We start from the raw sequence: 53,226 nt of genomic DNA, 5'->3' as shown, positions 1-53,226 counted from the left end.
GAATGTTTGTGTGGTAACTACATTTTACACGAGGTCGTTATGGGCTTCCTTTATATTGACTTCTGGGTGTTGCACTTAATATTACAATCCGTCTTAACAAAATAAAGAGCCGCATTAATATGCGACTCTTCATCTATACTTTATTAATTCCCCTGACTTAGATCTTTATGACCGAACTTTGCTAAAAAAGGGATATGTTTAGTTAGTTTGTTATAGATTTTAAATAGAACTTGTACAACCGGCTCCAATACTTTGGAGAACTTGATAATGACTAAACTTGCCCCAAATGACAGAAGGGCTCCACCAATCACGTCAGCTGGATAATGTACGCCGACGAAGATACGTGAAATACCTACTAAGATGGCCCATACTAATACAGGATACTTCCACGAGTCTTTTCGTAAAAGTAACGTCCACGCTAGAGCGAATACTAATACTGAATGATCACTTACAAACGAAGAATCATCAGCATGTGGTACTAACTGATGAACATCATATGTAATGAATGGTCGTGGATGATAGTTGAATAGGTGAATGAGTGCGTTTAGACCCAATCCAAGTAAACATGTAAAGACAATGTAAAAAGCTGTATATTGTTTTTCTGTCCTTTTTTCTTTGTTTGCTGTAAACCATAAAAATAACATGAATACGATAACGATATAAGGAACGCTATCAGTGATGAAAATCATCCCCTTATCCAGCAAAGAATAGCGACCAGCTAGATCATTGATCCATTGAAATATTCCATAATTCATTTTTAAATCTCCTTGCTTTTCATTTCTCAGTAAATTAACGTTTTTCAAATATGCGCTACTTCCATTTGAATAACCCTTTCATACATGACGTCATCATAAGCCTCATAGTTTCTTTTATTTACAAAAAAATCCCCATTCATCAACAAACCGCAAAAAAATCAATTTCTTTCCCAAATTCGTTTTTTACAATATTGAATCGCAAACTAGAAAATATTATAGTAAGCTAGCAAAAAACAGCATAAAGATGATAAAATATTTTAATAAAGGGGGCTTTAAATATGGGGAAATTAAGCAAAAGGAATATACTGTGGATTGTGCCGATCGGAATTTTAGGGGTGTTCTGGTATTTTTACGGTCCACAAAAGGACATTACAGATAATGAATATATTACATATGTAAAAAACTATTCATTCGAAAATAGTAGTAAAACAATAGAATCGGGTTTTGCTACCGTTTGTCAAAATCCATACTGGGTGTATTTTGAAACCCAAAAAGGACAGGATGTTGTTGAATTTAAAGGAGACTGTCCAGTCAATAATAAAGCCTCGAAAGTGAATGTTCAATTTTTAGTTGATCGTGATATGACAAATGTGAGGTATGGTGCAATGTTAGTCGATAATACAATGCAAGAGGAAGCGGATCGAGATCAATACCTTCTAGCAATAGTAGGGAAATAAATAGTTAAAAGCTCTCGGTTGACAGCGACCGAGAGCTTCTTTTGATCGAATCGACGGATAGCAGAGCCATACTGACGGATTGAACTACTCAACCAGTGGATAACTACTAACAACAGACTTAAAAAGTAAATTATTTTACAGCTTTCCAAATGGTCCATCTGTCCTTTTCAACTATAAAACTCTCAGTTGAAATCGACTTATCCATATAATTCACTAATTCATTTAATTCTTCATCGTCAAACTCGTGCAAAATACTTCTGCCTGTTCTTTCCCGTAAATCTTTTAACAATTGCTCTTTTTGTTCATACACATTTCTTGTTTCCCATAGCTGTACTTCTTGCACCTCGCTAAACCCAATTGCCTTAAGTGTTTTAATTACTAGCTCACTTCTATGTCTGCGTTTTATTTCTTGCTCTCTTAATTTTGGAAAACGCTCAAAGAAATAGCCCCTAATATGGTGGTCATCACCTTTTAATAAACAATCTTCAGGTGTCCGGTCTTGGATAATGTAAATCCCTTTATCCTCCAAAATTCTATATGCCTCTTGAAAACAAGCTTTTAAATCTTGGATATGATGAATTAAAGCTCTTTCTAGTACTAACTGGAAACTGTCATTGTCTAAGCCTGTAGCCAATGCATTTCCTTGCTTGAAAGTAATATTATCATAGTCTTTACAATTTTCTTTTGCCCCAACGAGCATAGCTTGTGAAAAATCCACACCTATTACAGAAGGTACATTCATATCTGCTAATGCTTTAGCATAAATGCCTCCGCCACAGCCAATATCTGCAGCCTTCGAAGTATGCATGATCGGGACAAGTTCTTTTATTGCTTCGATCCACGAGTGGTCAGCCTGTCGAGTTGTATAAGTAGTTTGATTGTCTTTGTTGTGAAAATCAATGCTCATCTTTATCACTCTTTTCTTGATGGATTTTCTTACTAACATTATTTTACAATCAGTCGAAACATAAGTAAAATCAATGTTAATTATCAATTTCCATAAATTAATCTTATTACCGGAGTTTCCATTTTGATTTTTAAAAGTACTTAAATTTTTTTAGTAGTAGATTGTAGTGCAACAATTGGGATACAGTTCGAAGGTATAAAGAGAGCCTTTTTGTTTAGATGACACAGTTATATTAAAGTGCAAATTCAATAGTTTTAGCTGTTCGCTTCGCTACAGATTTCCCCATAATTCGCTCAACAAGATATAAAGCCATATTAATTCCTGATGAAACCCCTCCAGAAGTTATGAGGTTACTATCATGAATAACTTTGCTTTCTGATACTACTTGAATCTCAGGGTATTTTTCTTGTAAATTTTTTAATGCTAAATGATGAGTAGTTGCTTTTTTGCCGTTTAATAATCCAGTACTGCCCAAAATATACGCACCCGTGCAAACTGAGCATATGTATTCACTATTTTTATGTTTGATAATCCACTCTTTAATTTTTTGGTTTTTAATCATAGATTGAACAGCTCTTAAAGGTCCTCCTGGTATAATTAGAATATCTAGTTCAGGGCTAATGTCAAAACTAAAGTCAGGTTCTACTTTTATTCCTGAATGCGTTTTTATTTGCTCCCCTGTTTCTGAAATGGTAAATATTTCAAATGGTTTCGTAGGTAATAATTCTTTTTTATAAAGAGTTAAGGTTTCCTCGACTTTATTCTTAGTTGTTAGTGCTAATACTTCTGCTGGTCCTGTAAAATCTAAAACATCTACATAATCATAAAGTAAAATTCCGACTCTTTTTGATTTCATTTAATACACCCCTTCGTAAAAATCCATCATAATCAGTACTTTAATTGTAACATAATAATCCAATTCACCTTATTTGTTATACCAATTTTGTTATTTAAAGTAAAAATGTTATTAGATTTGTTACGTATCGTGTTGTAGCCAATACATAATAACTCCCAATATAGCGTTTGAGTTATACGCTAACTTTCCTTCAGTGAAGTCCTTTGAAACTCTGCAGCAATTTCATTATGCTGAATTGCTGTTATAAGTATTTTAGTATTACTTCTAATAGTGGTAAAACGTAGTTCCTATAAGGAAGACGCTGTTTCACCAGAAGGATTTTGATCTAATATGAAGGAGGGAGAAGTTTAAGAATCGTTTGAAACAACAAAAAAACTCACGCATTTATTTATTGCATGAGTTTTTTTACTTTTATCTATTCAATATCTACAGACTGGATAATGTTTAGCTCAAGGATTCGAATTTCCTTATTTAGCTTAGCAATGGCTGCTTCTATTTGTTCAAAGCGTTCTAAATAATTTTTACTGGCATTGTGCGTAGGTAGCGTTTCTTTTAACGCTGCCTGCCCCGCATATAAAATTTCAAGTAAATCCAGCTTTTCAAAATAAGCTGTGCTATATTGTATTCCCATTTCACAAAGCCCCTTACTGTTACTTTTTCACCACTAATAAAAATCCTAGCCTTTACTAGCACTATAACCGAAAAAAGCAAATGCAAAACTATATCTTAGTTATCATTTATTAACCAATAAAAGGTATATAACAATACCTTACCTATATTTCCATGGTTAATAGAAAACATACTTATCTATTTTTTAATATAGAATAGACAAATGTATCGTGCGCCTGACCATTTTGATACATATAATCTCGAAGAATTCCTTCCTTTTGAAAGCCCACTTTAGTTAGCAGCTTATTCGAGGCTTCATTTTCTATAAATACAACAGCACCTATACGGGTAAGACCCATATGCTCAAAGCCATACGACACAATTTCGGTAACCGCTTCTTGTGTATATCCTTTTCTCCAATAATCAGGATGAATTTCATAACCGATCTCTGCCCGTCTATGGCTAGGAGACCAAGCGTTATAACCAATTGTGCCGATTATACCTTTTGTTTTCTTTCTTTCAATCCCCCACCTTATCCCTCTTTTTTCAGCAAAGTTCTTTGAAAATAATTTCACTAAACTTTGTGCTTGCTGTAAATCAATAAATGGCTCTTGTCCATAATAGCGAGTGACTTCTTTATGAGAAAAGCAATTAAATACACCTTCCGCATCATCCTGCGTTAATTCTCTTAAAATAAGTCTTGCTGTCTCTAAATTAGGAAACATTCATTCTCCCCCTTTATTATCATCTATTCTCCACACTTCTAGTAAAATCCTTTAAAAACAAAAAAAGCACACCCAATAGAAAGTGCGCTCACTTTGTTAAAGAGATGTTAGCCAAAAATTTGTGCAGCTATAGCAAATAGCGTATTATTTCTAGTCGGCATTTCCTCTGCATGAAGAATCATAACTGGAGGTCTATTTACCTCTGTAAAACCATTTTGCTCTAACCACTTTATCATTTCAGCATGTCCAGATGGTACATCCATTCTTAATTTTCCATGATGGTCTTTCGCTAAAGTATTCATTATGAGACTAGCTGTTATAGAATCAGGTGCTATGATTGTGCCTAACATTAGATTTATCGGACCTTGAATGGACAACCCAAAGCCAATAATATTTGTTTGATGATCTCTCACAACGATACAATGCTTACCTTGTTTTATCCTATTCCGTAAAAAATTACTTCTTTTATCTCCAAAGGCGGCTGCATCTAAGCGGACAATTTCAGCAAAATCACTCTCATTATAATCCTCAATCGTATACTCATTAGAAGCTAAGTTATGTGCACCGCTATATTTGTCAGCCAGATATTTATGCACATAATCTACAGTTGTAAAGCCTAGTTTCTTATATAATGGTTCTCCGTCTTTCGTTGCGACGAGCATAATAGCTGTATGTGGTGAAACACTTTCAATACATTTTTGAGTAACTAATTTCCCTAGGCCTAGTCCTCTGTAATTTGCATGTACAATGACCATCCCTATAGAAGCTAAATTTGTATCATATGTCATAATGGCAGCACTTGAAACAATTTTCCCTTCAGCATTTTTGTGCCCAAATATTTTACCTGACATCATCACCGTTTTAATTTCGGATTCATCATAATCCCACCCGACAGAGTCAGAAAGATCCATTAATCCAGGAATATCATTTGTATCGAATAATACTAACTGTAACTGTTTATGAGATGTAGTCATTTAATCCCCCTACAAGAACGTTTGTTTCTATTTTACGCAGATTTTATAATGTGCACAAGTAATTTTTCGAAAGTTTAGATTTATCATTAAAATTTGGTGATGACCATTTGCATTTTTATTACGTTCATTCGGAGTGAAGACTGGAGCGTAAAAAACACCTATTGACCCAATCGGCTCATCCTATGCCCCCATGAAAGCGCTCTACCGGAATGGAAATGAAACCAACGCTTTCGGTAATTAAACCAAACTATTGAAGTTATTCATAATTTTTCTATTTATGCCTTTTAAAAATAGCAAAAATCTTTATAATTGTAACTAGAACTATGCACTCCTACTTTAAGCATATTAGGTGATTGAAAATGACATCTTATGAACGAATACTTATTATGGTCCCGCCGTTTCCCTAGCTACGTCTACTCTTTTCTAAAGAAGTAGATTTTGCTTGTAGGAGGGCAATAAGTTGAAAAAACATGTAGCACCATCTTTACTATTAATGATTGTTCTTGTAGCTTTTCCACAGATTAGCGAGACAATCTATTCACCATCTCTACCTGATCTTTCAGACGCTTTGAATGCTTCAAATCGCTCTGTACAGTTAACCTTAAGTATTTATTTTATAGGGTTTGCTTTTGGGGTTTTTTATTGGGGATGGATTTCTGATTTTATTGGACGAAGACCGGCCATGCTAGGCGGTTTAATTTTTTATAGTATTGGCAGTTTCATGTGTTTTTATGCAGAAACTATTACTTTTCTATTAGTTAGTAGATTTATACAAGCCTTTGGGGCTGCGACAGGCTCGATAATAACGCAAACCATCTTGCGTGAAAGCGTATCTGGCAGTAAGAGACATGCTATGTTTGCGCAAATTTCTGCGGTGATTGCCTTTACCCCTGCAGTAGGGCCGCTGATTGGTGGCTGGGTCGATCAAGCATTTGGTTTTAGAGCCGTTTTTTTTGTGCTCGTTGCAATGAGTATTTTGTTGTTTATTTACACTTATTTTAGACTTCCAGAAACAACAGATACATCAATGAGAAAAACAATTGCTATTTTCCCAGTTGTAAAACGTATTATTTCATCTCCACGGGTACTTGCCTTTGGATTGCTAATTGGTGGGATAAATGGCGTGCTATTCAGTTACTATGCGGAAGCTCCCTTTATCTTTATTGATTATTTCAATTTATCACCAGGACTTTATGGATTTCTTGGTATAATTGTGGCGCTTGCCTCTATTATTGGTGCCATGATTTCCAAAAGACTCGTCAGCAGCTATCAGCCGGAGAAAGTAATTCATCTCGGTTGCTCTGTGATGACTGTCGGCGCTTTATTGCTACTAATCGTTAGTTCTGTCCCATTGCCTAAAATTGTCTTACTAGTGGGCATTTTAGTAACCATTTTTATTACCTTATTAGGATCAGGAATTGCTCTACCTAATTGCTTAAGCCTTGCACTTGTCAACTTTCAGGACGTTATCGGGACAGCTGGCGCAATTTTCAGCTTAGGCTATTACTTACTTGTAAGCTTAATAACATCAGGTATGAGCTTCCTGCATAATGGTTCGTTGACGATTATGCCACTCTATTTTTTTATCGTATCGATAATACTGTTATTATTCGGAAGAAAGTTTATTGTTTAAAATATTGTAGCGGGAATATATAAACAATAGCACTTCATTTATCGGCCACCCTATTTTTCTATAAGGGTGGCTGCCTCTTTATTGAAAATAATAATTGACGACTTCTTCAGCAGAATGAAAAATAATATTATTTTGGGTTTTATAAATAAACTTTGGTGAAGTACAAGCTTTTTCGAGACTTTTTGCGTACTTTAATGTATCTGTCATTTGCTCAATCATTTCAGAATAGCCATCAAGATTATTGGAGATTTTCGGCATCATTATATCGGAAACATCTAAAACAATGGAAACTTGATCCTCCGCAAAATTATTTAAATTGATGAAAAAGCACTCCTCCAAATCTTTCGAATGCTTGTCAACATTAATAACTGCTTCACTATATTTTGCGATTAGTCCCGTAGATGTTACTGTAATGGTAAATCCTTGTTCCGTTAGTTTTTTATTAATGGCATCTAACAAAGTATTGACTTCCGCATCCATTTTAGGCGTTACAGTTGTCTGGATTAAATGATCACAATTTTGATGAATGGTATCAATTTCTGCCTGATTATCAACGAGTAATTTAAAGTTTGATATCGAGTACATACTAATTCTCCCCTTTATTATAAGTTTGACATTAGTGCGTTTTTTTAGACATTTTTTAGCCATATATTTTAGGCTGTTTTCGAAAAGATTGTTGCTGTTAAAACATAAAAACAGAGTTAATCTACAAGATGTGTAAAATTAACTCTGTTTTTATGTTTGCTATTTCTTAAAGCTAATATTTAAAGCCCCTAAATAAAGAATGTTATTTATTGTTTCGTTTTATCATTAGTTTACGACCCTTGTCTAATGGGTGATTCCCCCGCATATCCACTCGTTGTCTATTCTGATGCGATTACGGGAACTAAAAGGATATAACAAAAGGCTGTCACAACAGCCTTGCTAAACTTAAAGTAGATGTTTAACCATTGTATAATAGCTACTTCCGGGCGGATAATCTTTTATTTCCCCAACAACTTGATAACCTCTCGCTTCATAAAACGTACGTGCTTGAAAGTCATATGTAGTTAATAATGCCTTCGTAGCACCCATTTGCTTGGCTGTTTCTTCAGCTTTGGCCAGTAGCTGTCCACCAATACCTTTTCCACGGTATTCTTTACTAAACCAAAATTTATTGATTTCAACCCAACCCCAATAAACCTCAGCTGTGATGCCGCCTATCCATTGCTGTTGATGATCAGTCACGATAAGGTTTAACGAACGAATAGAACCCTTTTGTCTACTTTCTTTATGATACGGTGAATGTTCATCGTTATACTCTTTTAATTTTGTATTTAAAAACGTAGTAAAGTCATCGTGATTTTCTAATAAAATCTCAATTTGATAATCCATATAAATCCCCCTTCTATATGTATTCTATGCTTTATAACGCTCCATTAGCTTTTCCTGATGCGCTGAAAAAATATCTTCCAGTGAAATATCATATTTATTTGCTATAACAATAATATTCCCTATAACATCTCCAAGCTCCTCTACTAATTCTTGCTTATTTTCTTCGTATGATTGAATTTTTTCATCTGGTCTATCTCTACCAATCTCTAACGCTCGTATAGCTCTCGCCACTTCTCCAGTTTCTTCAGCTAGAAAACCAATACGCGTAAAAATGCTTAAATCAGACCAACCACGAGTATCATAGTAATCCTTTAGCCATTTTTGAAACTCATTTAATTCCATTTCTATTTCCTCCATTTCTTTCCTCTCGAATTTAAATTATACTATAAAAGTGAAACGTGAATCAGGGGACTTTTTCATCCCCCGCTTAAAGTTCATTGCCCGTTATTGCGGAAATATACTTATCAGATATGGAGGAACAATGATGGATAGTATTGCAGTATTTTGCGGATCAAGCATCGGTGCATCAGAAGCATATAAAGAAGGAGCTATTCTTCTAGGAAAAGTATTAGCAAAACGTAATATTACCTTAATTTATGGCGGTGCGAGTGTAGGTGTGATGGGAACAGTTGCAGACACGGTACTTCGTGAAGGCGGCAAGGTGATCGGGGTTATTCCGACATTGTTAGAGGAAAGAGAAATTTCTCATAAGCATTTAACAGAGCTAATTGTCGTCAATTCTATGCATGAACGCAAAAGCAAAATGATGGAACTTGCTGATGGCTTTATCGCTTTACCCGGAGGCCCTGGTACGTTAGAAGAATTTTTTGAAGTATTCACTTGGAATCAAATCGGCCTTCTGCAAAAGCCTTGTGGACTTTTAAATATCAATCATTATTATGATTTACTCATTGGGTTATTTGACCATATGCAAAACGAACAATTTTTACAAGCCCAATATCGAAATGCCCTACTTGTAGATGAAGACGTTGAGGGACTATTAGATAAATGTGCAGCTTATGCTCCCCCTGCAGTTAAAACGTATCAAACGAATAAATAGGATATTGGATTGAATTTAATAAACATTCTTCTCTTACAAAAAACAGCTGAAATCTATGAAATCAGCTGTTTTTCATTTGTCTACGAGATTTAAATAAAATATGATCTTTCTGCACAATGAGCCGTTTATCTCCATATCGACTGAGTACTTCCCTGGAGCGTCCTATAAGCCACTTTGGTTGCGTCGCTTCGCTTTCGCACAGATTTCTCCAGGGTATCATCTGTGACGCTAATCCCAAGGAGTCACTCAGCCTCCACTTCAATCACCAACCCCATAGCATGTATCTATTGGTAACAAATGCTTCCGTTGCTTATGTATATCACAGTCTATAGTGTCTCAATCTTTAATTCCCTAGCCTGTATCATTAATTCACAAAGTGGACAGTCAAATAATACGTGTAATTCAAACCCTGTTTTAGTTTTATAAATTTCATCATATAGCCACCAAGAACCTTCTAATTGTTCTGGAATCGAACATTTCTCTATATCACTAAAAGTTAGTTTTACAATTGTGTCGTACCAACCTACACTTGTTCCAGCTATAATAAGTGTAATTGAAGTTTCAGTGGAGGAGAAAGATAATACTTCTCCATCATGTAATGATTTTGTATGTATTTCAAGAACTTGAGATGGTAGCTGCTGTTTTATTTCTTCAAATTGTTGTAAATACTGTTTACATATATCTCGACTACGACTTTGATAATTTTCATTCCACTCTTCAGCCATTTTTCTTAATTTTTGAGATGGATATTCTGTTTTTAGAGAACCCTTTAAAATATATGGATGAAATGGCGCCGGAAGAAACGTTAATAAATCATTTTTTCGCCATTCCAACTCTGCTTGTAACATTTCAATATAGCTTGTCCCATCTTCGTTTTTCCAATTTAAACTATCTTCCCAATCTTCTTTAGAGTCAGGAAAAGTTAAAAAGCCATAGACTTGCATTTCGCGATACCAATTTTTAGTAAAATATTTCAATTGAAAATCCCCTTCTCTTACTGATCTTATCTTGTTTTTTCTTCTTGATGAAGAAAATGAAAAAACTAAACTATCACGCTCTAACAATGTTCCATCTAAATCAAAAATACGGCTTGAATCATTCATATGCGTCCGTTTTATTTAAAACTCCATTCTACAACTCTTTTCGTTTTTTCACTGCCACTACCGCTATCATGACCATTACTAACTTCATCACCAAAATTAATGCATAAATGCTAAAGGATATGATCGCTGGCAAAAGCACTAACCACCAAGACCATGCGATAACATCCGTGAGCTTTAATACTATAAAGACAATTGTTAATACTTCAGCAATTCCCATATTCATACCACCCATACACCTGATTTTCATCATTCCGAATTTAGCGAAGTCTCAAACTTTATTGTTATACAACTATTTAAGCACTTTACCTACAATATTTGAACTTTTTGAATCATCACCAAAACGTGTGGTTGATTTCTGTTCCGACTGGGTGCTTTGTTGCTGCCGCTTCGCTTTCGCACAGAAAAAACATTTGTTGCTGCCGCTTCGCTTTCGCACAGAAAAAACATTTGTTGCTGCCGCTTCGCTTTCGCACAGAAAACATCCGCTGCGCTGCAGGGTCTCGGGCCAACACGATGTTGGTCACGAAGGCGTTATCACAGGATGTGATGCTTTTAGCCTTCGTTCCTCTATTGCTGATACCCAAGGAGTCGGCCAGTCGGAACGAAGGTCAACTATTTACATAGTAGACGTTTTAACAAAAGTCAGCCACAACTTTTGGTAATGAACCAACTTTTTAACAAAAAAGAAGAACCTTTTCATTTGGTAATTCGTCTAAATATTGGAAACTTCGAGTTCCAGAGTAAATAAAAGGGAGAAATGATTATGAAAAGACCAATTAAAAAAACTTGGATGATTGCATCAGCACTAACAATAGGAATGGCTGTTCTGACGCCACTTCAAGCAGGAGCTACTGCAGTGGAACCAACAAATGGTGTTACTGTTCAAATCGAGCAACAAGTTACAGGAACGATTCAAGGAATCAGTGATGACGGGCTTTTTCTAAAAGGTAGGGATGGTAAAAATTACTATATAAACTTCTATAGATTTTCTGAAGAACAACTAGAAAAAATGAAGCTAGTAGAAGGACAGGAAATCACAGTTGAAGGCAGCGTAGTAGAGGGTTTTTCAGACTTCTATACATTCGAAGTTTATAAAAAAGAATTGCCTAAAGAGGTAACAAATGAAGATTTAACAAAATTAGAAAAAATGTTTAACGAAGCGAAGAAGCTAGAAAAAGAAGCTGACAAAGCATATAAAAATAATGTTGAAGATGCAGAAAAGAAATATCAAGAAATTCATAATATTTATGTAGATATGGGTAAAATTATTAAGCCATATTATTTAGCTACTTGGCATCCTGAACCATTTGAAAAATATCTAGAAAATATCGGCTTTAGTGAAAAAAATATAGTAATAGAAGAAAATGATAATAAACAGCTTAAAGCTATTTATGAAGAATGGATAAAGCTTGAAAAAGATAATCAAGAGGAAAAGGCTAACGAAAAAATGAAAGAGTTTCACAAAATCCTTCAACCGTATTTTGATAAACTTTATCCAACTCCAACATTTGAAGTGTTTATCGAAAGATTTGAGTTAGATATCCCTGCTGAAGATTTAGCAAAACTAAAAAATATTTATGATAATGCTCAAAAAGCAGAAAAAGATGACAATGCTGATGATTCTGTTAAATTATGGGAAGAATTCTATTACATCATTGATCAATTCATAAAGCCTCAAACATTTGAAGAATACATGGCTGACTATGATTTCAAAGTTAGCGAAGCGGATAGCAAGCAATTAAAACAGCTCTATGAAGAAATCTTAAAGCTAAATCTAAAAGAAGACAAAGTAAAAATTGAAGAGAAATGGGCAGCATTTCACGATATTTTAGAACCATATTTCCAAGCAAATAAAGAAATTTTAATTTCACCTTCTAAACTAACAGTTAACGGTCAAGACTATCATCCACAATAGGTAAAGGATGGGGTGTCTCACCAATCAAAGAAGATGATTGGTCGGATTCCCCTTTTTAGACTTAATTCATCTATTTTACCTCTATAGCAGAAATACTTTTGTATCATCTTCCAGAAATATTATATCGTTAAGTCCCCTTCTGTTTCAGTACAGCGAAAACCTATCATCTACCTTTATTAGCTCGGTCTCATCGCGACCCAACCATTTCCCTACTTCTATCGCATCATTAGGTGACTTCTCAAAATTTATTTAAATTTATGGTGAAACAGAAAACGGAACAATTCTTTTATTAGCAATAATTTCTGGTGGTAGAATTTTTATCAATGCCATTCATTATTTATAAGGTTTTTCCAATATGTACCTTAATTTATGTACGATGTTTTAAATTTTTTTAAAAATAATGAACCTTTTTATTTGGAAATACGTCTAAATATTGGAAACGTTAGTTCCAGAGTAAATAAAAGGGAGAATTGATTATGAAAAAACCAATTAAAAAAACTTGGATGATTGCTTCAGCACTAACTATAGGAATGGCTGTACTAACGCCACTTCAGGCAGGAGCTACTGCAGTAGAACCAACAAATGGTGTTACTGTTCAAATCGAACAACAAATTACAGGGACGATTAAAGGCATCTACGGGGATGGGATCGATCTCAAAGGTAGAGATGGTAAAAACTACTATATCAGCTTTTATAAATTTTCGAATGAACAACTTGAAAAAATGAACTTTGTAGAAGGCCAGGAAATCACTGTTGAAGGTAGCGTAGCAGAGGATTATTCAGATTTCTACACATTCGAAGCATTTAAAAAAGAATTGCCTAAAGAGGTAACGAATGAAGAGCTAACAAAATTAGAAAAATTATTTAATGAAAAGAAAAAGCTGCAAAAAGAATTGTCAAATGACATGACAGAAGAAGAAATCGACAAGAAATTTGAAGAAATTGATAAAATATATAAAGAAATGGATAAAATCACAAAACCATATATTTTAGCTAAGTGGCAACCTCAAACATTTGAAGAATATATGGCAGATTTCGAATTTAGTGAAAAAAATATAGTTTTTGAAGAAAATGATAATAAAAAACTTAAAAGTATTTACGAAGAATGGGTAAAACTTGAAAAAGATGGTCAAGAGGAAAAGGCAGTCGAAAAAATGGATGAGTTTTATACAATTCTTCAACCGTATTTTGAAAAACTTTATCCAACTCCAACATTTGAAGTGTTTATCGAAAGATTTGAGTTAGATATCCCTGCTGAAACTTTAGCAAAATTAAAAGATATTTACGATAAGGCTCAAAAAGCAGAAAAAGATGACAATGCTGATTTGTCTGAAAAACTATGGGAAGATTTCTATTACATCATTGATCAATTCAGAACGCCTCCAACATTTGAAGAATACATGGCTGATTATGAATTCAAAATTAGTGAAGCGGATAGCAAGCAATTAAAACAGCTTTATGAAGAAATCTTAAAGTTAGATATAAAAGAAGACAAAGCAAAAATTGAAGAGAAATGGGAAGCATTTAATAATATTTTAGAACCATATTTCATAGCAAATAAAGAAATACTAATTACTGCTTCTAAAGTAACAATTAACGGCCAAGAATATACTCCACAATAAGAAAAAGAATTGAGGTGTCTCAACAATCATTTAGGATGATTGTTGGGATTCCTTTTTTGTTAATTCCACAATAGTATTTCAAGTTTTTTGGATCATCACCAAAACGTGTGGTTGATTTCCGTTCCGACTGTTTACATAGTAGACGTTTTAACAAAAGTCATCCACAACTTTTGGTGATGAATCGGTTTTTTCCAAAGTATGCAATCTTTATAGAAAAAAAATAAGAACTTCCTTTTGCCCATCCTTTGATATAACTCCCCTTCTCTTTTACCTTGTAAATTTTGTCGCAAAAATAAACTATTTAAATAATTCGATAAATTTGGTAACCTTTAAATGGTTAATGCTTATTTAATAAGGGGGGTAAATTGACATTTTATCTATTTAAAACAATTACTCGTTAGGGGACGAATGCCAAAGTCAGTGACTATAGGAGAACAACTACTAGTGGAAGATGGAGCGGTCCGTCTTACAGTGGTTGGCACAAATATACAAAATCAATCGTGGTCCGGATCAAAGGATGAAATAAGTCTTTGTGAAGCAGGAACTAGAAGTAATCGTTTTCAAGAACTAGACGGTGAATTGGTTAATTCCCTATAAAAGCCTGATACTACTATAGTAGAAAAACAAAACGGAACACTTTCTCCAATGTTGAAATAATATATTGGAGGAAGTGTAATTGAGTAGAAAAAATGAGAATACAGCATTTCAATGTGAAAATTGCAATACGATGGTTGAGCCATTAACCAACGGAAGTTTCAGAAATCATTGTCCAAACTGTTTATTTTCAAAACATATGGATCATGCTCCTGGAGATAGAGCAAGTACTTGTAAAGGTTTGATGAGACCAATAGGAGTCGATTATACAGGGAAAAAAGGCTTTCAACTTATCCATCAATGTACAAAATGTCAAAAGATTAGTCGAAATAAAATAGCAGTTGATTCCATTCAAGAGGATCAGATTATCCAATTTATGCAATCAATCGTGTAGTTAAGTAATTAATTATTCAACGACACATTGGAAATTATTCTTCAATGTGTCTTTTATTATTTAAAATACTGTTCATTTACCTCTATAGCAAAAAATAAGAAGAACCTCCTTAGTCCCATCTTCCAGAAATACTATATTATAAGTCCCCTTCTCTTTCTATACAGAGAAAACACTTTTTTCTTATCGCGACTCAACCATTTCTACTTCTAACCCAAATAGGTGGCTTCAAATTGATTTTAATTTCACTTTGTGGTGAAGCAGAAAACAGAATATTTTTTATTAGCAATAATTTCAGGTGAAATTTTATCAACACATTCATTATTTAAAAGATTTCGCCAACAATATGTACCTTGTATTGTTGGTGCTAATTTACTCTCTGACAATACAACAGGCTTTGGTGGTCAAGTTTTAAGTAGCATAATCATCCAGATAAACGCGACAGTAGAAAATGAATTTCACTAATTTCCCGCCATTAAATTAATTATGTATAACAAAAAAATGAATTAAGTGAATAATTAGCAAGCCTATTTGACACATTACATATAGGAGGTGGAAGAGTAATGTCTAAAATAATTGGTGTGGAACAATCATTAACAAACGTTGAAGACGCTTTAAAAGCAAAGGGTTATGAAGTTATCCAACTTCGTACTGAAGAAGATGCAAAAAAATGTGATGCCTGCGTAATCACAGGGCAAGACAGAGATATTATGGGAATTAGTGATCCAATCATGGCAGGACCTGTTATTGACGCTGATGGTCTTTCTGCTGACGAAGTACTTCAACGTGTCGATAAATATTTCCACTAATAAATGACTAGGTGCTGTCGCTATAGCTTTGCTGACTATAGAGCAGCACCTTTTACTATTTATGTGATTAAAGAATGCTCATTAGCCCAGGTCTTTTATAATTTCTATGCTTGGATTCTTACAAATTTTATCTATTCTTTTTCATAAGCTCTTACTGTAAAAAAATCTTGTTGTGCTTTTTTAGAATACTTTCTTTGCATCATTTTAATTCTCTTTTAGCCCCATTGCATCTAACATTGTTGTGAATTTCGCAGAGATTTCATTGAATTCACTATCCTGCAATGAACTGTTAACAATTCCGGCTCCTGCAAATAAAGTAACATCTTCATTATTTATCTCTGCACAACGAATGGCGATAACCCATTCCCCATCACCATTACTGTCCATATAGCCTACCAAACCTGTATATAATCCCCGTTTAAATGGCTCTGTTTCCTGTATAAAGGCTAATGTTTGTTTTTGTGGCTCTCCATATATTGCTGGTGTAGGGTGCAGCAACTCAGCTAAATCCAATGCATTCATAGTATCATTTTTAAGTTTTCCTGTGATGACTGTAGATAAATGAATCATTGTATCTGTATAAAGAATCATTGGCCTTTTATTGAACTCGATATCACTTAAATAAGGATGTAATTTCTCGCACATATAGTCCACTACTATTTTATGTTCATGCAAATCTTTTTCTGAGTTAAGCAATTCTTTTACTAAATCAGCATCTTTCACCTCATTAAAGGTTTGTTTACGTGAACCCGCTAATGGATTGATTGTAACAATATTCCCTTCCTTTTTCACTAGTAACTCTGGACTTGCTCCAATTAAATTTTGTAAGTGGCCCGTTTCAATTGAAAAAATATAACCCTGTTTATTTTTGTGCATCAAGTTTGTTAGCCATGAAGAGATCTGTGGATCACAAAAAACGTGTGCTTGCTAAGAAAAATATTGAGGTAGTTAAATGGGTAAATGTAGACAAACCCTGGGCAAATTGGTAAGGTTATATTACTGCTTTTACAGGTTCAATAAATACTTTATATGAATACAAAACGGGGGTATCTCTAATTTTAAGATACCCTCATTTTAAAATTTTTTTACTTAATACAAATCTTAGAAGAACTCTGTATACAGTTCTGCTCCAAACTCTTATAATAATCCTGTTTATTTTCATATGGGAAAAAGTGACTTCCTGAAAACTCTTTCAAATTAAAAGAATTTGTCGTGACATTTCCCCAATTTTTCATACTACTTGCTGGTGCGTCTGGATCATTAGTTCCGCAATGAGCAACAATCGGACCATGAAATAATTCATTACGATAATCAAAAGACTCATTCAAACGATAATCATTTTTCACCATTGGTAAAATATGTTGTAAAACTCCTTTATTCTCCAATAACTCTTTCGGTGTACCTCCTACTCGTATTAATTCTTTAACTAATTCACTATCATCCATATATGTTTGATAGTCATCAGGGAAATGATCTTGAGGTGCATGGCGACCTGCTACTATTAATAAATTCACTTTTTTCTTATATTTTTCTTCTAGTAAACAGGCTGTTTTAAAAGCAAGAATAGCTCCCATGCTATGACCATAAAAATATATTCGCGTTTGGTTTGTTACTCTGTTAATTGCTTCTGCAATTTGTGGCATCACATGAAGATAATCTGTAATATATTGTTCTTTTATTCTTGTTGATTTACCAGGTAGCTCTATCGGAAATACAGCTAAGTTCTGCTCCCATGTTTTCCAATTTCTAAAGGAGGCGGCACTACCTCCTGCATGATGGAAGCAGAAAAGCTTATTACAATGTTCATAATCTAAGTCGTCCACAAAAGGGAACCATTTTTTAACATCCATCATACCCATTCTTCATCCTCCTTCAAATCCTTCATTCTTAATGGTTCGCGTTCCCGTATGCAAACTTTTTGAGATGGCCCTATTTTTTTACCAATATCATTCCACAATTTACAAGCTGTTAAATAATATTGTGTTGTTTGATTAAAGTAAGAACGACTCCAAATATCTTCATAAAATGTTAGAAGCGAGCGTTCAACGCTTTTAGGCCATACCTTTTTATATAAATCTTCAAAGCTATTGTTTTGTGCTGTAAAAACAATCTCCTCCACTGGATAGCTTAAAAAATTATTGTCTATTCTATTATTTAATATAGCCGATTCGTTTAATGACGAACTCATACACGGCATCCAATGTACTGAACCATGAGGGTCCGGTAAATATAATGTTCCTCTATTCGTTCCCAATGTCACTCTGTGCAATAAATAAATGCTACTTTCTGGATTAGCTAAGTCCATTTGATTGAAAACACGTAACGTCACAGGGGTATCCCGTAATTGTCCAGATAGCATATAAAAAGGATCATGCTCTGTAGGAATATTAACTGGTGTAAGTATACAGGTTTGTAAACTACCAAGGGCTTGCCCTATAATATCTAGCATTGGAAAAAGTACTTGGATACTACAAGCCGCCTCTAAATAAATAATATCACTAACTTCTCTTAATGTTTTCGCGGTTTGTATAAAGGCATGTACAGCATCGACATTTGGATAAAAACTATTTAAGTGATATTTACAATTACCTACTTTCGCACTTTTAATTAACTTTACATAGTCAGCTTCATGAACAGGATGCTCCTGTATAACATGTATGCCTTTCTCTAAAAATGCTTGTGCTATGCTTGTCCCTTCTCCACCTACGATCGTTGATTTAACAACAACGCATGCAACATCCACCTGCTCATTTGTTATAGCTTCTACAGTTGTGTAAAGTGGAACATTCAATGTATTGGCGATTTCTTGCGACTGTTTACTACCCCTAGATAAAATACCTACAAGCTTATAATGAGATGGTAAATTTAAGATTGCTTGCAAATAATACGCACCGAATTTCGTACCACAAACGACTACTCTTAATGGCCTCATAAAATCCCTACCACCAAGCCTGCATGATTTTCTGTCTGTGAAGTAATGATGAATTCCTCTATTACACGCTGTTCATGTAATTCTCGCATGACATTACTTGGATTCAATATGTCGTAAGCCCAATAAACCCTATTTTCCTGAATGATCCCTTCTATGATGGCTTCTACTGATAGCGCACAAATAATGCCACTAATTGTAAAGCTATTTTGACAAAGTAATTGAGCTTGTCGTCGTATCGATTGTCCCTTATATTTCCCAATCATCTCTATGACGAGTGTGTACCATGTTTGTCGAACAGGGTAAAGGATAAGTTTTTCCATCAGATCATCTACAATTTGATGTAAATGTTCAGGCGTATTTTTCATTGCTAATTGTATACACGCCTGTTGCAATAATGAAAAAACAGCTTTATTTGGATAAATATTATGCCAATGTGCTTCAGTTATATGTAGCTTTTTTGCAAGAAGAATTGTTTCATTTGTTAGATAACTTTGAGCATAGACTGTATTTTCCTCACCATTAATTGTCACATTTATTTTTTCTGTCTGTGCTATATCACGTACTATTTTTTCATCCTTATAAAAGGCATTCGCTGTACCAAAACCATAGATGGAGCTAAGCATTATATCAGCTGCTGCGCCTTTACTATATACTTCTTCTCCTCCTACATAACCGCTTATTTTATCTATTTGATCGAATCCTTCTTGAGCTAATATGCGAGGAAGAATCCCCGATAAACCGGGATAACTTCCTGCTGAGAGAATCATTATATTAGTTAGCTCCTGCCGTATAAATTTCTTCTCCAATAAATCTGCCCCAAATGCATCAACATAATGGGCTCCAGCTTTTATGGCAGCTTGCGCCACTCTATCAATAATGCTATACGAGGGGCCTGCACAATTTAACACGATTGTACAACCTGCACAAAATGTCTCTAGCGCTATTTGGTCATATATATCTACCTGCATATATTCCATAAATTTGTCTAATTGAGAATGTTCTTTATGCTCACTTCTACTCCCACAGCGTAGCGGATATTTATCTTTTAAATATCGTACAGCCGCTTGTCCAACAGCCCCATTGTAGCCAATAATTCCTATTTTAAATTGATGGTTCATGGCTTACTCCTTTAAGCAGCAATTGAGCAGTCTCTTTCACATTAGGCTCCTGCAAACACGTAATATGATTACCATTTATAGGAATGATATTTAAATGACCAAATGTAATATCTCTCCAAAATTCTTCGTTTCTTGTACCCATTACTGGTAAAAAGGACGATGTTTTATCAATACAACTAAATGCAACTACGTCTCCCATGAAAGGCTCGGTTCCATACGATACTACACCTTTAAAGCTTTGACAGAAAATTTGATATAGCGTTACCATTCGTTGCTTTTGAAAAGCTGAAATATCACCTTGCAAAGCTGGAACGGTAGTATATAAATCTACTAATCTCTGTTTAGGAGACTTGCCAGCAAGCTTTTGATAACATTGTGCAATTGGTGTAAACTCTCCGGTTAGATTACATAAATCTTCAATTGTAATGGTATTTGCTTCTTTTTTGATTAAATCATGTAGTGCTTTTTTAAGTAATTCATCCTCGATATCGTGACCACTTTTTACAAGATCAGCGCCTATTAATAAACCAAATGTTCTTTCCATTAATAGATCATTTTGAAGCTTTGCATCACAAGGCGTAGTATCAATTGTAATGACTGGTTCAACTTGAACACCTTCTGTAAGTAACACCTTTGCCGTTTCAACAGCAATAAGCCCACCCATACAGTACCCTATTAATTCATAGCTTGAAGCGTTTAGTTTTAATAATTGTTGTGCATATTTTTGTCCTAAATTTTGAATAAGTGTTTCAGGTGTATAGGCTAAATAATCTGCTTCATCACCAAAAATAAATCCTGCTATCGTGTCTTTGCGGTTAGGTTCATCTATTAAATAAGGGAGCAATTGATTGTAAGGTGTAAGTGTTCCCGTTCCATCGTGGAAAAGTACTTTAATTTTTTCGCCAACCTCTCCTTCAGCTAATATAACGAAAGATGTTTTCGTATCTGAGGCAGTTTCATCCTGCATTGTTTGATGATCTTCAAGCGAGTGACTTATCTTTTCTGCAATTTCTGCAATCGTCGGTGTTTGTAAAATCTCTACCATTAATTGATCCCACTCCCAATGCTCCACTTCTGAAAGTGTATCTCTCATTGCTGCCACAACTTGTGCAACTAGTAATGAATCGCCACCTGCTTGATAGAAGTTTTCATTGCGCCAAATACTTTCTCTATTTAGTGCTTTCGCCCAAATTTCTGCAATTCTTTTCTCTAAGTTACCTTGCGGAGATTCACCGGATTGTGCAATAAATGGATTGGATGCTTCTAGTCGACTTTGTAATGCACCTCGATCCACTTTGCCGTTTTCAGATAACGGTAGTTCACGAAGCACTTCAATATGCGCTGGTATCATATATTTTGGTAGTTGTCTTTCTAAATGTTGCTGAACCTCACTCGCATAAACTCTCTTACGTTCACCTATAAATTGACCGACAAATACTGCCTGATTTGCAGCCGATAATGGATCATTTTTTGTAGGATATACAGCGGCTATCTCCACCTCTGTTGCTGCAAATAACTCATGCCACTGTTCACGATCGAAAAATACTTGATCATTGTTTTTTCTAAAGTCTTCAAAATCATTTAGACCAGCATGAAATTCCATTGATGTAAGAAGTGAATAGTTTTCCCCAGTCGTATCTGCTACTATTAATGCACCACCTTCAACTGTCATTTCCTTAAAGGTTTGTAACACTTGTGGAGCTTTCTTAGCGTTATGTAAAACATTATTACATAAAATCAAATCAAAGGAAGATGCTTGAATTCCTTGAGACCAATAGGATTGATTGATATCATACAAACCATATGTAACCCACTTATATGGTTCAAACGATTTTCGCGCTTCATTTAAAAAGAATTGTGATAAGTCTGTAAAAACATATTCTACATTTTTATGATCTAATGTTGGTATTAACTCTAAACTTACACCGCCTACGCCAGCTCCTACCTCTAAAATTCGGAACGTTTTCTCTGGATAAGCCTTTCTAAATTCATCTACAATTGTATGGACGGCTTGAATTGTAACTTGATTTAATGAACGACTAATTAGGTTGTCTTTATATGCCGCTAAAGCAATATCAAAGCTTCCTTTAGGAAAAAATAAATCTAATGAATCAATATCCCCGCGAAGTAAACCTAAAAGATGTTTACTTGAATCTTCAAAGTAATCCACAAGTTTTTTTCCATACTGCATTTTTTCTTCAATCTCTCTCCATTTTAACCAAGAGATTTCTGAAGCATTGTGTGGTAAATCTTTATTGACTAGATAATAGTTTGACGTTGCTGGATTTTGCTTTATAAGATTTTCTTTACATAAAACATTCAGCCATCTTCTTAGTAGCTGATGGTAGTATGGATGTACTTTGACTATTTGCTGAATTTCACTTATAGAAAATTCTCGATCATCTATAAAAATATCTAAGTCTTGGAATGTTTTCATAATATCTAGTACGGCTGTCCAATTTGAAATTGTAGACCATTGTGCAAATAACTCTCGATCTACATTATGGGTCGCTTGATCTCCAGCGTTTTTAACTATAGTTGTTAATCTTTCTGAAGAAACCAATGTTTTTATTTGATTTGCATTTTTCCTTGCTTGCACGAATGCTGAAAGGTTAAATTCTTTACTTGCCAAATCTTTACTTGCAATAACCGCTGCATGCTCTATCTGCTGCATACGTTGCATAGAACTTTCAATTTCACTTAACTCAATACGATGCCCATTAATTTTTACTTGAGTATCCTCTCTCCCTAAAAACTCAATCACACCATCTGGTAGCAATCTTCCTATATCTCCAGTTGCATATAAACGCTCTCCAGTGTAAGGATGGACAATAAATTTCGCTGTAGTATTTTTTTCATTCTGTAGGTAACCGGTAGCAAGCCCCTCTCCCCCAATATATAAATCACCAATTGTCCAATCAGGGCATGACTCTAGCTCCTTATTCAACACATAAAAATATTGATTTGCTAATGGCTTACCATAAGGAATACTGTTCTTATAGGTAGTATTTATATCTATTGGATAATAAATAGACCAGATTGCTGCTTCTGTTGCTCCACCAAGGCTGATAAATTTAGCTTGTTCAAAATAATGTGCCATTTTTTTTGGTAATGTAACAGGTATCCAATCTCCAGATAAAAATACTAAACGTAATTTTTTATGAAGAGTTGTTGTCGTATCCTGCATGTATGCATGAAGAAGTTGCAATTGGGCTGGTACTGAATTCCAAATAGTGGCTTGATGAGATGTTAAAAGCTCCAACCAATGTTTTGGATCTTTAAGACGTTTATGCTCTGGTAATATAACTCTACCACCAACACTTAATAATCCAAAAATATCGTATACCGATAAATCAAAAGCTAAATTGGCAATTGCTAAAACTCGATCATGCTCTGTTACTTGGAAACGATGATTCATATCCATTATTGTATTCAGTGCTGCCCTATGACTAACAATAACGCCTTTCGCTTTTCCTGTACTGCCAGACGTATGAATAATATAAGCTGGCTGTTCTACATCTACACGTACAGGGATTAACTGTGCTTCTAAAGCAGTATTTAATAGCTCGACCCCAATAAAGGAAAGAGGTTCTTGTTCGTATAAATCACTATGAATAGCATGACCTAAAATAAAAGTAGTTTGTGACTCACTTATAATATTTTTTTTACGAGCAATCGGTTGCTCAATATCTAAAGGTAAATATACGCCACCTGCTGTTAATGTTCCTATTACAGCAGCGATTTGCCAAATACCCTTCTGTAAATCTATTGCTACAAAATCTCCCTGCCGTACACCTTTATTAATCAATGCCTGTTGAATGACATAAACATAACGACCGAGCTCCTCATATGTAATATATTTACCATCTGCGTAAATAGCTATATTTTTAGGATATTGTGCAATAGCATCTAGCACTTTGTCATAGAGTAACCCTCTAGGTAAATCAATCGTTGTTTTATTTACTTCATTTCTAACCTTTTGCATTGCTTCAGGTAAACCTAATAATTGACGTTCTGTCCATGCTGTTTCGTTAGTTGCAAGTTTTGTTAAGTGATCTACAAAAAATTGAAAGGCTGAATCGATTAACCCATTTGGAAAAATACCTTCACGTACATCCCAATTTATTAAAATTCCATCCGGTTGTTCAGATACTTGACAATCAATCCACACTTGAGGTGTTTGACTAATTTTATAGGCTAATTTCAACTTAGGCTCATTTTCAGACATGTGACTATTCGCGTCTGCACCTAATGTACTTGTATAAACTACCGGTATCATAACATCACGATTACGATGTCGCTTTAATTCACGCAATACTTCAATTCCTGAAAAATCTCGATACTCTAAGTCTGTCCATAGCTGTTGTTGTATTTCAGCCGCATGCTCATAAAAAGCTCTATCTCTTTTTGCATGTATTTCTAACAGATTGATGGTCGTAAAATCTCCAATTACATCATGAATTTGAGCATGAATATTAGGTCGATTAAGCATCGTTATATTCATACAATAGTGAGATTGTTTTGACCATAAGCCAATAATTTCAGCAAAAGCTGTTAAAATAATACTGGAAGGAGTTAGCCGATGATCTTTTGCCTTCTGACTTAAAAATTGCCATTTATGATTAGGTAACAGGAAATTAAATTGTTCAAAACGAGTTGTATTGCTATCAATTTTGTCGCTTAGAACGGGTAACTCTGGCGCCTCTGGGAAAGTCTCTAAACGACTAGTCCAATAATTTTTAGCTTTTTCATTGGCAGTCGAGCAATCATGTTGTTCATATTGTTGTATCATGACATCTCTAAATTGAATATCTAAAGCTGGTAATGGAGTATTTTCTGTATAGTAATAGTGTTCTAATTCTGCTATTAATACATTGATACTGACAAAGTCAGCAATTAACATATCAATAGATAGATGAATAACACTTTGATTTTTTTGCTGTGTAAGGACTAGGTCATACAACGGCCATTTATCAGGAGCATATTGCTTAACAGATAGCTCATTTCTTACATGTAATAATCGTTGATTGGCTACTTCAGGTACTTCATCTGATAAATCAATAACTTGTATAGTTGGAAGCTCAACGTTTTTTAATACTTGCTGATAACCTTCCTGATGCACTATCGCACGGAGCATATCATGTCGCTTGATGACTTGGTGCCATGCCTTTTCAAGCCGTGTAGGATCAAAAATAGTGCCAACTAGTTCTGCATATACTTTACAACCTATTCCTCCATAACGATAATTGTTGCTTCTTCCTACTAAATAGGCAGATTGAATATCAGTAAGCGGAAAGGAATCATAGCGTTTTTCAGTATCATGAATAATTGAGTGTTGTTCCTTCTGTAAATAATCAAGGAGTTGCTCTTTATATTCTTTTAATCGCTCTTTACGTTCATTTGTAAGTACACCAGTTGGAGCCTTAAAATGTAATTTTCCATCTTCTACCCAAAGGTTCACTCCCAGCTCGCTATACTCCTCTAATAATTTTTTCATGTTATAATATTCCCTCCTGATATTCGAAGTCCTTTTTCACAACTTCTATTAGATAGTCATCTTCTTTTAATGAATAAAGTGCTTTGATCGTTAATCCACTTTGATGAAATAGCACCTCAAATTGGGATTGTGTTCTTTCCTTACCTCCACACATCGTCCAAATATTTAAATCCGTCATATATAAATGCGAGGCATTTCCTTCAATAACCTCTGGTAATAATTTTTCAATGATAGTTAGTGTAGAATTTCCGCCCATATTTTTAGCGATATTACGTAAAATTGTGATTGCTGCTTCATCCTCCCAATCATGGAGGATTCGCGATAAAATATAGAGATCACCCAATTTAGGTACCTCTTGAAAAAAGTCTCCTGCCTGAAATGTACATCGACTGTTGATGCCGTAAAGTTCCAATTTTCCTTCTGCCTTTTGTTGTACATGTTGCAGATCTATTACAATCCCTTGAGCATTGCGGTAAAATTCCAAAAATTTCGCAATTATCTCTCCAGATCCTCCACCAACATCGATAATTTTTTTGATGCAGTACCAATCTTTTTTTTCTGCAAAATATGCTTCTAATTGAAGCCGTTCACTTGTTTTACTCATCATCTTATTAAACACTTCAAATTTTTCATTTTGCTGTACTTGCGCTTGAAAATAAGACTGTTGTTCTACTAATTGATAAGGGATTTTCCTCGTTTTCATCGCTTCATAAAGCTTCGACCAATAAGGCATTGCCTGTCTGCCTGTGAATAATAAAAAATCCTTTAATGAATCACTTGCTTGTCCTGATAATTTCTCCCCTAAAGGAAGTAATTTAAAATAATTATTTTCTTCCTCCATATATTTCAAAGCTACTAATGGTCGCATAAAACGAAAGAGCATTTCTTCGTCAAGCGCTAATTCCTGTGCCAATAACGTTACATGCTTTCGTTCATCGAATATGGCATCAAATATTCCTAATTCACAAGCTGTATATAGCAAATAAGAAGTAGAAAAGCCTTGAATCGTTGAACGTATCATACTTTCTTGTATATCCATAGTTAATCTCCTTATTAATTACTGCTGCTATCTGCCATCAATTTATACCATCTACAAATAGTATTTTCTGCGATATTAATAAGGGCATATAGCCCTCCACCTAATAAAGCTAGCCCTATTACACCTGCATACATAGCTAAGTAATCTCTACTATCCATTCGATTTAAAATGTAATAACCTAAGCCACTAAATGATGCAAAGGTTTCTGCTATAAATAGGATTGCTAATGCTGTTCCTAATGAAGCTCGTAAGGAAGTCATTACGCTCGGTAAGCAATAGGGTAGTGTCAAATGGCTCAGTGTTTGTAGTTTTGTAGCGTTCAATGATTGAATAACTTGTTTCTGAGCATAAGGAATTCCTTTTGCGGCATCACGAATTACTACTACCAATTGAAAATAAAGAACAAAGGCAATTAACATGATTTTTGGGACATCCCCTAATCCAAAAAGCACGAGAATAATTGGTAAAAAAACAACCTTTGGGATAGGATAAAGCACATATAATAAAGGACTTAATAAAAGATCTATCTTTTTATTCCACCCCATAAGTAAACCTGTAGGAATCGCGAAAAAGAGAGCACAGATTATACCGATACCTACTCGATAACTACTTATGAAAAAATGCTGTGTTAATTCACCACTAGTTACTACTGTTAAAAATGATTGTCCCGCTTCAAAAGGTGTAGGTAAAAAAGCTTTATTCAATGAGATGCTCGATAGATGCCATAATAAAATAATGATAATGGTAGCGATGACTATACTATATGTCTTCTTCACACGGCTCTCCCTTTAGTAATTGTTTAATTCGTTGTTGTTGACGATACATGAAAGCAGGATTACGTCGCCCCTCTATCTGATAATCATTCTCAATGGTGCCTGCAATTGTTTTTCCATTCGCGTGAAAGACGACGATGCGATCGCTCATCATCAACGCTTCATCAATGTTATGTGTCACAAATAGTAGCGTTAAATTTCTTTCATGACGTATTCTCTGCAATGTTAGTATTAATTGCTCCTTCGTTAAAATATCTAACGCTGAAAATGGCTCGTCCATTAACAAAACTTTTGGCTTTTGGATTAAAGCTCTCCCTATTGCAACCCTTTGCTGCTGTCCCCCGGATAGTTGAAAAGGATAACTGAACTGCTGATTTTGAATATTCAATTGTGATAAAATAAATTGTGTCTCTTTTTCCCGTTCCTGCTTAGGTCGTTTGGCAAACTTTAAAGGGAGAGCTATATTATCTTTCACCCTTTTCCATGGGAACAGGCCGTAATTTTGAAAAATAATCGCTATCTCCTGCTGTGGTCCTTTTAATTTTTTTCCATCAAAATAAACGGTTCCATTACTCGGTTTTTCCAAACCAGCTACAATTTTTAATAAAGAGGATTTCCCACTACCAGAAACACCAACAATAGCTACACATTCACCAGAAGATATTTGAAGGTTAATGTTTTGCAGGACATTAACCGTACCTGAGGCTGTCTTGTACGCTAAGTCAACATGCTGAATTCTATACACGACAATCCCCCTTTTTATTGTTCTTCCAATGACGTTTCTACTAGATCTTTATATGGAAAAGCTTTGTCCAATAATCCTTTGGAAACTAACCAATCAGATATACGCTCGACATTTTCTTGTGCTGGCACACAATTAGGAGTAAAAACTGGAACTGCATAATGCCCTTTTAAAATTTCCGGTACGTTTGCCACTTTTAGAGCAAGTTCAAAGTATTTTTCTGGGTGCTGATTTAACTGTTTAATCGCTTCGTTGTAAGCTCTTAGGAAGTTTTCAATTACAGCTCTATTTTCTGTTATGTTTTTTTGTGTCATAACGATGACTGATTGGGAAAAGTTCTCTCCAAGTGTTGTATCATCAATGACAATATTTGCACCTTGTGCAACAGCATAGCTTGCCAATGGCTCAGGTAATATAGCTGCTTGCGCTTCTTTTCCAGCTAATACTGTATCTACACGTAATGAAAGATTCGGAAGATGAATTTTCGTTATTTCAGAAGAATCTAGTTTCAAATGTCGTTCATATTGCTCCATTAAATAATCCATCATTGTATTCTCAGAGATCATGACAGATTGCCCTACTAGCTGCTTCGGTTTAACAATAGAGCTATGTGGAGAAGAAACGACTAAAAATCTTCCTTCCTTCTCCGTCGCACCTAATGCTAATGCAATCGTTTTAACATCAATGCCGCCCTTTTTTATTAAATTTTGGACGATCATATCAGTCATCATGCCATCTAGCTCACCAGCCTCCATCGCCTTCGATTGATCAGAAGCACTGCCAAACTCTATAAGCTCAACATTGGCACCATATTTTTGGAAAAGCTGATCCTTCTCTGCAACATAAAGAGGCAGACTATCATCGATACGCAACACACCTATTTTTAGAGAAGAATCCTTGGTCATATTTGTATCTTCACTACACCCACTTACGAAAGCCATAATGACAATCATAAAAAATATTCGAGAAAGGTGATATTGTCTCATAGAGCACCTTCCTCCATAGCGACACTGTTTTTCTCAACGAATGCTGCTAGTTGTTCAAGACGTGAATGAGTGAATAATGTTTGAATAGAAAGCGCTATATTAAATTCCTCCTTTATTTTTCCAATAATTTGAATAGCCATTAAAGAATTACCTCCGCATGCGAAGAAATCATCATCAATTCCAGGATGCGAATAAGACAATATTTCTTCCCAAATTTTCGCTATTTCTTTTTGCATCTCTGTAAAAGGTTCTCTATATTCAGGTGACTCCTCTTGCTCTAGAGGTAACTGTTGTAAAAGTTTACGGTTAACTTTTCCGTTCTCTGACAGTGGCATTTTATCAATATATTTGTACACAGTAGGTAACAAATAATTAGGTAATTTTTGTGCCAATAAATTTTTGATTTGTTTAATAGTTAGACCATTTTGTTCATCTTCTAATACTACATATGCCACTAATATTGTTGCTCCATTACGTTTATGAACAATTGTTGCCGCTTCCTTCACAGTAGGCAATTTAGCTAGGTGATAATCTATTTCACCTATTTCAACCCGATAGCCATTTAATTTAATTTGTGTATCTGCTCTTCCTAAAAATTCAATATTGCCATCAGGTAAATACCGCCCTAAATCTCCTGTATCATATAGGCGTTCTTTTGTAATTGGATGAAATAAAAATTGGTCATTTGTCCGCTCTTCATTTTTCCAATATCCAATAGCAAGTCCTATTCCTCCGATATACAATTTCCCTGGTACATTCACAGGACAAGCTGCCATTTGATCATTTAATATATAGTAATATTGATTGTCTAAAGGTTTGCCATAAGGTATGCTCTTCCAATCCCTATTTACTGTTTGTATATCGAAACTATTTGACCATATAGACGCCTCCGTCGCACCACCTAATCCCAATATTCGAGTCTTTGGCGCAATTTCCCAAACAGCTGTAGGCAAGCTTAATGGAATCCAGTCACCACTCAATAACACAGCCCTTAGTGTTGGATACTGAGCAGACTCTATATTCCTACTATATTCTGTTAACATTTGCATAAAGGCTGGCACTGTATTCCAAATAGAGATTTGATGATTTTGTATTAACTTTTTCCAATATGCAGGTTCTTTTACATGCTCAGCTTGTGGTATAACAATCCCACCACCAGCAGCAAGTAAGCCAAAAATATCGTATACGGATAAATCAAACGTTAGGTTGGATAACGCAAGAATACGATCCTCCGTACAAACAGCAAGTCGATGATTAATATCTAATACTGTATTTACTGCACCTCTATGATCAATCATGACACCCTTCGGCTTACCAGTAGAACCCGAAGTATAAATGACATACGCTAAATCTGAAGGCAACAAGTCAGGACTATCGACTAGACATTCTTGATGTGCCCATTTAGCATCAACGACCGTCACATGATAATCATTTAGGAAGGGTAGCTGTGTGAGTATATGTGCTTGTGTTACTATGGATTGAACTTCTCCTTCTTTTAAAAGAAATTCCATCCGTTCAATAGGCGTTGTACAATCAATCGGTAAATATGCCTTCCCTGCTGTAATAATCCCCAATGCAGCAACTATTTGTTCCCATCCTTTTTCCATAACAATAGCAACTAATTTCCCTTTAGCACTATCCCGTTCAAGTAATGATTGAGCAGTATGATTTTTTAAATGACATAGCTGTTGATACGTAATAGTTTTTTCTTCTGAGAACACTGCGATATTAGTAGGATTTTCAGCTATTTGTTTTTCAACAAGACTTAACAACGTCTCATTTGATATTTCTGTGTCCTGCCCTTTAATTTTTCCTACTTGCTCTTGAGATGGTAAACGCACAAGACTTCCAATTCTTTTTTTCCATAAATCTTCCTTCGTAGAAAGCTCTTTTAAAATACTGATGTATGCCTCAAACATGCCAATGACTAAATGCTGTGGGAAAATCTCCTCTATTGCATCCCAGCTTAGCCATAGTTCACCTTTTTGCTCTGAAACTTGATGATCAAGCCAAACTTGAGGAGTTTGAGATAATCCATATACAATATCTCCTAAATAGCCACCCATTGTTGTTGCCCCATTATTTTTTTCAAGCCCTAATCCACTCGTAAAGACAAATGGCATCATTATGCCCATTTGACGATTCCACTTTTTAGCTAGTGCACGCTCTACATATACACCACCCACATAAGGATGCTCTAAATCGTGCAATAGTTGCTTTTGAACATTTCTAGCACGTTCTAAAAAAGATTCTCCTTTTGACATATCAATAGATAAAAGATTAAGCGATGTAAAGTCACCTATAAGCTGTTCTACATCCGGTTCAAATAGCACACGATGGAAACGAGTAAGATTTATTGCAAATTTTGGTTGACTACTCCATCTTGCTAAAGTTTCAGCATAAGCAGCGATTAACAAGGATGCTGGAGACAAGTTCATTTTGGTAGCTAATTGCTTTAAGGCTAGCCATTGCTGTGAAGATAGTTTCTCTTCATATCTCGTAAACTTACAGCTAGATAAATCTCCTTTATAATCAAGTAGAGGTAAATCTGGTGCAGGGTACATATTATCAATGCGTTGATTCCAATATTGCATATCCTGCTCATACATTTCTGTTTCCCGAATTTTTTCATAAGCCAATATATAATCCCTGAATGTAGTTTGAAGCACTTGTAGTTTTGCAGAAGAATCATCATATAGGCGCTTCCACTCTTTAAATAAATAGAACATACTAAAACCATCAAAAATAATATTGTCAAAACTAATATGTAGTCTTGTTTTATGTTCATTTATAGTCGACATTCGAATATCAAACAATGGCCACTCACTTGGATTAAATGTTTGATGCTCCATCTCACTTCGCACTAATGTAAGCTGTTCTTTTTGCTGTTCTGTTGAAAGATTTGTAAGATTGTACGATGCAATAGAATAGTACTCTACAAACTCTTGAACCTGTTGGTGTTGTCCATCATTTAAAATGACGGCCCTCATCATATCATGATGTTGTATGAGACGATTCCATATTTGTTCCACTCTTACATGATTTAGAGCTGGGCAATCCATTTCAAAATAGCAGTGAGTGGATACATCACCGTATGCATAAATACCACTACGACCTAGCCAATATGCTTGTTGAACTTCTGTTAATGGAAATGGCTCGAAACGATCCCGCTCATTAGGCACTATAGTTGGTAGCTTTTTCTCCGTTTCTTCGTTTGTCTTTTGTAGCACTAATTCCTCTAATAACAGTGCCATCTGTTGAAAAACAGGTTGATTGAAGATTGCTTCTAAGCTAATTTTGACAGCAAATTGCTCTTTTATTTTTGCACGAAGCTGAGTAGCTAATAATGAATCCCCGCCTAGCTCAAAGTAATGATCACGTATGCCAATTGCATCTACCCCTAATACTTCGGTCCATATTTCTGCTAACCTTATTTCGATTGGGGTTGCTGGTGCAATAAATTCTTTTGTAGCTAAATTGACTTGCTCAATTTCAGGGATTGGTAATACTGCTCGATTCACTTTGCCATTGGCCGTAATAGGTAACTCCTCTAATGGAATAATTACATGCGGAATCATATAACTTGGTAATCGTTTTTCTAAATAATGTTTAAGTGGCTCTAGCTGGAATTCTGAAAATGACTGTCTTTCAACTTGAGCTACAAATAAATACTGAGTAAAGGCTGTATCAATAGACTGAAGCATAATATTTGTAAAGCCCTCTTCTTTAAAAATAGAGAGCCAACGATCTTCCGATAGTAATGGAAGACATGTCTTTTCCCGTTCATCCTTATAATGTGTAAAACCATCTTCTAAAAATGCTGTACTGACTAATTGCAGAGGATTATTCTCCGTCATTTCTAAATTAACGAATAGCCCACCATGCTTTAATAACTTCTTTAAATCTTTAAGTGAATTTCTAATATGGACTGCTCTATGCAAAGAGTGCGACGCCACAATCAAATCATATTCACCATCTATAAAACCTTGAGAAATTGGACATTTATTTATATCAAGTACTTTAAAATGGATATTGGGCTGTAAACCTACTATTTTTTGAACACGATTTATAAAGTAGTTGGACTCATCTGTAGCAGTATAATGAATCTCATCTTTTGAAAAAGTCTCTGCTAGCATACGAAGTGTGTTCGTATGACGTACCCCAACCTCTAATATTTTGAGTGGTGCTTGGCGTTCTGTTCGATTACTTAAAACGGTTTGAATCAGAGTCGCTATTAAATCCTGCTGTTTTTTTCCATCAGACATGTTTTCAGTCAATTGTTCTAAAGGATGTATGTTATGATGAAGCAATAATTCTAAAGGCTCTAGCTCACCCGTTAAAAGTGCATAGCTTTTTTCAAAAAAGTCAGAAACAAACTCCCTTATATATGTTGTTTGCATTTTCTCTAAACTACTAAACTGTTCTTCACTATTAACGATTAAGCATTGTTTATTATGAATAGTAGATCCTTCACAAGAAACCAAATTGTTTTTTTCTAAAAAACTAAACCATTGATAGATTAAACTTTGATATCTGCTGTTAATTTTTTCTCGCTCTATTATTTTTAAAATATTGTAATGAACATCTTTTTCTAGCGGAAATCCTAATTTGGAAATTATTTTACTAATCATTTCCATAGTAAGATATTCACAATAATCCTTTAACGACCGATAACGATTTTCATTCTCATTGTAAGTTTTAGTAAAATCCCCATTCTCTTTTAATTGAACAATATAAGACCAATCAATCATTGGTTTATTATATTTAATAGTTTGTGCTTGCTCTTTTTCAGAACTACTTACAATATAAGCGGCTAAATATTGGTTTTCCTCTCCTCTGACCGTGACAGCAGCATCCTCAACTATTTCATAACTTCTAATAGCACTTTCGATTTCACCTAATTCAATACGATGACCCCGTACCTTTACCTGTGAATCATTTCTTCCTAAAAACTCGATAAGGCCGTTGTTCCAAAATCGACCAATATCCCCTGTCTTATACCAACGAATACCTTTCTCTTCCATAAAGCGTTCAGTAGTTAATTGTGGCTCTCCTACGTATCCTTTGGCTACACCGGCACCGCCTATCCACAGCTCTCCTGCATTCCAACTCGGACAGTCTTCCCCATTTGTATCAATAATTCTATAAAACTGATTTTTCAGGGGTCTTCCATAAGGGATTGAACGCCAACTTGCTGGTATTGGATGATTAACATCATAATAATTGGACCAAATTGCCGCTTCTGTTGCACCGCCCATTGCTACTAATAGCCCTTTCGGTGCTACATTTAACAGTCTCTCAGGAATATCTAAACTAATCCAATCTCCTGACAACATCACAATACGTAAATTTTGACAAATCGCTTTTACGCTCTCCGCCTCTATTAAAAACATCTTCAATAAAGCAGGTACTGAATTCCATAATGTAATACGGTAATTACATATTAACTTTAACCAAATATCAGCGTTTCGAGCCGTATCGTCTGATAGAAGGACAAGGCTGCCACCAACACTTAAAAGACCAAATATATCATATATTGATAAATCAAAATCTAATGATGATAATGCTAGAATACGATCTTCTTTGCTAATGTCATATTTTTCATTAATATCTGCAATTGTATTCCAAGCGGCCTTATGACTAATTTCTACTCCTTTTGGTTCTCCCGTTGAACCTGATGTAAAAATAATATAAGCAGAACTGTTTACATCTACTTTAGGAAACTTCACATGACCAAATTGATGTATCTGTTCCATCATAATAACTTGTACTTGTTCAATATCTTTGTACTTTTCTTCGTAGGAGGCCGTTGTTAGAATAAAAGAAACATTTGCCTTCTCAATAATTTTTTTATAACGGTCACTCGGCTGTGTCACATGTACAGGAACATAACAGCCTCCAATAGCTAGTACTCCTAAAATCGCTTGTATTTGCTCTAATCCTCTTGGCAATGAAACCGCTACTCGATCACCTTGTTTAAAACCATTATGTAATAGGGCTGCAGCAACCTTTTCCGCTTGTAATGACAGCGTCTTATAACTGACTTCTTTATGACTTATACCATCTATAAGCGCTATAGCTTGCGGTTGTTGCTTTGCTTTTTCGAAGAAAGACGTGTGCAAGCATTGAGCATGATCTTCTATTGTGGCATTATCAATTAATTGACGCCTAACTTCTTGTGCTTTTGTTTCGATAATTGGTTGTTGAAGCCAATGCTCTTCATCTTCAATTAACCAATGAATAGTTTTGATAAACAGTTCAAACATGTCATCCAACAAACCTGAAGGGAATAGTTCATCTAAACCATCCCAAATACATAACAAACCATCGTCCATATCAAACATTTGGAAATCTAACCAAACTTGTGGTGTTTGTGAAATCATATAATGAATAGTACCAAATGCATCCTTAAACTCTTCATTAATAAGTGGTACTCCTAAATTACATGAAAAAACTATTGGAGCAAACACTTTTTCATCTGGATAATACTTAGCTAAATCCCGTTGAATTTTCACACCTGAATAAGCGGTATAGTTTAAATCTTGATGAAATTGCTGTTGTAAACTTTTTGTAAATGCTAAAAAATGTTGTGGAGTCTCACTATCAACTTCCAATAATAGTAGCGTAGTAAAATCAGCTACAACTTGCTCTATCTCTTCAGACAAAGTATCTCGGTTAAACAATGGAATATTAATAATAAAACGAGATTCACTGCTCCATTTACTTAATGTATAGGCATAAGCTGCTAACAATACCATTGCAGGTGTGACGTTATGGTGTGAAGCAGTAAATTTAAGCTTGTTCCAAGATTGTTCTTCTAAAAAATGCTCCCTTCTTGTAAATTTAGGGGTGTGTTGTATCAACTCGGCATTGTTTGATAACGGTAGTTTTGGACCTGATGGCAAAGTAGTTAACCTGTTTTTCCAATAAGCCTCTGCGTCGCTTTCTTCAGTGGCATTTGCTAGTGCTTTATCATGTAGATATTTTGCGAAGTTCCAATTTTCAGGTGCCTTCGGTTTTTGCTGTCTAGAATAAGCTGCCGCTAAATCTCTTAAAATGATTTGGAAACTTTGAACATCAGCTACAAGTAAGTCTATATCGAAATGGAGACGAGTTTTACCATTTGGTAATAGAGATAGCTGTAAGCGAGCTACTTCCCCTTGATCAATTGCCAATAACCGGTGTGAGGTATTAGCGCGAATAGTTTCTAGCTTTTCGCTAATCTCGACTTGCGAGCAAGTTGTAAAATCGTGGACATCAATAGTTGTAAAAGGTGATTCTTTTAAAATTTGCTGTTGACCATCTTCTGTATATTTGACACGGAGCATAGGATGATGCTGAATTATTAATGCCCAAGCCGTTTCAAGCCTCTCTCTATCAATATTTTGACCATCAATTTCCATATAACCATGACAACCATTTCCACCTAAATATTGACCGCTTTGTCGTCCAACCCAATAAGCATACTGTACATCTGTTAATGGAAAAGGTTTATACATATTAGCTACTGCTTCATCTTGATTTTTTAATAATTCGTTATCATTATTAATTGTATATACATAATCTCTATTTATTAATTTATTCCAAGCACTTAAATACGGCTCGGATATTAATTCTTTAAAGGTAATTGTTACCCCAACTTTTTTTAGTTTGCCAACTAATTTCATCACTTGTAAGGAGTTTAAGCCTAATTCTAATAAATTTTGATCCTCATGTATTTCTTTCTGTATACCGAGTAGATGATTGACTTCCAACGCTAGACTTTGGATATTATCTAGATCATTCTTTAATCTCAATACTTTGACGCCTCTCTTTCTATAGTAATCTGTTTTAATTTGTTCTTATCAACCTTCCCTACATTTATAAATGGTAACTGCTCTACATATATGATTTGATCTGGAAGTTTATATTGAGCAACGCCTAGTTGGATTAGAAAACTACATATCTCATCTCGTTCAATTCTTTGTCCATCCGTAACTAAAAATGCACAAATGTTCTCTCCTAACTCTTTATCTGGCAAACCGATAACAGCTACATCTTTAATAATTGGATGTGCTCGTAGAAAGCTTTCGATTTCAGAGGGTATAATATTTTCACCTGCACGATTAATTTGTTCCCTTACTCTACCAACAATTTGTATATTCCCCTCTAGTGTTATACGTGCTTTATCACCAGTACGTAAAAAATAATTTATTGTGAAAATATCAGCATTTAAAGCAGGTGCTTGATAGTAGCCACCAAATGTATACGGTCCTTTTGCCACCAATTCCCCAAGCTCACCTTGAGGAACTTCTCTTCCTAGCTCATCTATAATCTTTATTTCATCACCTAAAGAAATTGCTCGCCCTTGACAGCTCGTAACAGTTTCTATAGGATCATTTAATGCTGTGAAGCAAGTTATTCCTTCCCCTAATCCATATCCTTGTTGTATTTTACATTGAAATTTATCCATAAAATGAACAGCTGTTTTTTGCTCTATGTGAGCAGCACCAATTAAAACAACCTCTAAACTCGACATATCCAATTCTTCATACCATTCAAAAGCTTCTAACCATAAGCTAGCTATTGTTGGTACAATTGAGGTATGTGTCACACGTTCCTTTTCTATTTCTTGAAATGCTTCATCAAAGCTAGAAGTTTGACATAATACCACTTTGCCTCCTGTAAAAAGAGTGCCTAATATGCCTGGAGAGCATAACGGATAATCATGTGAAATAGATAGTACTGCCATGTATACAGTTTCAGGAGTCATCCCACATTTTTCAGCAGAGGCTAGTGCATTGTAAGCATACGCCTCATGGATTTTCGGAATAATTTTCGGAATACCTGTAGTGCCACCAGACAATAAATATAACGCAGTATCTCTATAATGTGGTAAATCACTAACCACTAATGAATAGCTACTTTCTTTAAGCTGATCTAATGTTACATGTGTAAAAGTTGCTGGCCACTGTACGGTAGATTTACCAACCGTCACAATATATCGAATACTTTTATGCAGAGGGATGATTTGTGCAGCCATGCACTCATACTGAGTACCAAGATGAGCATTGCAACATATATAAGCTATTGGCTGTACCATCTTTGCGATTGTATCAATTTCTATTTCTCTATGAGAAGGTAACATCAGAACAGGCTGCACACCTATTTTTAGTAGACTAAATAATACAGTAATAAACTCCATTGTATTTGGTAATTGTAATAAAACCCGATCACCCTGCAGCCAACCTAATGACAAAAAGCCTGTCGATAATTGCTCAATTTCTTGAAGCAATTCTTGATAAGTTAAGCGTCGATTTCCTTCCACAACTGCTATGTTATGAGGAAATTGTTCAGCGATAATTTCTAGCTCCTCCATTAATGTTTTCTTTCTTAAGAAACCCAATTGCTCATATCGTTCAACCTCATGTAAATACCAATCCATTTGTGAAGACATGCTTTTCGCTCCCATCCTCTCATCTACAAAATACATTTTGTTATACGCTACTTAATTGATGTTCCTTTCTCCACATTGCTGCATATTTGCCTTCTTTAGCAATGAGCTTTTCATGTGAACCTTCTTCTACGATTTGTCCTTCATTAACAACTAGGATTTTGTCTGCATTTTTTATAATGGAAAGCGTATGTGCAATCATCACAACCGTTTTTTTCTTTTTCAAAAGATTTTTAATCGCTTCTTTTACAGCCAGCTCATTCTCGATATCTAACGACGCTGTCGCTTCATCTAATAAAAGTATTGGGCTGTCCTTTAAAATAGCACGTGCAATGGATATACGTTGTCTTTCACCGCCCGATAGCTTATTACCATTTTCTCCAACAATTGTGTCATAGCCATACTCTAATTTTTCAATAAAATCATGGCAGTTTGCTTCTTTCGCAGCATTAATAATTTCTTGTTCTGTCGCTTCTGGCTTTGCATAGCGAATATTATTTAAAATCGTATCATTAAACAAAAATATATCTTGGTCGACTAGTGAAATTTTCTGCAATACTTTTTCAGAAGCAATCGATTGAATAACTTGCTGACCGATTAATATATCACCGCGTTCAGGCTCATAGTATTTTGTTATTAAATTTAAAATAGTTGATTTTCCCGAACCCGATGGTCCAACAATCGCCACAAACTGTGAAGAATCAATTTCAAAATTGATATTTCGCAGTATAGGTTCCCCTTGGTTATAAGCGAAATTCACATTTTGAAAAGCTATACTATACTGTTCAGGTTCAAAAGAAGTCTCATTTGATAACTCCTCCACCTCTTCTATGACACACTCAATTTGTCTTTTTGCAATCATTAAGTTTTTATAAGAGGTTAAATCAATAAAAAGTGTGCCAAATAATTTGCATGTAAATAAAGGGGAAATGCTAATTAGAAAGAAAGAAGACGCATCTAAATTCCCTTCCAGCCATTGATGTCCTGCTAAATAAAGAACAATCGGTAAACTTAGCCAACACAAAATACTAAACGTTGTACCAATTGGAATTACTTTAATCTCATATAAATAACTAACATCACTATAGTCCTTCATTGATGAGGTTGTTGCTTTATTTTTAACACCACCCAAACCAAATGATCGCAACGTTTGACTACCATTTATATACTCAACTACAGCACTTGTGTTACTTGTCATAATGTTTTTCTTTTGATTTCCGTATTTTTTTACCATTAAAAAGGACAAGTAAAGAGTTGGTATTAACAATAAACCTGAACAGAAAAGAACTACTCCAGCAGGTATATAAATAGTCGAAATAAAGCCAATTAGCAGTAAAGTAAATGAAGCATTTTTTATAATATCTCCTATTTTATGGGTCAAAATATTTTCATAATTATTGACACTTGTTGTCGTTGCGTTAATATACTCTCCTGTTTGTGCCTTCGTAAAGGAGGAAAGCGGTATTTTTTTCATTTTATCGCCCAATGTCAAACGAAGAATTCTACTAATCTGGGCTCCTCCGATTTGCCCTCTCGTATAACCAAACGCGTAGATGATTAAACGAATAATAAAAACAGCGCCTAACAATAACAGTATTCGGGTTAAGAAGTTCATCGTTAGTTGCTCTGTTATTAAAGCATTAATCGTGTAATATAATACGATAAAATTAAAACCAGCTAGCATACCCTCGATGACATTGAAAACAATAGAAAGATAAAAAGAAGCATTTTTTGTAAATGCATTTTTTTTGTCCATACTTAAGTCTCCTTCATAAATAGGCTTTCCCTTGAAAGACCCTTCTTTTTCTACAAGTACAACATCGTTAAAATTCATACGTAATTTCTCTAGCTTTACTATAATCCTGCCAAGTCTTTTTATATGAAGGGTTTTCTTCTAGCATTTCTTGATGCGTTCCACATGCTTGTAGTGTTTGATTTTCTACAATTGCCACTCGATCACAATGCTTAATAATACCAAGACGGTGTGCAATGATAATTACTGTTTTACCAACACAAAGTTCAGCAATGGCTTGATCAATCTCGGCCTGATTTTCTGGGTCTGCTGCGGATGTTGCTTCATCTAGTATTAAAATCGGTGCATCTTTTAAAATGGCACGTGCAATAGCAATTCGCTGCTTTTCTCCACCAGAAAATCTAGTTCCAAAACTCCCTACCCTCGTATCGTAACCATCAGGTAATGAAATAATAAAATCATCTATTTGTGCTTTTTTCGCCGCAGTTCTTACCTCATCGAGTGTGGCATTAGAACCCATGACAATGTTTTCAAACACTGTACCACTTGTTAAAAAGGTCTTTTGGAAAACCGTTGTTATATTTTTTAATAATTCCTCATAATCAATATCCTTCACATTTTGATTACCAATCAAAACTTCTCCTTGCTGAACATCATTAAAGCGTGAAATTAACTGTACAATGGTGCTTTTCCCAGAACCTGAGTCACCTACAATAGCTATTTTTTCATTTTCAGCAATAGAAAGATTCACATTCTTTAAATGTTCTTTTTGCCCATCATAAGAGTAATTGACATTTCTTAGTTCGATATTGTAATTCTTCGGAAATGCTTGCCCTTGCCCAAAAACAGGTGTTTCTAAAAAGGCTACGCATTTCTTTACAGCATTTAAAACCTGTGCAAAGTTTGAACCTAATTCCTGTAAAGGTCGTAATTCTGTTAAATACAATGAGCCTACAAATGCAAAAAGAATAAAGACACTTCCTGTTAAACTACCATTTAAAAACCACATTCCACCAATAGGTACCATAAGGAGTAAGCCACATTCTATAATAATGACAAAGCTCGCATATGGTGGACCCATTTTTAAAGACATTTCTTTCCAGATATTAAATTCATCATCTACTGCGTTTGTAAACTTTTTAAATGATGAACTACTCATGTTATATGCCTTAATTAAACGCATTCCTTGAATATATTCGATAATAATTGCATTTAGATTGGCTATGGAACGTGCTCCTCGATCCATTAATTGATTCGTCCCCCGAAACATTATTGCCATTACTGCCACTGCAACAATTAATGGAATAAACGAAATAAGCGCTAACGGTACGTTAACTGTACATAAATAGATGAAGACAGCAATTGGACCACTCAAGTAAAACACTAACTCTGGTAAATGATGTGCTAAAAATAACTCTAGCTTTTCAATTTCTTCATTTAATAGTGTTTTAATTTCTCCTGTATTTCGTTCATTTAAAGAACCTAGTGAAACTTGCGCCATATGCTCTGTTACTTGACAACGCACTTTAAATAAAGTTCGATAGGCACCCTTATGCGATAGGGTACCAGAAATAGCAAAGAGTCCAAATCGAACAATTATCGAAATAGCCAAAATCAATAAATTTTGAATTAACAAAGCTTCTGTTAAATTATTGTGATAGACTTGCTCAATTATTTGATAAATAATGAAATAAGGTACAATTGTCGAAAGACCACTAATTAAAGAACATAAAACAGACAAATATAAATATTTTTTATCCTTTCCAGCCCAAGAAAGAAGCATAAAGATCGGATTTTTATTTTGTTTTACAACTTTCCCCATTATCGTTCAGCCCTTCCCTTGCATCGTAATTTTGTATCGTACATTTCTCTGCACATTGCAGGAGTTACGTTAGATCCATTTCCTGCTATCTAGTGAAAGTTTCAATTGTATACTGATGATTTTCTTTATTTAACTTATAATCATCTTGCTTCATTCCATCTCCGAAGCGAAGTATACGATGACAGCAAGATGCTATAAATTCTAAGTCATGTGTAATGACAAAAATAATTTTATTAGCCTCCGCTAAATTCTGTAAAATACTAGAAACCTTTTGCATACTGTCAAAATCTAATCCACTTGTCGGTTCATCAAACACTATAATTTCTTTTTCACTTATTAAACTTGCAGCTACAGCAAGTCTTTGTTTTTGTCCTCCTGATAATGTATTCGGGTGTCGATTGACCAGTTCTAATAAATCCATTTCCTCCAATGCTTTCCGTACTAAATTCGGATTGGGATGTTTCACCCCAAATACACATTCTTTTTCAACCGTTTCTGCGAATAACTGATAATTGACATCTTGCATTACCATATAGGAAAGTTGAGCCCGTTTTTTCAATGTTAGTTTTTGTTTATTAAAATATATATTTCCTGATGATAGTTTATGTAGACCACATATCGCTCTTGCAAAGGTCGTTTTTCCTGCACCATTATGTCCTGTGATTGCAATTATTTCTCCGCTTTTTGCTGTGAATTGAATATTTTCTAATACCTTTCTTTTTTTGTGCTTTATAGTGACATCCTTCACAACAAGTTCATGAAATTTTTGTTCAGCAGGTAGCGATTTATGTTGAAACTGTACATTGTCTAAATAAAGTGTGCGGAGTCCTAATTGCCTCAGTTGAAGATCTGAAAGCTGTAAAAAATCCTTTTGTGAGTAAACTGATACAATTTGTCCCTTATTTAATACAATGGCTTTATCAATCAATTCTTTTAAATAGTAAAGTCTATGCTCCGATACAATAATTGTTTTACCTTGCATTTTTAGTAATGCAATCATGTCTTTTAAATCCTCAATAGCAGCCGCATCTAAATTAGAGGAAGGCTCATCTAATACAAAAATATCGGGTGCTACAGCATACACACTTGCAAAAGCAATCTTTTGCTTTTCTCCCCCCGATAAATGAAAAATATTGCGTCGACGAAGCCTTTCTAAACGAAGCTCAGACGTAATTTGCCGCATTCGTTCTTCCATCATTTCTTTTGGATATGCCATATTTTCCATTCCAAATACAATCTCACTATCAGTATCCACATTAAAGAATTGTGACCTCGGATTTTGGAACACCGTCCCAACCTGTTCGCTTAATTCATACATTTTCCTATTTTCTACAGGTTGATTATTTAACAACACTTGCCCTTTTAGCTTTCCAGCATAAAAATAAGGAATTAAACCGTTAATTGCTCGGATAATAGTTGTTTTACCACAACCGCTTTTACCACACAGTAAAATGCACTGTCCTTTTTTGACATGAATATTTATATTTTCTATACCTTCACTTTTCTCATCTGTATAATGAAATGAATATTGCTCGATTTTCAACATATGAACACTCCTCCAAACACAAAAAATGTAAATATAAACATTACAATACTATCACTGAATTGGAATGACACATGTTGAAAGCAAGTACGCTCTTTCGGGTTTTCAATCCCTCTCGCTATGCTTGCAGCAGATAATTCATCAGCAATTTTTGAGGCTGCCATCAATAAAGGAACGTAAATACATTCAACCGTTTGCACAGGATTTTTTAGAAAACCTATTATGGAGGGTGAGATGCATCTTAACTTCATAGCATCCTTTATATATCGCCAATCCTCACCAATCATTGGAAAATAGCGCAACATTACAGCTAATGGAATAATTACCTTTTTGGAAATTCTTATTTTTCCTAAAGCCGTCATAAATTCATTTATTTTTGTTGTTCCAACTAACAATCCACCCATTACAACGCAAGGGAATATTTTCCTAATAAACATTGTAAATGATACAAACATTAGCTCCCACGCACCTGACAAAAACATTTCACTTACTAAGTGAACTCCTAGAATTAACCCGTAACCAAGCATCATTTTCAATGAAAAAGAAAACATTCCCATTAGAAAGCAAAGACTAAATATTATGGCCATTAATATGAGTTCAAATTGAAAAGAAGGTGACAAAAAAACCGCTGCATTTACTAACAGTAGTAGATATATTTTCGTTCTTGGATCAAGTTTGACGGTGAAAACATGCATATGCATATTGCCCTGCAATTCTTCTCCCTTATTCATAATTTCACCGCCCTACCTATGCAAGCACTCCTGATTTTTCAAACTGTTTTCTCAATAATTTTTTTCCCAATAAACCGCTGATCAAAGCGCATAGCATTGTGCCAACAAACATTGTTGGTAACATCCAATTTTGGGCAGTTGTTAACATCGTATCCATATAAGCTTGTTCTGTTCCTTGACCTACCAAATACTCCTTATACGCTTGTTGATTAAGCCACAACATTACGTAAGAACCCATTGGATGAAGTGCAAAAACAATATAGCTTAAAATATTTATTGAAATATTTTTATACTTACCAATCGCTGCTATTAATTCACCAATTATAGCTACTCCTATACAAGCTAATGACCATAACCAGTACATCCCTGTAACAAATGTAATAATCGCTAACAATATTCCTAAAATAAGAATAGGGCCAAATTTTGGTACTTTAGCAATCATTAATAAATAAATAGGTCCCGTTAATAGAGCTGCGCCAGCTGGCATTAAAAACGTTAATACAGGATTGGGGGCAAAAAGGGCTGATCCAATCATCATGAATATAAAGAACAGTGCTGAGAAAATACCGACTGTAATTAAATCTTTAATACTTAAAGTTTTTTGTTGTATTGTTTGCGAATACATTTTTATACTCCTCTTCCTTCCTCTAGTAATTATTACTATATTTACTTTATTACATTGATAATGATTATCATTACCATTATAATGAATAGTAGTACATAAAAAAATAACTACACTATGTTTACGTCTAATCAAGGAAGAGGAAAGTCTAATTGAGGAAAGGAGAAAACTGATGACATCTCATCATTTTAAACCTCTATTATTAGAGAATGGTTTTTCAAAATTTGACCAAATGAGCAAATATAACTCAGTAGGTACTACATATACAATCGATCCAACTTTAGGTAAAGGTTATTATTGGATATATCATTACAAGGAAATGTTTTCTATTCTTATTCATGATTTTTATTTTTTTGAGGATTATCAGTTAGAATTAACAATGCCTGAACTTTTAACCGTCTCATACTATGAATCTATTTCAGGTGAGGAGCTTAACCCTTACCAACAATTAAAGCCAGGTTATATAAGGAGTTATTGGGGAAAAGGAGAAAAATATAGCGCTATTATTCATAAAAATATTCCAGTACAATCAATCGGTATTGAGTTTACCCCTATTTTTTGTGATCAATTTCTAGCACATAAATATGGTGAAAAATATGTGAATATACGTCAAGCATTAACAACACTAAAAGCCACAACTACTTTTCCAGAAATGGTAATCCTGTTTCGACAAATAGCGGCTTATCGTGGTGCTGATCTGACCTCTGCACTTTTTTATGAAGGGAAAGTATATGAAGCATTAGCCCTTATAATGGAACGTGTACTTGTTAATGAAACTTGTCATTGCTCTCAAATTTCTAAAGAAGATATTCACCAAATTGAGCATGTAGCCACTCATATAGAAAAGTACTACGCCCTACAACTAACGTTAGATCATTTAACTAAAATTTCTTGTATGGGTGCTACAAAATTAAAAAAATTATTTAAAGAAGTGTATCATTGCACAATTACGGAATATATTCAAAAACAACGTGTTCATCAGGCTGAGAAATTACTAGCTCATACAGAGCTCCCTATTAACGAAATTGCTCGAACAGTAGGCTATCAAAGTGCAGGTAGATTTTCAGAGTTATTTAAACGCTATGTCGATTTAACACCGAAAGAATATAGGCAGCAAATATTTAGAGGTTAAACATAGTAGGGGTCATAAAACTTGCTCTACTTTCCATTACAGATTCACATTTCGATAAATACCATTCAAAATTCACAGCTTTTATTTCAAATGACAAACAGAACAAACTTAAGCAATTCCATTTTAAACATGACTATAAGCACGGTTATTTGATAGCAAAGGTTTAATATTTCAATGAAAAAATTAAAATAAAGACAGCATTATTTCTACAAGAATTTGTAGATTTATCCTGTCTTTATTTTATAACAGCAACACTTATAGAAAATAGCCTTTTTTAATGCTAATAAGCCACACCAAGTTAGATGTCACTTTATACTTTTGTTTAATCAAATTCTAAAACATTTTTTTCTACTACTACTTGATAAACTTCTTTCGTACTGATTAAAATCGTTTTATAATGTTCTGTTTCTGTAAATGAATACCAAGGCTTCTCATTGAAACCATTAGAAAGCTCCTCTGTAAATGTTTCTTGTTCAATATTATTTTTGATTTTATATTCTTCTTCACGGCCTTCGTCAAAGTAAAACTTTACTTTATATTCATACTCCATAAATCAACACCTCCCATCTACTTATATAATGGGTTGTAAGTGCAAAAATTATGAAACATAATAAAAAGCCACACCTAGTTAGGTATGACATTTTTATATGCTCCACTTCTACTTAACTCTTCACTCACAATTCTTTAAAACGATTCCCCTCAAAATCCATTGGTTCATTGGAAAAAAAAACATCTTATCCGCATTACTCTTAAATAAGAGAGCTATACTGCATACATAATTCTTTAAAATTACACCCTTTACAGTGCCATTTTTCAAGGGATTGCTCAAATTCCTCAAGGTCCACGGGTTCATTAGAAAAAATATCTGCCTGATACTTTTTCATTTCTAGTACACTTCGCTGAAACGTATGTAAAATATTGTCCATATCAAATGCTGTAAAGGCATATTTTTTTCGTTTACCCGTCAATAAATATTCATTATAGACATCAATCTGGTCAAGAGATACACGATATTTCTGTTGAATATAGTATGCGTAGAGCGCTAATTGCTGGCGATCATCATCGGATTCTCCGCCTGTTTTCCAGTCGATAATAATCCACTTGTCTGCTATTTCATCGTAATAATGAAAATCCATTACGACGAAAACTTGTATCCCTTCTATTTTCATGGAACGAAATTGTTCAGGCTCACCAATTTTTAGGGAGCCTTTTTGAGCGGTAATTTGCTGGAATGTTGCACTGTTTAGAAAGTTGTCAAAGACGGCGATAATTCGCTCCTTATAGTCTTGTACAAGTTCAGGATTTAACTGCCCATCGTAATAAATTTCCTGCATCATATAAAATTTATTCGGCTTATGTCTCCATAAATCTACATGGCGTGTAGAATCGATAAAAGCGGCATTAAGCTGGCCACGGGCACGATTTACTAGCTCAGCAACAGTCGGCGCCTTGCCGGTTTGCAAATAATCATTGATCGATTGCTCGATTAAGTGATGGACGATTTGACCAAATAAAATCGGCATAGATTGGAGCTTTTTTAAGCGATAGACATGTTGATGAGACGGCTCTACATTATTACTTAGCCAGCCATTATGAGAAAAATAATATTCATAGCCATATTTTCGCGCACAGCTTGTTAACGTTTTATGACGTGACAGTGACCACGAAAAAGATGGAAAAGGTGTGATTTCAAACATGGATATCGCCTCCCTATATCTGTATTTTATCCATTTTGCCTTGGCGTAATTGCCGCTGCTGCTTCGTTTTCACGCAAACAATGCGTGACATCCGCTGGAGGCTTTATCTTCATTCAGTAGATCTGTTTGGATATCCGCTGAAAAGGATCACATCCCCATTTATCTTATTACATAGGTGTGTCCTCTACTGAATGAAAATAAAATCATATAAGAGTTGTACTATTAGCACAATGGTTACGATACGTAGTAATAGCTTAACTTGGCTTGCCTTCACCTTTCTTGCAAGGATAATCCCTATTTGCGCACCAATGACAGAGCCAACCATTAACACGATGGTCAATGGCCAATCAATTTTACCTGTAGCAATATACGTAATTGCGGCTCCAGAGCACATCGCAAAAACACCTACACGTGACAGACCTACAGCTTTCATATAAGAGATTTTCTCATGAGCATATGTATAAAGTGCCAGCGTACTGCTCCCAGGACCGAACATCCCATCATAAAAACCAACACCAAGAAGTATTGGACCGTTTTTACGATTCATTGTAAAGCTTTCTTTTTCTCCAAATTCAGCTCCACCTATAAAGGACATAATAAGGGCAAAGCCTAATAAAGTAATCGCAATGAACGTCAATGTTTGACTGCTCATAAACGATGCAAACAGACCACCGAGGGTACCACCTACTAGGGAAACAAGTAGTACTGAACGCATTTCTGACCATGACAGTTCTTTTCTTTTATAAATCGTATAGAAGCTTGAAAAGGCGCTGACCATATTTGAAACCTTATTCGCACCAATCGCTGAATGGACTGGTACCCCCACTAACATCATAGTTGGTAATGTAATTAACCCTCCACCTCCAACTAATGTTCCAATGACGTTGCCAGTGATACCTATAAGTAAAAATAGCAAGTATTCCATTTAATCCTTCTTTCTATAACACACAAAATGGTATTCATATGATACAGTATAACAGACTGCTACTTAACTTCCTTCAACAAGTGTTTTATGTAGCGAAAGCGAAGCGTCGGCACAACAATTAGCCGAGGCAACATGTAACTAGATAAACTACGAGGTGAACGAATGCTTGAACAACCAAAAAAAACTTACACCGCGTTTTTGTAAGCCACTAACGCTAATTGTCGCGACCATTTTCTTAGCTGGCATTACGGCAACGCTAATCCAATACAGTAAGCTCCCCGCATCTATACCTGTTTTGCAAAGCTTTACAAGTGAACATGCGCAATTTGGTCCGAAAATCGCTATTTTTTATTTACCCTTTATTGCCTTTATGCTATTTTTACTTTTACAATACTTAGAGATTAGAGCTGCTTATCCTATTCGACGTAAAAATAAGCCTACCTTATCTCATACAGAGCGACAAAATGGGATCATTATTTTTTGTCTCATCAAAAATAGTATACTACTGTACTTTACATATTCACTTTTCAATGACTTAGCAGTAGCTTTAGGCCATCATCGTATTTTACAGCAGTGGCATGCTTATTTATTTCTATTTGTACTGTGTACTATATTTATAACGGGAGTCGTTCGTGGAATTTTATTGAGTAAGAGAGAATAGAGCATACTCCACTCTAATACTGCGTTAATGGGTAATTAAAACCACCTATACCTTTGCAATTGTTTCTTATGCAAGGTATAGGTGGTTTAATTATTAAAGCTATTAATAAAGCATAATAATTAAAACAAGTATTGCACTAATAATACTTATTTTTATTGTTTCTACTTTATATATAGAATATGTCTGTACATCTCGTATTATGAAATTCCAAAAAATGATACCATATAAAAGCGCAAAAGTAATCATTAACGGCTTATACAATGGACCAACCCATGTTGCCCAAGCAAATACGCTAGAAATCATCACAAGCCCAAATACTAATACCCACCATACATGCTTAGATGGTTTAGATCCTTGAAGATTAAGACGTTTATAATAGTACGTAGAGAATATATTTACAGCTATCACGATAAGTGGCAAGATAAAAATCCATGGTATTGTTTCTACAGAGTATAGTGTTTGAAACACTTTATCATACATGTCAGAATTCCCAACAAAAAACTGGCCCGTATCAACATTTAGCATGCCTGTATCTGAAATCTGATAGCGCTCTTCCCGATGACCTTTAACAACGACTACATCTGCAATATAGCTACCTAACTTTCCATCTGCCTTTTCGACATACTGTGTTAAGTCTTCAAAAAATCTATAAACTATAGTATCTTCAACCTTCTTTATAGAAATATACAAACTTGAACTTCGCGCAAGGAATTTCCCTTCTTTTCCTCCGAAATGCTTATAAATTGCTTGAATGGATTGATCAGCAGTTTGAGGTGGTGATGAATTTTGTGGGATCAAAATTAAAAATAGAGTAATCATGGCAATCGTTAGTAGTAAAAAACTTTCCTTCCATAAAGGTAAGCCATGTCTTTTCTTATGGTGAATGTGTTCATAAATACGAGCCTTTACAGCCTGATCCTCTGGTAAATTATTGAGTTCCTTCAGTCGATTGTTTAAATCCATATTCATCACCTCCAAGTATTTTCTCCAAAGCCTTCATAGCATTTCTCTGTGTATTTGCTATTTTCACTGTAGACCACCCTAAAATTTCACTAGTTTCGGCTAAATTCAACTCTTCAATTTTTCTGTAAATAAGAACCTCTCGATATTCAGGCTTTAATAATTGGATTGCTTCATATAACAGCCGACGCTCCTCAGACTGCACGATCCAATCATGTGGTACATATTGTGTCTCCCGTTTTTCATGTTCTCTTTGAAATGGTAGCCATTTAATAAGTGCTTTTTTTCTATATGTATCATAGACAAGGTTTCGTGCAATTCTCCTTATATAAGTGCCCATAGCAGCCTCATTTCTAAACTGTCCTTTATAAACACGGATAAAGGTTTCCTGCGTTAAATCCTCCGCCAAACCTGGATCCGAGACCATATAGTAAATAAATTGATAAATGCATTGAAAATATTGTTCATAAAGCTCATCAAACTCCATCTTCTCACCTCTCTTACTTTAATAGACGAATGAATAAAGAAGATTTGTATGTAAAAGTGTAATTTACTTAATTAAAAAATAGGCTACCTGACACCATATAGCATCAAGTAGCCTAAATTTTTTACAGATCAGTTTTCATTTTTTCAAATGCATGTATTAACACATATTTTTGTACACCGCGAGCCATTTCAATGCTTTCCTGGGCATAATGATGAAGGGCTGTTTCATTCTTCATTTTGTATGCATAAACCGCTTCAATTGCTGGCTGCATCCACGGCTTTGTTAGCTGATCGCTGCGCATGTCAGTTGTTCGTTCTTCAAGTGCTGCGATATAACATTTTGCATAGCTAGTGAATGGCTCTTTTTTTATTTTATCGGCCGCATCCTTTGCTTCCTCTAAATTCTCTTTCATAATCGCCATCAGAAATTTATAGTTATACTTCATTGCTGGCTGCTTATATTTTACGATGGCTGTTTCTAATGAGTGAAGCTGCTCTTCCCTAGTCCCATAAGCAAGAGTGTAAGGATAGGCAAAAAACGGATCATTTTTACGATCTTTTACTAATTTATCTACCATCTTCATATTATTTGTCCTAAATAAAATATGTATATGTCTATAAAGCATTGCCATCACTGTAAGGACAATAATGCAGATTGTAATGGATAGGTGCACGCCTGCTAGTGATAGTACTATTGTTAAAATAAATATGAACAAATAAAATATGGTTATTTTTGTAATTCTCATAATTCCTCCTACTGTAGTTTCCTCCGCATTTTTCGAGAAAAAATAAAGCCAGCTCCAAGGAAGAATACAAGCGCCATAAACTTCATGAGAGGAATAATAAATAACTTGCTAATCACGAAAACAACCAAAATATAATAGACTACCATTAACAGTAAAAATAACGTTAGTTTATTCACTGTGCTTCCTACTTTCATTCAGTGCTGTTTCAATGGCCGCTAGCGCTTTCGGTCCCATTCCATGTAAATTTTTCAACTCTGATAAATCAACCTTTTCCAATTGCTCTAATTTTGTATAGCCTGCCGCATTCAATGCACGTATAGCAGGTTTCGCTACTCCCTTTGGCCATTCCGTCATTTATGCTCGTCCCTTCTTTTTTCGTCTTTTGAATAACACTACTCCTATAATACCTAATAATAGTATAGCAAGTGAGACGACAAAAAAGTCGTAAATGCTATATTATTATAACGGTTTATTAAGGTGATATTCGCGTCCTGAACCCGCTTTGTGCTTGCACAAAGAACTCCCTTTCCGATCCGGAGATTCCAGCTGCTGAGAAAGTTAATATAAAACCTACAAACAAGCAACCTTTTACTACCTGCTCGTTAAACTGTACTTCAATCTTTATTATGCAATCGAATAGGATGAAATGCAAATAAGCTAGGTCTTTAGAGCACATTGAACATTGCCATGAAAGAGGCAATCACATTACTAATGCCATGTATGCACCAGCTTGTTAGGATGGAGCCATTAGACTTTCTCTCATTGATCCACCCCAATAAATAACCTGCAAAAGCGGCTGACATAACAACTAATACGACGACTCCAAAAGGAATAAAAGAAAATATCATCAATCCATGTAAAATGCCAAATAGTAAACTTTGTACAATATTTCCTATTTAAAAACCAAACCTATGCATGAATCGTTTCAGTAAAAAGCCACGGAACAGTAGCTCCTCTGAAAACCCAGTTTGTACAATAGCATAGAAAAAGGCTGGTATGAGCGCTGAAAAACCAAGTCCTGTAAAACGATTGGACGCTAAAATTGAACTGTCTAAGTAAAGATACGTAATTATAGTGAGTGGTAAGGTTAATAAAACAATAATGAATAAAACCCATATAAAATATTTCCCTTTATTTTCAATGACAAGCTTTTTGAGGCCGATCCATCTTAAAAATGATTGTTGCTTTCTTGCTGTGAAAAACCACCAAATAAACGGTATAACTGAAAATAAAATGACTTGAAAAATCGCGCTTATTACACTTTCCAAAACCATAATTTTCCCCCTGTTCAAAATGTTTTACACGAAGAATGACAAGTGATGGTAAGCTGTTTTCCGGAAATCGTTAGTTGATGGTTGAAGTTCGCCGGTAACATCTGCTTTCTCGCCGCTTAATGTTTGAATTGCGAGTCAAGTCCTTAATATTGTGTAAAAATATTATACAAAGTTTTCAACCCTGATTTTTATCTAAACGTCTGATTGATAAATGAATTGGGCTTACTCATTTAAACCTTCCTACATTTTTTTGGTCGTAACTTCCGTGTATTTATATGTCCACATTCAGAAATGGCTGTCAAAGGCTCTTTTCACTTTGATAGCCGTTTCTGAATGTGGCATCCTACGGA

At 34.9% G+C, this 53,226-nt stretch carries 45 protein-coding genes and 1 pseudogene; 10 read left to right on the top strand and 36 right to left on the bottom strand.

Features of this window, described 5'->3' with window-relative positions:
- Nucleotides 1-143: 143 nt before the first annotated feature.
- Complete coding sequence (locus ACIQ7N_RS19705; RefSeq protein WP_132358595.1) at nucleotides 144-755, bottom strand: undecaprenyl-diphosphatase; 612 nt, start codon at nucleotides 753-755, stop codon at nucleotides 144-146.
- A 278-nt stretch (nucleotides 756-1,033) separates the two neighbouring features.
- On the opposite strand from ACIQ7N_RS19705, the gene ACIQ7N_RS19700 reads away from it, so the two are divergent.
- A complete protein-coding gene (locus ACIQ7N_RS19700; RefSeq protein ID WP_402935332.1) occupies nucleotides 1,034-1,432 on the top strand; it encodes a glucosamine 6-phosphate synthetase in 399 nt (132 codons plus the stop codon).
- Nucleotides 1,433-1,562: 130 nt separating this feature from the next.
- On the opposite strand, the gene ACIQ7N_RS19695 is transcribed toward ACIQ7N_RS19700, so the two are convergent.
- The 5 genes from ACIQ7N_RS19695 to ACIQ7N_RS19675 all read right to left on the bottom strand — a co-directional run bounded on the left by ACIQ7N_RS19695 (nucleotide 1,563) and on the right by ACIQ7N_RS19675 (nucleotide 5,503).
- Complete coding sequence (locus ACIQ7N_RS19695) at nucleotides 1,563-2,339, bottom strand: class I SAM-dependent methyltransferase (RefSeq protein WP_402935329.1); 777 nt, start codon at nucleotides 2,337-2,339, stop codon at nucleotides 1,563-1,565.
- Nucleotides 2,340-2,571: 232 nt separating this feature from the next.
- Nucleotides 2,572-3,195, bottom strand: coding sequence for a DJ-1/PfpI family protein (locus tag ACIQ7N_RS19690; protein ID WP_274067415.1), 624 nt, complete (start codon nucleotides 3,193-3,195; stop codon nucleotides 2,572-2,574).
- Nucleotides 3,196-3,610: 415 nt separating this feature from the next.
- Entirely contained in the window at nucleotides 3,611-3,826 is a 216-nt protein-coding gene (locus ACIQ7N_RS19685) for a hypothetical protein (RefSeq protein WP_132358601.1), read from the bottom strand.
- Between the two features lie 172 nt (nucleotides 3,827-3,998).
- Nucleotides 3,999-4,529 carry a GNAT family N-acetyltransferase gene (locus ACIQ7N_RS19680; protein ID WP_402935325.1) on the bottom strand — a complete coding sequence of 177 codons (531 nt, stop codon included), beginning with the start codon at nucleotides 4,527-4,529 and terminating at the stop codon, nucleotides 3,999-4,001.
- Between the two features lie 107 nt (nucleotides 4,530-4,636).
- The gene (locus tag ACIQ7N_RS19675) at nucleotides 4,637-5,503 is read right to left on the bottom strand and encodes a GNAT family N-acetyltransferase (protein WP_402935323.1); all 867 of its coding nucleotides are present in this window, start codon (nucleotides 5,501-5,503) and stop codon (nucleotides 4,637-4,639) included.
- A 460-nt stretch (nucleotides 5,504-5,963) separates the two neighbouring features.
- On the opposite strand from ACIQ7N_RS19675, the gene ACIQ7N_RS19670 reads away from it, so the two are divergent.
- The gene (locus ACIQ7N_RS19670; RefSeq protein ID WP_402935320.1) at nucleotides 5,964-7,136 is read left to right on the top strand and encodes a multidrug effflux MFS transporter; all 1,173 of its coding nucleotides are present in this window, start codon (nucleotides 5,964-5,966) and stop codon (nucleotides 7,134-7,136) included.
- Between the two features lie 78 nt (nucleotides 7,137-7,214).
- Here ACIQ7N_RS19670 and ACIQ7N_RS19665 read toward each other — a convergent pair whose 3' ends face one another.
- The 3 genes from ACIQ7N_RS19665 to ACIQ7N_RS19655 all read right to left on the bottom strand — a co-directional run bounded on the left by ACIQ7N_RS19665 (nucleotide 7,215) and on the right by ACIQ7N_RS19655 (nucleotide 8,852).
- Nucleotides 7,215-7,721, bottom strand: a complete 507-nt coding sequence (locus ACIQ7N_RS19665) for a hypothetical protein (protein ID WP_402935317.1) — start codon at nucleotides 7,719-7,721, stop codon at nucleotides 7,215-7,217.
- Between the two features lie 345 nt (nucleotides 7,722-8,066).
- On the bottom strand, nucleotides 8,067-8,510 hold the full coding sequence (locus ACIQ7N_RS19660; protein ID WP_274067410.1) for a GNAT family N-acetyltransferase: 444 nt from the start codon (nucleotides 8,508-8,510) through the stop codon (nucleotides 8,067-8,069).
- 24 nt (nucleotides 8,511-8,534) lie between these two features.
- Nucleotides 8,535-8,852: a MazG nucleotide pyrophosphohydrolase domain-containing protein gene (locus tag ACIQ7N_RS19655; RefSeq protein WP_402935341.1), complete on the bottom strand. Its 318-nt coding sequence runs from the start codon at nucleotides 8,850-8,852 to the stop codon at nucleotides 8,535-8,537.
- Between the two features lie 142 nt (nucleotides 8,853-8,994).
- Between ACIQ7N_RS19655 and ACIQ7N_RS19650 the strand changes: the two genes are divergently transcribed.
- Complete coding sequence (locus tag ACIQ7N_RS19650) at nucleotides 8,995-9,570, top strand: LOG family protein (RefSeq protein WP_402935314.1); 576 nt, start codon at nucleotides 8,995-8,997, stop codon at nucleotides 9,568-9,570.
- 326 nt (nucleotides 9,571-9,896) lie between these two features.
- Here ACIQ7N_RS19650 and ACIQ7N_RS19645 read toward each other — a convergent pair whose 3' ends face one another.
- Together ACIQ7N_RS19645 and ACIQ7N_RS19640 are read right to left on the bottom strand one after the other, a co-directional pair.
- Nucleotides 9,897-10,547, bottom strand: coding sequence for a DUF4085 family protein (locus ACIQ7N_RS19645; RefSeq protein ID WP_402935311.1), 651 nt, complete (start codon nucleotides 10,545-10,547; stop codon nucleotides 9,897-9,899).
- Nucleotides 10,548-10,701: 154 nt separating this feature from the next.
- Complete coding sequence (locus tag ACIQ7N_RS19640) at nucleotides 10,702-10,890, bottom strand: transmembrane Fragile-X-F protein (RefSeq protein WP_248718844.1); 189 nt, start codon at nucleotides 10,888-10,890, stop codon at nucleotides 10,702-10,704.
- Nucleotides 10,891-11,436: 546 nt separating this feature from the next.
- Between ACIQ7N_RS19640 and ACIQ7N_RS19635 the strand changes: the two genes are divergently transcribed.
- The 5 genes from ACIQ7N_RS19635 (at nucleotide 11,437) to ACIQ7N_RS19615 (ending at nucleotide 16,004) form a co-directional block, all read left to right on the top strand.
- Nucleotides 11,437-12,588: a hypothetical protein gene (locus ACIQ7N_RS19635; protein ID WP_402935308.1), complete on the top strand. Its 1,152-nt coding sequence runs from the start codon at nucleotides 11,437-11,439 to the stop codon at nucleotides 12,586-12,588.
- A 476-nt stretch (nucleotides 12,589-13,064) separates the two neighbouring features.
- Nucleotides 13,065-14,210 carry a hypothetical protein gene (locus tag ACIQ7N_RS19630; RefSeq protein ID WP_402935306.1) on the top strand — a complete coding sequence of 382 codons (1,146 nt, stop codon included), beginning with the start codon at nucleotides 13,065-13,067 and terminating at the stop codon, nucleotides 14,208-14,210.
- A gap of 408 nt (nucleotides 14,211-14,618) precedes the next feature.
- Nucleotides 14,619-14,807 carry a hypothetical protein gene (locus tag ACIQ7N_RS19625; RefSeq protein WP_402935303.1) on the top strand — a complete coding sequence of 63 codons (189 nt, stop codon included), beginning with the start codon at nucleotides 14,619-14,621 and terminating at the stop codon, nucleotides 14,805-14,807.
- Between the two features lie 79 nt (nucleotides 14,808-14,886).
- Entirely contained in the window at nucleotides 14,887-15,198 is a 312-nt protein-coding gene (locus tag ACIQ7N_RS19620; RefSeq protein WP_402935300.1) for an RNHCP domain-containing protein, read from the top strand.
- A 560-nt stretch (nucleotides 15,199-15,758) separates the two neighbouring features.
- Nucleotides 15,759-16,004: a YkuS family protein gene (locus tag ACIQ7N_RS19615; protein ID WP_132358618.1), complete on the top strand. Its 246-nt coding sequence runs from the start codon at nucleotides 15,759-15,761 to the stop codon at nucleotides 16,002-16,004.
- Nucleotides 16,005-16,208: 204 nt separating this feature from the next.
- Here the strand turns inward: ACIQ7N_RS19615 and ACIQ7N_RS19610 are convergent, their stop codons facing one another.
- The 16 genes from ACIQ7N_RS19610 to ACIQ7N_RS19535 all read right to left on the bottom strand — a co-directional run bounded on the left by ACIQ7N_RS19610 (nucleotide 16,209) and on the right by ACIQ7N_RS19535 (nucleotide 44,998).
- The gene (locus ACIQ7N_RS19610) at nucleotides 16,209-16,904 is read right to left on the bottom strand and encodes an isochorismate synthase (RefSeq protein WP_402935338.1); all 696 of its coding nucleotides are present in this window, start codon (nucleotides 16,902-16,904) and stop codon (nucleotides 16,209-16,211) included.
- Between the two features lie 185 nt (nucleotides 16,905-17,089).
- On the bottom strand, nucleotides 17,090-17,863 hold the full coding sequence (locus tag ACIQ7N_RS19605) for a thioesterase II family protein (RefSeq protein ID WP_402935297.1): 774 nt from the start codon (nucleotides 17,861-17,863) through the stop codon (nucleotides 17,090-17,092).
- Entirely contained in the window at nucleotides 17,854-18,936 is a 1,083-nt protein-coding gene (locus ACIQ7N_RS19600; RefSeq protein WP_402935294.1) for a Gfo/Idh/MocA family oxidoreductase, read from the bottom strand. The genes ACIQ7N_RS19605 and ACIQ7N_RS19600 overlap by 10 nt, the downstream gene beginning before the upstream one ends.
- On the bottom strand, nucleotides 18,933-20,054 hold the full coding sequence (locus ACIQ7N_RS19595; protein WP_402935291.1) for a saccharopine dehydrogenase NADP-binding domain-containing protein: 1,122 nt from the start codon (nucleotides 20,052-20,054) through the stop codon (nucleotides 18,933-18,935). The genes ACIQ7N_RS19600 and ACIQ7N_RS19595 overlap by 4 nt, the downstream gene beginning before the upstream one ends.
- A complete protein-coding gene (locus tag ACIQ7N_RS19590) occupies nucleotides 20,038-25,551 on the bottom strand; it encodes an amino acid adenylation domain-containing protein (RefSeq protein ID WP_402935288.1) in 5,514 nt (1,837 codons plus the stop codon). The genes ACIQ7N_RS19595 and ACIQ7N_RS19590 overlap by 17 nt, the downstream gene beginning before the upstream one ends.
- A 1-nt stretch (nucleotide 25,552) precedes the next feature.
- Nucleotides 25,553-26,590 carry a methyltransferase gene (locus ACIQ7N_RS19585; RefSeq protein WP_402935285.1) on the bottom strand — a complete coding sequence of 346 codons (1,038 nt, stop codon included), beginning with the start codon at nucleotides 26,588-26,590 and terminating at the stop codon, nucleotides 25,553-25,555.
- A 14-nt stretch (nucleotides 26,591-26,604) separates the two neighbouring features.
- Nucleotides 26,605-27,366 carry an ABC transporter permease gene (locus ACIQ7N_RS19580; RefSeq protein WP_402935282.1) on the bottom strand — a complete coding sequence of 254 codons (762 nt, stop codon included), beginning with the start codon at nucleotides 27,364-27,366 and terminating at the stop codon, nucleotides 26,605-26,607.
- On the bottom strand, nucleotides 27,350-28,108 hold the full coding sequence (locus ACIQ7N_RS19575) for an ABC transporter ATP-binding protein (protein WP_402935279.1): 759 nt from the start codon (nucleotides 28,106-28,108) through the stop codon (nucleotides 27,350-27,352). Before ACIQ7N_RS19575 ends, ACIQ7N_RS19580 begins: the two co-directional genes overlap by 17 nt.
- 14 nt (nucleotides 28,109-28,122) lie before the next feature.
- The gene (locus ACIQ7N_RS19570) at nucleotides 28,123-29,091 is read right to left on the bottom strand and encodes an ABC transporter substrate-binding protein (RefSeq protein ID WP_402935276.1); all 969 of its coding nucleotides are present in this window, start codon (nucleotides 29,089-29,091) and stop codon (nucleotides 28,123-28,125) included.
- Nucleotides 29,088-36,887, bottom strand: a complete 7,800-nt coding sequence (locus ACIQ7N_RS19565) for an amino acid adenylation domain-containing protein (RefSeq protein ID WP_402935273.1) — start codon at nucleotides 36,885-36,887, stop codon at nucleotides 29,088-29,090. The genes ACIQ7N_RS19570 and ACIQ7N_RS19565 overlap by 4 nt, the downstream gene beginning before the upstream one ends.
- Nucleotides 36,884-38,527: a (2,3-dihydroxybenzoyl)adenylate synthase gene (locus ACIQ7N_RS19560; protein WP_402935270.1), complete on the bottom strand. Its 1,644-nt coding sequence runs from the start codon at nucleotides 38,525-38,527 to the stop codon at nucleotides 36,884-36,886. Before ACIQ7N_RS19560 ends, ACIQ7N_RS19565 begins: the two co-directional genes overlap by 4 nt.
- A 40-nt stretch (nucleotides 38,528-38,567) precedes the next feature.
- Nucleotides 38,568-40,280: an ABC transporter ATP-binding protein gene (locus tag ACIQ7N_RS19555; protein ID WP_402935267.1), complete on the bottom strand. Its 1,713-nt coding sequence runs from the start codon at nucleotides 40,278-40,280 to the stop codon at nucleotides 38,568-38,570.
- A 67-nt stretch (nucleotides 40,281-40,347) separates the two neighbouring features.
- Nucleotides 40,348-42,099 (bottom strand): ABC transporter ATP-binding protein, encoded by a 1,752-nt coding sequence (locus ACIQ7N_RS19550; RefSeq protein ID WP_274067397.1) that lies wholly within the window; start codon nucleotides 42,097-42,099, stop codon nucleotides 40,348-40,350.
- 85 nt (nucleotides 42,100-42,184) lie between these two features.
- Complete coding sequence (locus tag ACIQ7N_RS19545; protein WP_402935263.1) at nucleotides 42,185-43,645, bottom strand: ABC transporter ATP-binding protein; 1,461 nt, start codon at nucleotides 43,643-43,645, stop codon at nucleotides 42,185-42,187.
- Nucleotides 43,639-44,373, bottom strand: a complete 735-nt coding sequence (locus ACIQ7N_RS19540) for an energy-coupling factor transporter transmembrane component T (protein ID WP_402935260.1) — start codon at nucleotides 44,371-44,373, stop codon at nucleotides 43,639-43,641. Before ACIQ7N_RS19540 ends, ACIQ7N_RS19545 begins: the two co-directional genes overlap by 7 nt.
- A 16-nt stretch (nucleotides 44,374-44,389) precedes the next feature.
- Nucleotides 44,390-44,998, bottom strand: a complete 609-nt coding sequence (locus ACIQ7N_RS19535; RefSeq protein ID WP_142507764.1) for an MptD family putative ECF transporter S component — start codon at nucleotides 44,996-44,998, stop codon at nucleotides 44,390-44,392.
- A gap of 169 nt (nucleotides 44,999-45,167) precedes the next feature.
- Between ACIQ7N_RS19535 and ACIQ7N_RS19530 the strand changes: the two genes are divergently transcribed.
- A complete protein-coding gene (locus ACIQ7N_RS19530) occupies nucleotides 45,168-46,127 on the top strand; it encodes a helix-turn-helix transcriptional regulator (protein ID WP_402935257.1) in 960 nt (319 codons plus the stop codon).
- 322 nt (nucleotides 46,128-46,449) lie between these two features.
- Here the strand turns inward: ACIQ7N_RS19530 and ACIQ7N_RS19525 are convergent, their stop codons facing one another.
- The 3 genes from ACIQ7N_RS19525 to ACIQ7N_RS19515 all read right to left on the bottom strand — a co-directional run bounded on the left by ACIQ7N_RS19525 (nucleotide 46,450) and on the right by ACIQ7N_RS19515 (nucleotide 48,749).
- The gene (locus tag ACIQ7N_RS19525) at nucleotides 46,450-46,677 is read right to left on the bottom strand and encodes a hypothetical protein (protein ID WP_248718840.1); all 228 of its coding nucleotides are present in this window, start codon (nucleotides 46,675-46,677) and stop codon (nucleotides 46,450-46,452) included.
- A gap of 199 nt (nucleotides 46,678-46,876) precedes the next feature.
- Nucleotides 46,877-47,824, bottom strand: a complete 948-nt coding sequence (locus tag ACIQ7N_RS19520; protein WP_402935254.1) for a PD-(D/E)XK nuclease family protein — start codon at nucleotides 47,822-47,824, stop codon at nucleotides 46,877-46,879.
- A gap of 184 nt (nucleotides 47,825-48,008) precedes the next feature.
- Nucleotides 48,009-48,749 (bottom strand): sulfite exporter TauE/SafE family protein, encoded by a 741-nt coding sequence (locus ACIQ7N_RS19515; protein ID WP_402935251.1) that lies wholly within the window; start codon nucleotides 48,747-48,749, stop codon nucleotides 48,009-48,011.
- 166 nt (nucleotides 48,750-48,915) lie between these two features.
- On the opposite strand from ACIQ7N_RS19515, the gene ACIQ7N_RS19510 reads away from it, so the two are divergent.
- Nucleotides 48,916-49,410: a DUF1648 domain-containing protein gene (locus ACIQ7N_RS19510; protein WP_402935248.1), complete on the top strand. Its 495-nt coding sequence runs from the start codon at nucleotides 48,916-48,918 to the stop codon at nucleotides 49,408-49,410.
- 102 nt (nucleotides 49,411-49,512) lie between these two features.
- On the opposite strand, the gene ACIQ7N_RS19505 is transcribed toward ACIQ7N_RS19510, so the two are convergent.
- The 6 genes and pseudogenes from ACIQ7N_RS19505 to ACIQ7N_RS19480 all read right to left on the bottom strand — a co-directional run bounded on the left by ACIQ7N_RS19505 (nucleotide 49,513) and on the right by ACIQ7N_RS19480 (nucleotide 52,876).
- A complete protein-coding gene (locus ACIQ7N_RS19505) occupies nucleotides 49,513-50,373 on the bottom strand; it encodes a hypothetical protein (protein WP_402935245.1) in 861 nt (286 codons plus the stop codon).
- Nucleotides 50,339-50,857, bottom strand: a complete 519-nt coding sequence (locus tag ACIQ7N_RS19500; protein WP_402935242.1) for an RNA polymerase sigma factor — start codon at nucleotides 50,855-50,857, stop codon at nucleotides 50,339-50,341. The genes ACIQ7N_RS19505 and ACIQ7N_RS19500 overlap by 35 nt, the downstream gene beginning before the upstream one ends.
- Nucleotides 50,858-50,978: 121 nt before the next feature.
- The gene (locus ACIQ7N_RS19495; protein WP_402935239.1) at nucleotides 50,979-51,602 is read right to left on the bottom strand and encodes a hypothetical protein; all 624 of its coding nucleotides are present in this window, start codon (nucleotides 51,600-51,602) and stop codon (nucleotides 50,979-50,981) included.
- A gap of 168 nt (nucleotides 51,603-51,770) precedes the next feature.
- Nucleotides 51,771-51,956 carry a helix-hairpin-helix domain-containing protein gene (locus tag ACIQ7N_RS19490; RefSeq protein ID WP_132362777.1) on the bottom strand — a complete coding sequence of 62 codons (186 nt, stop codon included), beginning with the start codon at nucleotides 51,954-51,956 and terminating at the stop codon, nucleotides 51,771-51,773.
- Nucleotides 51,957-52,052 (bottom strand): LPXTG cell wall anchor domain-containing protein, encoded by a 96-nt coding sequence (locus tag ACIQ7N_RS19485; RefSeq protein ID WP_402935335.1) that lies wholly within the window; start codon nucleotides 52,050-52,052, stop codon nucleotides 51,957-51,959. It lies immediately after the preceding gene.
- 215 nt (nucleotides 52,053-52,267) lie between these two features.
- A pseudogene (locus ACIQ7N_RS19480) lies at nucleotides 52,268-52,876 on the bottom strand (lysostaphin resistance A-like protein).
- Nucleotides 52,877-53,226: the final 350 nt, after the last annotated feature.

The organism is Lysinibacillus sp. NPDC095746 (assembly GCF_044763535.1).
Taxonomy (GTDB): domain Bacteria; phylum Bacillota; class Bacilli; order Bacillales_A; family Planococcaceae; genus Lysinibacillus.
Note: the sequence above shows the minus strand (reverse complement) of the source record. Positions and strands in the feature narration are given on the sequence as shown.

Bases quoted from the DNA above. Each gene is read 5' to 3' on its own strand.
- ACIQ7N_RS19705 (WP_132358595.1), bottom strand. From the start codon at position 755: ATGAATTATGGAATATTTCAATGGATCAATGATCTAGCTGGTCGCTAT.
- ACIQ7N_RS19700 (WP_402935332.1), top strand. From the start codon at position 1,034: ATGGGGAAATTAAGCAAAAGGAATATACTGTGGATTGTGCCGATCGGA.
- ACIQ7N_RS19695 (WP_402935329.1), bottom strand. From the start codon at position 2,339: ATGAGCATTGATTTTCACAACAAAGACAATCAAACTACTTATACAACT.
- ACIQ7N_RS19690 (WP_274067415.1), bottom strand. From the start codon at position 3,195: ATGAAATCAAAAAGAGTCGGAATTTTACTTTATGATTATGTAGATGTT.
- ACIQ7N_RS19685 (WP_132358601.1), bottom strand. From the start codon at position 3,826: ATGGGAATACAATATAGCACAGCTTATTTTGAAAAGCTGGATTTACTT.
- ACIQ7N_RS19680 (WP_402935325.1), bottom strand. From the start codon at position 4,529: ATGTTTCCTAATTTAGAGACAGCAAGACTTATTTTAAGAGAATTAACG.
- ACIQ7N_RS19675 (WP_402935323.1), bottom strand. From the start codon at position 5,503: ATGACTACATCTCATAAACAGTTACAGTTAGTATTATTCGATACAAAT.
- ACIQ7N_RS19665 (WP_402935317.1), bottom strand. From the start codon at position 7,721: ATGTACTCGATATCAAACTTTAAATTACTCGTTGATAATCAGGCAGAA.
- ACIQ7N_RS19660 (WP_274067410.1), bottom strand. From the start codon at position 8,510: ATGGATTATCAAATTGAGATTTTATTAGAAAATCACGATGACTTTACT.
- ACIQ7N_RS19655 (WP_402935341.1), bottom strand. From the start codon at position 8,852: ATGGAATTAAATGAGTTTCAAAAATGGCTAAAGGATTACTATGATACT.
- ACIQ7N_RS19650 (WP_402935314.1), top strand. From the start codon at position 8,995: ATGGATAGTATTGCAGTATTTTGCGGATCAAGCATCGGTGCATCAGAA.
- ACIQ7N_RS19640 (WP_248718844.1), bottom strand. From the start codon at position 10,890: ATGGGAATTGCTGAAGTATTAACAATTGTCTTTATAGTATTAAAGCTC.
- ACIQ7N_RS19635 (WP_402935308.1), top strand. From the start codon at position 11,437: ATGAAAAGACCAATTAAAAAAACTTGGATGATTGCATCAGCACTAACA.
- ACIQ7N_RS19630 (WP_402935306.1), top strand. From the start codon at position 13,065: ATGAAAAAACCAATTAAAAAAACTTGGATGATTGCTTCAGCACTAACT.
- ACIQ7N_RS19625 (WP_402935303.1), top strand. From the start codon at position 14,619: ATGCCAAAGTCAGTGACTATAGGAGAACAACTACTAGTGGAAGATGGA.
- ACIQ7N_RS19615 (WP_132358618.1), top strand. From the start codon at position 15,759: ATGTCTAAAATAATTGGTGTGGAACAATCATTAACAAACGTTGAAGAC.
- ACIQ7N_RS19605 (WP_402935297.1), bottom strand. From the start codon at position 17,863: ATGGGTATGATGGATGTTAAAAAATGGTTCCCTTTTGTGGACGACTTA.
- ACIQ7N_RS19600 (WP_402935294.1), bottom strand. From the start codon at position 18,936: ATGAGGCCATTAAGAGTAGTCGTTTGTGGTACGAAATTCGGTGCGTAT.
- ACIQ7N_RS19595 (WP_402935291.1), bottom strand. From the start codon at position 20,054: ATGAACCATCAATTTAAAATAGGAATTATTGGCTACAATGGGGCTGTT.
- ACIQ7N_RS19590 (WP_402935288.1), bottom strand. From the start codon at position 25,551: ATGAAAAAATTATTAGAGGAGTATAGCGAGCTGGGAGTGAACCTTTGG.
- ACIQ7N_RS19585 (WP_402935285.1), bottom strand. From the start codon at position 26,590: ATGGATATACAAGAAAGTATGATACGTTCAACGATTCAAGGCTTTTCT.
- ACIQ7N_RS19570 (WP_402935276.1), bottom strand. From the start codon at position 29,091: ATGAGACAATATCACCTTTCTCGAATATTTTTTATGATTGTCATTATG.
- ACIQ7N_RS19560 (WP_402935270.1), bottom strand. From the start codon at position 38,527: ATGTCTTCACAAATGGATTGGTATTTACATGAGGTTGAACGATATGAG.
- ACIQ7N_RS19555 (WP_402935267.1), bottom strand. From the start codon at position 40,280: ATGGACAAAAAAAATGCATTTACAAAAAATGCTTCTTTTTATCTTTCT.
- ACIQ7N_RS19550 (WP_274067397.1), bottom strand. From the start codon at position 42,099: ATGGGGAAAGTTGTAAAACAAAATAAAAATCCGATCTTTATGCTTCTT.
- ACIQ7N_RS19545 (WP_402935263.1), bottom strand. From the start codon at position 43,645: ATGTTGAAAATCGAGCAATATTCATTTCATTATACAGATGAGAAAAGT.
- ACIQ7N_RS19540 (WP_402935260.1), bottom strand. From the start codon at position 44,373: ATGAATAAGGGAGAAGAATTGCAGGGCAATATGCATATGCATGTTTTC.
- ACIQ7N_RS19535 (WP_142507764.1), bottom strand. From the start codon at position 44,998: ATGTATTCGCAAACAATACAACAAAAAACTTTAAGTATTAAAGATTTA.
- ACIQ7N_RS19530 (WP_402935257.1), top strand. From the start codon at position 45,168: ATGACATCTCATCATTTTAAACCTCTATTATTAGAGAATGGTTTTTCA.
- ACIQ7N_RS19525 (WP_248718840.1), bottom strand. From the start codon at position 46,677: ATGGAGTATGAATATAAAGTAAAGTTTTACTTTGACGAAGGCCGTGAA.
- ACIQ7N_RS19520 (WP_402935254.1), bottom strand. From the start codon at position 47,824: ATGTTTGAAATCACACCTTTTCCATCTTTTTCGTGGTCACTGTCACGT.
- ACIQ7N_RS19515 (WP_402935251.1), bottom strand. From the start codon at position 48,749: ATGGAATACTTGCTATTTTTACTTATAGGTATCACTGGCAACGTCATT.
- ACIQ7N_RS19505 (WP_402935245.1), bottom strand. From the start codon at position 50,373: ATGGATTTAAACAATCGACTGAAGGAACTCAATAATTTACCAGAGGAT.
- ACIQ7N_RS19500 (WP_402935242.1), bottom strand. From the start codon at position 50,857: ATGGAGTTTGATGAGCTTTATGAACAATATTTTCAATGCATTTATCAA.
- ACIQ7N_RS19495 (WP_402935239.1), bottom strand. From the start codon at position 51,602: ATGAGAATTACAAAAATAACCATATTTTATTTGTTCATATTTATTTTA.
- ACIQ7N_RS19490 (WP_132362777.1), bottom strand. From the start codon at position 51,956: ATGACGGAATGGCCAAAGGGAGTAGCGAAACCTGCTATACGTGCATTG.